At 42.9% G+C, this 57,671-nt stretch carries 53 protein-coding genes, 1 tRNA gene and 3 pseudogenes (1 of these 57 running past the window's edge); 27 read left to right on the top strand and 30 right to left on the bottom strand.

Annotated features, from left to right (window positions below; translation table 11 throughout):
- From speD to Xinn_RS10360, 3 genes are all read right to left on the bottom strand, one after another.
- On the bottom strand, positions 1-198 hold the beginning of the coding sequence (gene speD, locus Xinn_RS10370; RefSeq protein ID WP_086955785.1) for an adenosylmethionine decarboxylase. It extends 597 nt beyond the left edge of the window; only the first 198 of its 795 coding nucleotides appear in the window; it begins with the start codon at positions 196-198; its stop codon lies off the left edge, out of view.
- Between the two features lie 26 nt (positions 199-224).
- Positions 225-1,088, bottom strand: a complete 864-nt coding sequence (gene speE, locus Xinn_RS10365) for a polyamine aminopropyltransferase (protein WP_086955786.1) — start codon at positions 1,086-1,088, stop codon at positions 225-227.
- Positions 1,089-1,194: 106 nt separating this feature from the next.
- On the bottom strand, positions 1,195-1,542 hold the full coding sequence (locus Xinn_RS10360; protein WP_086955787.1) for a YacC family pilotin-like protein: 348 nt from the start codon (positions 1,540-1,542) through the stop codon (positions 1,195-1,197).
- Positions 1,543-1,756: 214 nt separating this feature from the next.
- Between Xinn_RS10360 and Xinn_RS10355 the strand changes: the two genes are divergently transcribed.
- Positions 1,757-2,092 carry an NIPSNAP family protein gene (locus Xinn_RS10355; protein ID WP_086955789.1) on the top strand — a complete coding sequence of 112 codons (336 nt, stop codon included), beginning with the start codon at positions 1,757-1,759 and terminating at the stop codon, positions 2,090-2,092.
- A 222-nt stretch (positions 2,093-2,314) separates the two neighbouring features.
- On the top strand, positions 2,315-2,851 hold the full coding sequence (gene hpt, locus Xinn_RS10350; protein ID WP_086955791.1) for a hypoxanthine phosphoribosyltransferase: 537 nt from the start codon (positions 2,315-2,317) through the stop codon (positions 2,849-2,851).
- Between the two features lie 73 nt (positions 2,852-2,924).
- Here hpt and can read toward each other — a convergent pair whose 3' ends face one another.
- Positions 2,925-3,578: a carbonate dehydratase gene (can, locus tag Xinn_RS10345; protein ID WP_086955792.1), complete on the bottom strand. Its 654-nt coding sequence runs from the start codon at positions 3,576-3,578 to the stop codon at positions 2,925-2,927.
- A gap of 181 nt (positions 3,579-3,759) precedes the next feature.
- Between can and Xinn_RS10340 the strand changes: the two genes are divergently transcribed.
- Together Xinn_RS10340 and Xinn_RS10335 are read left to right on the top strand one after the other, a co-directional pair.
- Positions 3,760-4,686: an ABC transporter ATP-binding protein gene (locus Xinn_RS10340; protein WP_086955794.1), complete on the top strand. Its 927-nt coding sequence runs from the start codon at positions 3,760-3,762 to the stop codon at positions 4,684-4,686.
- Positions 4,683-5,453 carry an ABC transporter permease gene (locus Xinn_RS10335; protein ID WP_086955796.1) on the top strand — a complete coding sequence of 257 codons (771 nt, stop codon included), beginning with the start codon at positions 4,683-4,685 and terminating at the stop codon, positions 5,451-5,453. Before Xinn_RS10340 ends, Xinn_RS10335 begins: the two co-directional genes overlap by 4 nt.
- 99 nt (positions 5,454-5,552) lie before the next feature.
- Here the strand turns inward: Xinn_RS10335 and Xinn_RS10330 are convergent, their stop codons facing one another.
- The 6 genes from Xinn_RS10330 to gloB all read right to left on the bottom strand — a co-directional run bounded on the left by Xinn_RS10330 (position 5,553) and on the right by gloB (position 9,928).
- A complete protein-coding gene (locus Xinn_RS10330) occupies positions 5,553-5,930 on the bottom strand; it encodes a RidA family protein (protein ID WP_086955798.1) in 378 nt (125 codons plus the stop codon).
- A gap of 47 nt (positions 5,931-5,977) precedes the next feature.
- Positions 5,978-6,268 carry a putative quinol monooxygenase gene (locus Xinn_RS10325; protein ID WP_086955800.1) on the bottom strand — a complete coding sequence of 97 codons (291 nt, stop codon included), beginning with the start codon at positions 6,266-6,268 and terminating at the stop codon, positions 5,978-5,980.
- Positions 6,269-6,370: 102 nt separating this feature from the next.
- On the bottom strand, positions 6,371-6,901 hold the full coding sequence (locus Xinn_RS10320) for a MepB family protein (protein ID WP_086955801.1): 531 nt from the start codon (positions 6,899-6,901) through the stop codon (positions 6,371-6,373).
- 102 nt (positions 6,902-7,003) lie between these two features.
- Entirely contained in the window at positions 7,004-7,612 is a 609-nt protein-coding gene (locus Xinn_RS10315; RefSeq protein WP_086955803.1) for a hypothetical protein, read from the bottom strand.
- A 141-nt stretch (positions 7,613-7,753) separates the two neighbouring features.
- Positions 7,754-9,100 carry a murein transglycosylase D gene (mltD, locus tag Xinn_RS10310; RefSeq protein WP_086955805.1) on the bottom strand — a complete coding sequence of 449 codons (1,347 nt, stop codon included), beginning with the start codon at positions 9,098-9,100 and terminating at the stop codon, positions 7,754-7,756.
- A gap of 72 nt (positions 9,101-9,172) precedes the next feature.
- On the bottom strand, positions 9,173-9,928 hold the full coding sequence (gene gloB / locus Xinn_RS10305; RefSeq protein ID WP_086955807.1) for a hydroxyacylglutathione hydrolase: 756 nt from the start codon (positions 9,926-9,928) through the stop codon (positions 9,173-9,175).
- Between the two features lie 129 nt (positions 9,929-10,057).
- Between gloB and Xinn_RS10300 the strand changes: the two genes are divergently transcribed.
- Positions 10,058-10,774, top strand: coding sequence for a methyltransferase domain-containing protein (locus Xinn_RS10300; RefSeq protein WP_086955808.1), 717 nt, complete (start codon positions 10,058-10,060; stop codon positions 10,772-10,774).
- 21 nt (positions 10,775-10,795) lie between these two features.
- Here the strand turns inward: Xinn_RS10300 and rnhA are convergent, their stop codons facing one another.
- A complete protein-coding gene (gene rnhA, locus Xinn_RS10295; protein ID WP_086955809.1) occupies positions 10,796-11,257 on the bottom strand; it encodes a ribonuclease HI in 462 nt (153 codons plus the stop codon).
- A 62-nt stretch (positions 11,258-11,319) separates the two neighbouring features.
- Between rnhA and dnaQ the strand changes: the two genes are divergently transcribed.
- Together dnaQ and Xinn_RS10285 are read left to right on the top strand one after the other, a co-directional pair.
- Entirely contained in the window at positions 11,320-12,069 is a 750-nt protein-coding gene (dnaQ, locus tag Xinn_RS10290; RefSeq protein WP_086956599.1) for a DNA polymerase III subunit epsilon, read from the top strand.
- A gap of 149 nt (positions 12,070-12,218) precedes the next feature.
- Positions 12,219-12,295: transfer RNA gene (locus tag Xinn_RS10285), tRNA-Asp, on the top strand.
- A gap of 54 nt (positions 12,296-12,349) precedes the next feature.
- Here the strand turns inward: Xinn_RS10285 and Xinn_RS10280 are convergent.
- On the bottom strand, positions 12,350-12,895 hold the full coding sequence (locus tag Xinn_RS10280) for a GNAT family N-acetyltransferase (protein WP_086955811.1): 546 nt from the start codon (positions 12,893-12,895) through the stop codon (positions 12,350-12,352).
- Positions 12,896-12,983: 88 nt separating this feature from the next.
- On the opposite strand from Xinn_RS10280, the pseudogene Xinn_RS22700 reads away from it, so the two are divergent.
- The 5 genes and pseudogenes from Xinn_RS22700 to fbaA all read left to right on the top strand — a co-directional run.
- Positions 12,984-13,079: pseudogene (locus tag Xinn_RS22700) on the top strand (hypothetical protein); the annotation flags it as partial.
- A 484-nt stretch (positions 13,080-13,563) separates the two neighbouring features.
- Positions 13,564-15,558: a transketolase gene (gene tkt, locus Xinn_RS10270; RefSeq protein ID WP_086955813.1), complete on the top strand. Its 1,995-nt coding sequence runs from the start codon at positions 13,564-13,566 to the stop codon at positions 15,556-15,558.
- A gap of 310 nt (positions 15,559-15,868) precedes the next feature.
- The gene (epd, locus tag Xinn_RS10265; RefSeq protein ID WP_086955815.1) at positions 15,869-16,903 is read left to right on the top strand and encodes an erythrose-4-phosphate dehydrogenase; all 1,035 of its coding nucleotides are present in this window, start codon (positions 15,869-15,871) and stop codon (positions 16,901-16,903) included.
- Positions 16,904-17,033: 130 nt separating this feature from the next.
- Complete coding sequence (gene pgk, locus Xinn_RS10260; RefSeq protein WP_086955816.1) at positions 17,034-18,200, top strand: phosphoglycerate kinase; 1,167 nt, start codon at positions 17,034-17,036, stop codon at positions 18,198-18,200.
- A gap of 57 nt (positions 18,201-18,257) precedes the next feature.
- Entirely contained in the window at positions 18,258-19,334 is a 1,077-nt protein-coding gene (gene fbaA, locus Xinn_RS10255; protein ID WP_086955818.1) for a class II fructose-bisphosphate aldolase, read from the top strand.
- Between the two features lie 122 nt (positions 19,335-19,456).
- On the opposite strand, the gene dtpB is transcribed toward fbaA, so the two are convergent.
- From dtpB to Xinn_RS10185, 14 genes are all read right to left on the bottom strand, one after another.
- The gene (gene dtpB / locus Xinn_RS10250; RefSeq protein WP_086955820.1) at positions 19,457-20,923 is read right to left on the bottom strand and encodes a dipeptide/tripeptide permease DtpB; all 1,467 of its coding nucleotides are present in this window, start codon (positions 20,921-20,923) and stop codon (positions 19,457-19,459) included.
- 550 nt (positions 20,924-21,473) lie between these two features.
- Entirely contained in the window at positions 21,474-22,037 is a 564-nt protein-coding gene (locus Xinn_RS10245) for a LysE family translocator (protein WP_280176142.1), read from the bottom strand.
- A gap of 171 nt (positions 22,038-22,208) precedes the next feature.
- The gene (gene hpaC, locus Xinn_RS10240) at positions 22,209-22,727 is read right to left on the bottom strand and encodes a 4-hydroxyphenylacetate 3-monooxygenase, reductase component (protein WP_086955824.1); all 519 of its coding nucleotides are present in this window, start codon (positions 22,725-22,727) and stop codon (positions 22,209-22,211) included.
- Between the two features lie 21 nt (positions 22,728-22,748).
- The gene (gene hpaB / locus Xinn_RS10235; RefSeq protein ID WP_086955826.1) at positions 22,749-24,311 is read right to left on the bottom strand and encodes a 4-hydroxyphenylacetate 3-monooxygenase, oxygenase component; all 1,563 of its coding nucleotides are present in this window, start codon (positions 24,309-24,311) and stop codon (positions 22,749-22,751) included.
- Between the two features lie 761 nt (positions 24,312-25,072).
- Positions 25,073-25,984, bottom strand: coding sequence for a 4-hydroxyphenylacetate catabolism regulatory protein HpaA (gene hpaA / locus Xinn_RS10230; RefSeq protein WP_086955828.1), 912 nt, complete (start codon positions 25,982-25,984; stop codon positions 25,073-25,075).
- 65 nt (positions 25,985-26,049) lie between these two features.
- The gene (gene hpaX, locus Xinn_RS10225; RefSeq protein WP_086955830.1) at positions 26,050-27,399 is read right to left on the bottom strand and encodes a 4-hydroxyphenylacetate permease; all 1,350 of its coding nucleotides are present in this window, start codon (positions 27,397-27,399) and stop codon (positions 26,050-26,052) included.
- Between the two features lie 16 nt (positions 27,400-27,415).
- The gene (gene hpaI, locus Xinn_RS10220) at positions 27,416-28,225 is read right to left on the bottom strand and encodes a 4-hydroxy-2-oxoheptanedioate aldolase (protein ID WP_086955832.1); all 810 of its coding nucleotides are present in this window, start codon (positions 28,223-28,225) and stop codon (positions 27,416-27,418) included.
- Between the two features lie 63 nt (positions 28,226-28,288).
- Complete coding sequence (hpaH, locus tag Xinn_RS10215) at positions 28,289-29,092, bottom strand: 2-oxo-hept-4-ene-1,7-dioate hydratase (RefSeq protein ID WP_086955834.1); 804 nt, start codon at positions 29,090-29,092, stop codon at positions 28,289-28,291.
- Positions 29,093-29,112: 20 nt separating this feature from the next.
- The gene (locus tag Xinn_RS10210; RefSeq protein ID WP_086955836.1) at positions 29,113-30,585 is read right to left on the bottom strand and encodes an NAD-dependent succinate-semialdehyde dehydrogenase; all 1,473 of its coding nucleotides are present in this window, start codon (positions 30,583-30,585) and stop codon (positions 29,113-29,115) included.
- Positions 30,586-30,695: 110 nt separating this feature from the next.
- On the bottom strand, positions 30,696-31,094 hold the full coding sequence (locus Xinn_RS10205) for a 5-carboxymethyl-2-hydroxymuconate Delta-isomerase (protein WP_086955838.1): 399 nt from the start codon (positions 31,092-31,094) through the stop codon (positions 30,696-30,698).
- Positions 31,095-31,106: 12 nt separating this feature from the next.
- Positions 31,107-31,982: a 3,4-dihydroxyphenylacetate 2,3-dioxygenase gene (hpaD, locus tag Xinn_RS10200; protein ID WP_086955840.1), complete on the bottom strand. Its 876-nt coding sequence runs from the start codon at positions 31,980-31,982 to the stop codon at positions 31,107-31,109.
- A gap of 86 nt (positions 31,983-32,068) precedes the next feature.
- Positions 32,069-33,535 (bottom strand): 5-carboxymethyl-2-hydroxymuconate semialdehyde dehydrogenase, encoded by a 1,467-nt coding sequence (hpaE, locus tag Xinn_RS10195; protein WP_086955843.1) that lies wholly within the window; start codon positions 33,533-33,535, stop codon positions 32,069-32,071.
- The gene (locus tag Xinn_RS10190; protein ID WP_086955845.1) at positions 33,532-34,296 is read right to left on the bottom strand and encodes a fumarylacetoacetate hydrolase family protein; all 765 of its coding nucleotides are present in this window, start codon (positions 34,294-34,296) and stop codon (positions 33,532-33,534) included. The genes hpaE and Xinn_RS10190 overlap by 4 nt, the downstream gene beginning before the upstream one ends.
- Positions 34,293-34,955 carry a fumarylacetoacetate hydrolase family protein gene (locus Xinn_RS10185; protein ID WP_086955847.1) on the bottom strand — a complete coding sequence of 221 codons (663 nt, stop codon included), beginning with the start codon at positions 34,953-34,955 and terminating at the stop codon, positions 34,293-34,295. Before Xinn_RS10185 ends, Xinn_RS10190 begins: the two co-directional genes overlap by 4 nt.
- A gap of 386 nt (positions 34,956-35,341) precedes the next feature.
- Between Xinn_RS10185 and hpaR the strand changes: the two genes are divergently transcribed.
- Positions 35,342-35,791 (top strand): homoprotocatechuate degradation operon regulator HpaR, encoded by a 450-nt coding sequence (hpaR, locus tag Xinn_RS10180; RefSeq protein WP_086955849.1) that lies wholly within the window; start codon positions 35,342-35,344, stop codon positions 35,789-35,791.
- A 410-nt stretch (positions 35,792-36,201) separates the two neighbouring features.
- On the opposite strand, the gene Xinn_RS10175 is transcribed toward hpaR, so the two are convergent.
- Complete coding sequence (locus Xinn_RS10175) at positions 36,202-37,035, bottom strand: MurR/RpiR family transcriptional regulator (protein ID WP_086955851.1); 834 nt, start codon at positions 37,033-37,035, stop codon at positions 36,202-36,204.
- A gap of 151 nt (positions 37,036-37,186) precedes the next feature.
- Between Xinn_RS10175 and iolD the strand changes: the two genes are divergently transcribed.
- From iolD to iolB, 7 genes are all read left to right on the top strand, one after another.
- A complete protein-coding gene (gene iolD / locus Xinn_RS10170) occupies positions 37,187-39,157 on the top strand; it encodes a 3D-(3,5/4)-trihydroxycyclohexane-1,2-dione acylhydrolase (decyclizing) (RefSeq protein ID WP_086955853.1) in 1,971 nt (656 codons plus the stop codon).
- A gap of 629 nt (positions 39,158-39,786) precedes the next feature.
- On the top strand, positions 39,787-40,773 hold the full coding sequence (iolG, locus tag Xinn_RS10165; RefSeq protein WP_086955854.1) for an inositol 2-dehydrogenase: 987 nt from the start codon (positions 39,787-39,789) through the stop codon (positions 40,771-40,773).
- 27 nt (positions 40,774-40,800) lie between these two features.
- The gene (locus Xinn_RS10160; RefSeq protein ID WP_086955856.1) at positions 40,801-42,489 is read left to right on the top strand and encodes a solute:sodium symporter family transporter; all 1,689 of its coding nucleotides are present in this window, start codon (positions 40,801-40,803) and stop codon (positions 42,487-42,489) included.
- A 28-nt stretch (positions 42,490-42,517) separates the two neighbouring features.
- Positions 42,518-43,651, top strand: a complete 1,134-nt coding sequence (locus Xinn_RS10155) for a Gfo/Idh/MocA family protein (protein ID WP_086955857.1) — start codon at positions 42,518-42,520, stop codon at positions 43,649-43,651.
- Positions 43,652-43,724: 73 nt separating this feature from the next.
- Positions 43,725-45,698: a bifunctional 5-dehydro-2-deoxygluconokinase/5-dehydro-2-deoxyphosphogluconate aldolase gene (locus tag Xinn_RS10150; protein ID WP_086955858.1), complete on the top strand. Its 1,974-nt coding sequence runs from the start codon at positions 43,725-43,727 to the stop codon at positions 45,696-45,698.
- Complete coding sequence (gene iolE / locus Xinn_RS10145) at positions 45,695-46,585, top strand: myo-inosose-2 dehydratase (RefSeq protein WP_086955860.1); 891 nt, start codon at positions 45,695-45,697, stop codon at positions 46,583-46,585. Before Xinn_RS10150 ends, iolE begins: the two co-directional genes overlap by 4 nt.
- Positions 46,586-46,621: 36 nt before the next feature.
- A complete protein-coding gene (gene iolB, locus Xinn_RS10140) occupies positions 46,622-47,452 on the top strand; it encodes a 5-deoxy-glucuronate isomerase (protein WP_086955862.1) in 831 nt (276 codons plus the stop codon).
- Between the two features lie 124 nt (positions 47,453-47,576).
- Here iolB and Xinn_RS10135 read toward each other — a convergent pair whose 3' ends face one another.
- Positions 47,577-48,272: a helix-turn-helix transcriptional regulator gene (locus Xinn_RS10135; RefSeq protein ID WP_086955864.1), complete on the bottom strand. Its 696-nt coding sequence runs from the start codon at positions 48,270-48,272 to the stop codon at positions 47,577-47,579.
- A gap of 409 nt (positions 48,273-48,681) precedes the next feature.
- On the opposite strand from Xinn_RS10135, the gene Xinn_RS10130 reads away from it, so the two are divergent.
- Entirely contained in the window at positions 48,682-49,296 is a 615-nt protein-coding gene (locus Xinn_RS10130) for a helix-turn-helix domain-containing protein (protein WP_086955866.1), read from the top strand.
- The gene (locus tag Xinn_RS10125; RefSeq protein WP_099137646.1) at positions 49,280-50,137 is read left to right on the top strand and encodes a queuosine precursor transporter; all 858 of its coding nucleotides are present in this window, start codon (positions 49,280-49,282) and stop codon (positions 50,135-50,137) included. Before Xinn_RS10130 ends, Xinn_RS10125 begins: the two co-directional genes overlap by 17 nt.
- A gap of 727 nt (positions 50,138-50,864) precedes the next feature.
- Here the strand turns inward: Xinn_RS10125 and Xinn_RS10115 are convergent.
- Positions 50,865-51,404, bottom strand: a complete 540-nt coding sequence (locus Xinn_RS10115) for a TetR/AcrR family transcriptional regulator (RefSeq protein ID WP_086955870.1) — start codon at positions 51,402-51,404, stop codon at positions 50,865-50,867.
- Between the two features lie 169 nt (positions 51,405-51,573).
- Here Xinn_RS10115 and Xinn_RS10110 point away from each other — a divergent pair, with 169 nt between their 5' ends.
- The 5 genes and pseudogenes from Xinn_RS10110 (at position 51,574) to Xinn_RS10095 (ending at position 56,325) form a co-directional block, all read left to right on the top strand.
- Positions 51,574-52,104, top strand: a complete 531-nt coding sequence (locus tag Xinn_RS10110) for an HPP family protein (protein WP_086955872.1) — start codon at positions 51,574-51,576, stop codon at positions 52,102-52,104.
- Positions 52,105-52,264: 160 nt separating this feature from the next.
- The gene (locus tag Xinn_RS10105) at positions 52,265-53,581 is read left to right on the top strand and encodes an SEL1-like repeat protein (RefSeq protein ID WP_086955874.1); all 1,317 of its coding nucleotides are present in this window, start codon (positions 52,265-52,267) and stop codon (positions 53,579-53,581) included.
- A gap of 15 nt (positions 53,582-53,596) precedes the next feature.
- A pseudogene (locus Xinn_RS23115) lies at positions 53,597-53,650 on the top strand (hypothetical protein); the annotation flags it as partial.
- The gene (locus Xinn_RS10100; RefSeq protein WP_086955876.1) at positions 53,639-55,156 is read left to right on the top strand and encodes a tetratricopeptide repeat protein; all 1,518 of its coding nucleotides are present in this window, start codon (positions 53,639-53,641) and stop codon (positions 55,154-55,156) included. The pseudogene Xinn_RS23115 and the gene Xinn_RS10100, both read left to right, overlap by 12 nt.
- A 17-nt stretch (positions 55,157-55,173) precedes the next feature.
- Positions 55,174-56,325, top strand: coding sequence for an SEL1-like repeat protein (locus tag Xinn_RS10095; protein ID WP_086955878.1), 1,152 nt, complete (start codon positions 55,174-55,176; stop codon positions 56,323-56,325).
- Between the two features lie 78 nt (positions 56,326-56,403).
- Here the strand turns inward: Xinn_RS10095 and yegD are convergent.
- Positions 56,404-57,576 (bottom strand): annotated as a pseudogene (gene yegD, locus Xinn_RS10090) (molecular chaperone); the annotation flags it as partial.
- Between the last annotated feature and the right edge of the window lie 95 nt (positions 57,577-57,671).

The following is a 57,671-nucleotide window of genomic DNA, read 5'->3' as shown; positions in this document are numbered from 1 at the left end:
AATGTTAAGAATATTTGCACCAATGATTGAACAGGTTTCACTGAGGATTTCAGTTAAGCGGTTTGCATTGTACTGTTCATCAATGTACGCGATATAACTGTCGCGATCGGCTTTCGTTTTTGCATAACAAATATCGTAAATACAGAAACTTAAGCTTTTTGTGAGATTGTTAAAGCCGTGCAATTTCAGTTTACGCAATTTATTTCACCTCCCGGCATGGGTGACTATTGGTTTCCAGATAGAGAATCCAGCAAATATTGTGGCAGAGCAAAGCAGCCTGCATGTATGGCTGGGGTGTAATAACGGCAGGTTATCGCCGCATTATTGAAACGCTGTTGCAGAATTTCCAGAGGCGTCTGACGTAGGGCTGGGTTTTGTGTCGCCCATGCAAACGTCATGATCCCACCGTAATAAGTAGGAATAGCGGCTTGATAAAAACTGCTGTCAGCAAAATAGTGGCTCAGTTTTTTGTGGCTTGTGATGGCTTCATCCTGTTGCAGGAAACAAACACCATTCTGAGCGACAAAAACACCTCCTTCATTCAGGCAGCGAGCACAGCCTTCATAAAATTCAGATGTGAATAAACTTTCGCCGGGCCCTTCCGGGTCGGTACAATCGGAGATGATGACATCAAATTTATCAGAAGTTGTATTAACAAAGTTGACACCGTCATCAATGACGAGTTTGAAGCGGGGATCATCGTAAGCCCCTGCATTGTGGTTTGGCAGGTATTGTCGGCAGAATTCCACAACTCCGGCATCAATTTCTACCATAGTGATGCTTTCGAGATATTGATGGCGGCAAACCTCACGTAGCATCCCGCCATCCCCGCCACCAATAATCAAAACGCGTTTGGCATGCCCATGAGCAAATAATGGTACATGCGCCATCATTTCATGATAAATAAACTCATCGCGTTCAGTGGTTTGTACTACACCATCAAGAGCCATAATGCGACCCAGTTCCGCATTTTCAAAAATTATGAGGTCCTGATGCTCGGTTTTATTGTGATAGAGCACATTTTCAACCGTGAAATACTGACCAAAGTTGGCATGTAATGTTTCATACCAAGTGCTTTGCTGTGACATGTATTGGTATTCCCCCATTGTGATCTCCCAATAATCAGGAGGCGCACATAATAGCCAACAATGGAATTAGTTGCACTGTGATATTTACCTGAAAGTGACAAGAAAGTTATTTTACATAAGCAAGCAGACTGAGGGAGTGCCGTGCAAGAGAGCGACATTTTAACTCATGGGTCAGGTTGATTCCCTTCAGGTCGTTGTAGCTCTGTTGATTTAGTTCCTCCATTAACTGACCATCATAATTCCCGAGATCCCATTTGTTACGCTGGGCAAAATAAGCAACTGTGCGCCTGATTTCCCTGTCGGGAATTTGGCTATAGCCACAATCATATTTTAGGTAGATGTAAACTGCTGTGAGATCAGCAAGATCTTCCGCTTCACTTTCGGACAAAGCTTTCACAGGTTGTGTGAAACCAAATAGAATCAGGACGTAAGTTAATAAGGCAAATTTTCTCATAGTTCCTATTATATTGATTTTCTACCGTTTTGCCTAAGTTAACATATTAATATCTTCATTAGCTAAACTTTATTTCCCTGAATTGGAAAATTTACTCATTTTAATTACTGCTAAAAATTTAATTATATGTTAATGAATATTTCATTCATTGATACTATGTCTTTAGCGGTATGACTACTCCTCCGTTAAGAATAACAATACGTAAGGCGAACACATGGATAACAAGATCATCGAAATACTTCAGTATGAATTAAAAAAAGGATGCGGTGAGCAGTTTCATGAAATTATGGTAAATATCAGTGTTCCGTTGCATCGCTCGCAGGGGATTGATGTTGTGAGTTTTGGTAACTCGCTGCATAACCCCGATTTTTATTATCTTATCCGGGCATTTAACGATATGGATGAGCTATCAGCTATACAGGCCAGATTTTATAAAAGCGATGAATGGCTCAATGGCCCCAGAACAGGGATTATTGAGAGAATAGATAAGAGCGTGAAAACGGTTGTCGAAATGCCTGTATCTGCTATAGATGCCTTACGAACTGATTAGCAGCAGAAGAAAAACTTTGTGTATAGCATTCATCTAAGCTCGGCATCCTCTTTTACCGCAAACGATACCTTCTGGTATACTCCGCAAATATTTTTGTTCTCATGTTTTCTTATGTGCCCGTCTTCGTGCGACTAACTGTATATCACTCGGTGTATCAATATTGGTGATTTATCACATGATTAAATATGGGTTTATTGTTTTAAAACAAATAGGTATGTGAAATTGAAACATATTGTAGAAGTGATGATCTCCGAGCAGGAGGTTAAACAACGTATTACTGAATTGGGACAACAGATTACAGAGCATTACCGCAATAGTGATCGTGAACTGGTATTGGTTGGCCTGCTGAGAGGATCGTTTATTTTTATGGCCGATTTGTGCCGTGAAATTCAGGTTTCTCATGAAGTGGATTTTATGACTGCATCCAGCTATGGCAACGGAATGGACTCTACCCGAGATGTGAAAATCCTGAAAGATCTGGATGAAGATATTCGTGGTAAAGATGTATTAATCGTTGAAGATATTATCGATTCAGGTAATACACTGAATAAAATTCGTGAGATTTTGTCTCTGCGTGAACCAAATTCTCTGGCAATTTGTACGCTACTGAACAAGCCATCCCGTCGTGAAGTTGATGTGCCTGTTGAGTGGATCGGTTACTCAATTGAAGATAAATTCGTGGTTGGTTATGGCATCGATTATGCTCAGCGTTATCGTCATTTGCCTTATATCGGTCATGTTACTCTGCTGGAAGAGTAAACTTTTGCAATGATGCAAAAAGTTATTGGTTTAAATGGCAGCGAAGGCTGCCATTTATTTTTATGTAAGCGGGTTACTTTTTGCGCGCCAGCTTAGAGATAGCCTGACGGTAGTTAAGTTCCAGTTTTTCACGACTGTCTGCGGTAATATCCAGATCATGCAGTTCGCCATCTTTCAGGCCATATACCCAGCCATGGATCATGACTTTTTGTCCGCGCTTCCACGCTGATTGCATAATAGTTGAGTGGCCAAGGTTATAAACCTGTTCAATCACATTCAGCTCACATAGGCGGTTCAGTCGATCATTAGGTGGTAATTCTCCAAGCATTGAGCTGTGTTTGTACCATAAATCACGAATGTGGAGCAGCCAGTTATTGATTAAACCTAATTCCGTACCGTTTACCGCTGCTTCAATACCACCACATCCGTAATGACCACAGATGATTATGTGTTCAACCTGTAAAACATCGACAGCATACTGTACAACAGATAAACAATTTAAATCGGTATGTATAACTAAATTTGCAACATTCCGGTGAACGAAAAGATCACCCGGTGCAGCATCAATCAGTTTTTCAGCAGGAACACGGCTATCAGAACAGCCTATCCATAGAAAATGTGGCTTTTGTGCTTTGGATAATTCCTTGAAGAAATGCGGGTTTTCTTCAGTTACGGACTCTGACCACTGCTTGTTCCGGGCAAACAGCTCTTCAATTTTTCTCATCATGACTAATAGCCTGGCAACATTTTTGAGATAGAATCATATACAACATTAATTGAGAATTTAATATTTAATTGAGTAATGTTTTTGAGTTGATCCCTATCATTGAAAAGAAGTGCAGGGAAAATAATGGCATAATCTCCATCTTGCACTCAAAAATAGTGAAGAATAAAGGTGTTGTTTACTTATGGCTTATGCATTGGAATTGACGCAGCTTACAAAAACCTATAACGGTGGAGTAAAAGCACTGCGTGGGATTGATCTGAAAGTGGAAACAGGCGATTTCTACGCGCTTTTGGGACCGAATGGTGCCGGGAAATCAACAACTATCGGTATTATTAGTTCTCTGGTCAATAAGAGCAGCGGTAAGGTTAACGTATTTGGATACGATATTGATACAGATCTGGTCAATGCTAAACGGCAACTGGGATTAGTTCCGCAGGAGTTTAATTTTAACCCATTTGAAACGGTGATTCAGATTGTGCTGAATCAGGCGGGATATTATGGCGTACCGCGCAATGTGGCACAGAGCAGGGCGGAAACCTATCTGTCACAGCTCGATCTCTGGGGAAAACGTAATGAACGGGCAATTCGTCTGTCAGGGGGAATGAAGCGCCGCCTGATGATCGCCCGCGCCCTGATGCATCAGCCTAAATTATTAATTCTGGATGAACCGACAGCGGGAGTTGATATCGAACTACGCCGCTCGATGTGGGACTTTTTGAAGACGCTGAATGAACAGGGAACCACGATTATTCTGACAACTCACTATCTGGAAGAAGCGGAAATGCTCTGCCGCAATATTGGCATCATTCAGCATGGTGAGCTGGTGGAAAATACCAGTATGAAAGATTTGCTCAGCCGACTGGAATTGGAAACGTTCTTGCTTGATTTAGCTCCTGAAGGAAATATGCCGGTTCTTCAGGGTTACAGCTATCGTCTGATTGATACGACGACATTAGAAGTTGATGTGAAGCGGGGACAGGGGCTAAATGATATTTTCTCCCAATTAAGTACGCAGGGTATTCAAATTAATAGTATGCGCAACAAAGCGAATCGTTTGGAAGAGCTGTTTGTTGGGTTGACAAATAATAGCCAAGGAGCTCATTTATGATCCAACTCTATTGGGTGGCTCTGAAAACCATCTGGATTAAGGAAATTACCCGCTTTGGGCGAATTTGGGTGCAAACTCTGCTGCCTCCCGTGATTACCATGTCTCTCTATTTTGTCATTTTCGGTAACTTAGTCGGCTCCCGTATTGGTGAAATGGGAGGCGTTGCATATATGCAGTTTATTGTTCCCGGGCTGATTATGATGTCTGTGATCACGAATTCATATTCAAATGTTTCCTCTTCTTTCTTTGGTGCTAAATTCCAGCGCAGTATTGAGGAGGTTCTGGTTGCTCCTGTTCCGACTCATGTCATTATTGCCGGGTTTGTTGGTGGAGGCGTTGCTAGGGGTGTGCTTGTCGGTATTCTGGTTACTGTGGTTTCCCTGTTTTTCATGCCATTGCAGATTCACTCATGGGGAATGGTGGTAATAACTCTGCTGGCAACATCAATATTGTTTGCACTGGCTGGTTTACTGAATGCCATTTTTGCGAAGACTTTTGATGATATCAGCATTATCCCGACGTTTGTTCTGACTCCGTTGACCTATTTGGGAGGCGTCTTTTATTCTCTGACCTTGTTGCCTGAATTTTGGCAGATGGTATCGAAGCTGAATCCTATCGTATATATGATCAGTGGGTTCCGCTATGGCTTTCTTGGTATTGCGGATGTCTCTCTGGCTATGACTCTGGGGATGCTGGGAGTGTTTATACTGGGTTTTTACTTACTGGCTTGGTATTTAATCGAATCCGGCAGAGGGCTGAGAACTTAAAACAGCTCGTACAAGTATGCTGCCTGACTGTATTGCACAATAGGGCAGCATACCGACTGGCTACCTTCCCTCTATTGCCTGCCGCTTTTTCTATATAAATCAGTTCCTGACAGCAACAATCGATTCGATTTCTATTTTCAAATCCGGGTGGACAAGATTTGAGATTTCTACCAGAGAACACGCGGGTAAATTACCTTCACAGAAGTTAAATAATAAAGGACGAATAAGCGGGAGTTGGCTGATATCCTTAACAAAGATAGTAAATTTAATTAAATCGGATTTGTAACATTTTTCCTGTTCAAGAATGGATGTCATTTGTTGGAGAATAGCAAGGGTCTGTGATTCAACATCATCCTGTAGTGATTCCGTACCCAGTGCGGTAAGCCCTGAAATATATAGTAAGCCTTGATGTTTTACCGCATGTACATAAGGGCCTTTCACTTGTGGAAGATTAGTATAATTTACTCTGGTAACCATGAGAGCCCCCTTATATAAAGTTCTGGAGTGGAACTATTTTGATATGGTTAAATCGTATCAGTAGTAAATACCTGAATAACTTCTGTCAAATCCAGTGATAAATAATACTTGGTATGGTCATACTCAAAGTGTTTTTTTAAAGCCTCCGGGCTAATGAATTTTTCCCACATGATAAATGTGTTCGGGTTTTCGTTTGATTGTTGGATGAAGAATATTTCACAACCCGGTTCTAACAATGTTTTTTCTTGTAAGGTTTTTAGCTCTTTGATAACGATATTAAGGTCTGTATTCTCTTTAGCTCTAATTTCCGCTGTGACAAAATAACCATTCTTATACATAGATTGTTTCCTTGTTTATTGAAAGGTATTTATATATAAATAGAGTGGCTATTTCAATGAGTTATTTTTTTATTATCTTTATAATACATAAAGGTTATTATTTTACTTGTTTAATATATCCTTAAATTGTTTAATCATGGGTAATGGGTTATTGAAGTTTATAAAATAAGATGACTGCCACTTTTGGGTTTGAATTGCTTGTTTAGAATTGGGTAAATCCCAAGAAGGGTATACACGGATAGCTCTTTTTCCATCATTAGTTTCAGATGCAAATATGCCTTTCTTGATCAAGATATCTGAATCAAACAAAAAAAAGCCTTTTTTATCTCCTGAAAAAGTGGCTATCAGACAAAAATCAATATTATCTTCAGGTTCAAACGGCATAATTTCTGCATCAGGAAAAGGCCTTTTCCATAGAGTGACAAATTGGCCGATTTTACGCGGAGTGATTTTAGCCTGACGAAAAAGGATTAATTTTCCATTCAAACAGAATTGTATTGCCTCATAATCACGGCTTTCATTTTCTCGGCAGGGTGGGGAACTCAGACTAAAACCAGCAGGAAATAATAGGTGGTTGTATATTTGATTAAAACTATCCGGCAAATTATTTTCAGTGTCAGTGAGTGGTGACAAGGTAAATTTCCTTTATTTATGACAAGTATTGAAAAATCATAAGCATAGGTGAATATTTTCAGAATATTCAAATAATAAGTCAATAAAAGAGTTCAGGTACATTTAATCATCATCAAAATCAATAAGATTAACGCCAGTAAAATGGCTATATCTCCGGCTGTCGGGATGAACAACGCGAGTATTTCCTTCAACAATAGTGATTCTATAACTATCCGGCATTTTATAGTTCAGTATGCGTGTACATACGTCTAGCGGTGACATATAAATGTGCTTTTGGCTCCAAGGAATAGAAATAATATCGCCTTTATACCCTATAGCCCAGCCAATTCTTGCTCTATTCCTGAAGTTGTGAACAAAGGTAGTTAAAAGATTCCCTAAACCACTTCTACAGGCTTTAATTGAGACTAAGCCAATGTTTTTTAATCCACAACTGATAAGTAATTCTGCAAGTTGCCTGCCATTGAATTCTCCCTCCCCGTCTATATAAATTGTGTTATTTACTGTGCCGTGTGCAAAAATAAGTAACTTGGAGTTGAGGTCACAATGCCTGAATGGCGGAGGATTACTATTCAAGGGTAAGAAATTGGTCATGCCGAGAGAGGCGTAACAGCGTGATGGCCTGACTCGATAACGCCGTCTGGCAGCATCTGCGGCTGAATAGATGTGACCATCGGAACTACACAGTAGGATAAAAACCTTTTCCCAAGACATAATCTATCACTCCATCAGAGTATGTTTTACAGTTAATTTTTAAACTGAAGGGACTATCAACTCAAGTTATAAATTTATTGCAGATACAAAAAACTCTCTACCTAAAAGGCAGAGAGTCTTATGCGGATGGAATAAACTGAATCAGTTGAGGTAAAGCGTCAGAGCCAGACCCGGTTTCATGTCTTTGACCTTGATGCTTTTATTCCAGTTCATCAAATCATTAAGATTCACACCGTGCCGTTTCGCAATGCTGGAAAAAGAATCACCTTTACGAACCTGATATTTAACAGGTTCATTACTATTCACTTCCTGACTATTGACTTTTAAAACCTGCCCGATTTTGAGCCTGTCAGCGGTTTTCAGACCATTTAATCTCTGTAGTTGATGGTGAGATGTCTTAAAACGCTTTGCGATAGCGGACAAGGTATCACCAGAACGAACGGTATAATGGTTCTGCTGATGTAACTGCCGAATATTTTGTGCAACGGCCAGCCGGATCTCATTCAGAACATTTTTATCTGTCAGAGAGTGTTTTAGCTGACTGGCATTTTCCTTTGGCAACATAATGTAATGTGGCCCATGAGGAGATGTCATGCCCTGCTTATAACCGGGGTTATAGGCTTTTATGGAGGTTAGGGGAAGCCCCGATAACTCAGCCGCCTGTGAGAGCGTGATTTGCTGCCCTACTTCAATTTTAGCCAGTGCTTGCTGATTGTTAGGTTTTGGTAATTTAAAGCCATATTTTTCGTTTTGACGAATGACATTACTGAGCGCCAGTATCTTAGGAACGTAATGCATTGTTTCACGTGGCAATGCCAATGACCAAAAATCAGTTGGTTTCCCCCGGGACTGATTTTCTCTGATCGCCCGCATAACGCGGCCTTCGCCACTATTATAAGCGGCTATAGTCAGTAGCCAGTCTCCGTTAAAACGTACATTCAAACGCTCAAGCATATTCAGGGCAGCGGTTGTGGATGCCGCAACATCTCGACGCGCATCGTACCATTTATCCTGCGTCAGCCCGTAATGGCGGCCTGTGCTGGGAATTATCTGCCATAAACCAACTGCGTTGGCGTAAGATGTAGCATGCGGATTAAAAGCACTCTCCACTATGGGAAGCAAAGCTACTTCCATAGGCATATGTCGCTGATCAATCTGTTCGACGATCCAGTACATATAGGGTTCTGCGCGTAACGCTACATTTTGGAGATAGCTCTTGTGTTTCAGGTAGTAATTCTGTTGTTCACGAACCCTGTTGTTATCAGGAATTTCCATCTTCAACTCATCACGGATATGTCCCCACAAATCTTGTTGAGCTGTCGGACTCTCCTTCCAGTTTGCAGTCTCCTCTGGTTCTGCAATACCGTTTGTTTTCTGACTCGTTGAAGACATCTTCTGTGTATGCTGCTGGGAAGGGGACTTTGGTTGCAGCCCCGACTGACACCCGGCAAGCAGGACAGATGCGAATAGGATCGCTTTTGTCTTCATATTCTGCTTTGATGTTTGCCTAAAAGGTGAGCAATCATACTGACCTATTACACAGAAGACAACCCGAAAAAATCAAAATCGATCTTTATAAGCCCTTAATTGCTGAAAAACAGAATAAAGTGGTATTGAATTAGGTTTAATACCGATATTTTTTTGTAAATCAATATCGTGACAATTTAGAAAAACGTTAATTTTTTTCTCTTTTTTCAATGTGGTAGGGACTGTTGCCTGATCTTTTTCGCGTAACGCGATAATTTTTTTATAATAATCTCTAATAGTCTGATTTTCCGGTAATACCGCCAGCGCAAATTCCATATTAGCGGCAGTATATTCATGGGCGCAGCAGATCAGAGTCTCATCAGGCAACGAGGCAATTTTCCCAAGGGAAGAAAACATCTGTTCAGCAGTACCTTCGAAGAGTCTGCCACATCCTGCTGAAAACAAAGTATCCCCACAAAATAGATAAGGCGCCTGATAGAAAGCAATATGTCCAAGGGTATGACCCGGTAGTGCGATAACCTGAAAGGAAAAGTGACCTGTTTCAATAAGATCATTTTCATGAACAATATGAGTTGCCCCTTTACTTTGAGTCTCTTCTGGGCCATATACAGGTAATTTAGGATGTTGTTTGAGCAGCCCGGCAACACCACCAACGTGATCGTGATGATGGTGTGTCAGCAGGATGGCTACGGGAATAAGTTGGCTGGCTGCTAAAATATCTATAACAGGCTGTGATTCAGCAGGATCAATAATGACACAATGTTTGTTTTCGTCGCAAAGTAACCAAATGTAGTTATCCGAAAGGGCCGGTAGCCTGATAAGCTTCATTATATGCCTCGTTTAGCAATCGATTTTATACTTAATAAGTTTCAAGATGCATCGCCGGAATAAGTGAGTGCAGCCAATAAAGCGGCAACTTGAAAGACGAAGAGTATAGTAGGTTGGATGGGAGATGACATGCAATCAGCTCGTGTAATCAAACAAATAACCCCGCCTGCTTCCTGGGCCGACTTACCATGGGGAGAGTATTACCGTGCCGCTTTGGAACGCCAGTTGGAACCGTGGTGGCCGAAAATTTTTGGTTTTCATTTAGTGAAAGTCGGTAATTTAAGCGCAGAAATTGACAGTCGTTCATGTCTCATCAGTCATCAGGTCAATATGGGGTTGAAAGGTGAAAGCATGAATGTGATTGCTGATCCTCATTATCTCCCTTTCGAGGCTAAATCAGTTGATGCCTGTTTACTGGCTCATATGCTGACTTATAGCGTTGACCCCCACTGGCTGCTCAGAGAGGTTGACAGGATCATGATCGATGACGGCTGGCTGATTATCTCCGGGTTTAATCCGCTCAGTCTACTGGGGTTAAGAAAATCTATCTCAACTGTGTGTCGCAGACGGTTTTATCGTGCCCAAATGTTTTCCAGATTGCGTCAATTGGACTGGCTCCGTCTGCTGAACTATGAAGTTTTGTATCATGCTAACTTCCATGTTTTACCGTGGAAAAGTGTCAATAGCCTGTATGAACCTTCGCTCTCCATGTTTGGCTGCCTGAATGTGATTATTGCCCGCAAGCGGACAATACCTCTGACTCTTAATCCCATGCGGGCAAGGTTGTTGAAACCCAAATTCAGTAACGCGCTAGGGGTAGTGAAAAGTTCTCATCAGCGCGATTAACAACATTTGATAAAACGGATTTTATTCAATATAGCCACTATCGGCCTGGGTCGGGGAATTAGCTGCGTTGCGGGCGAGTTCATCACATAATTCGTTTTCGCGATGACCGGTATGCCCCTTGACCCAATGCCATTCAATTTCGTGGGGCGAAATTGCTTTATCCAGCCGTTGCCACAGATCAACATTGATCACCGGGGACTTATCTGCTTTTTTCCAGCCCCGTTTTTTCCAGTTATGTATCCACTGGGTAATACCCTGACGAACATATTGGCTGTCAGTGGTAAGAGTAACTGTGCATGGCTCTTTGAGTGCTTCCAGCCCGGCAATAGCGGCCATCAGTTCCATCCGGTTGTTGGTTGTGCGGAAATAACCCTCATTTAAGGTTTTTTCCTTTTGTTTATAACGAAGTAAAACACCATATCCGCCGGGGCCGGGATTACCGAGGCAGGAACCATCGGTGAAAATTTCTACCTGTTTATTCATATTTGGTAGACTCTTCCTATATCATCTTCAATCAAACTCTAAGTCTGACACAAAAAAACACTATGAGCACTGCAATTACCCGTCAAATCATCCTCGATACTGAAACAACCGGTATGAATAAACTGGGCGTTCACTACGAGGGGCATAACATCATCGAAGTCGGAGCGGTGGAAGTGATTAACCGTCGTCTGACAGGGCGTCATTTTCACATTTATATTAAACCGGAACGTCTGGTTGATCCGGAGGCATTTGAGGTTCACGGGATCAGCGATGAATTTTTGCTGGATAAACCCGTATTTGCTGATATCGCGGATGAATTTATTGAATTTATTCGGGGCGCTGAACTGATCATCCATAACGCAACGTTTGATATCGGCTTTATGGATTATGAATTCAGTAAACTTAACCGGGGTATCCCGCCAACGGCTGAATTCTGTACGATTACCGACAGCCTGACGTTAGCAAGAAAGCTTTTTCCCGGTAAGCGTAATAACCTTGATGCGTTGTGTGATCGTTACCATATAGATAACTCGAAACGTAGCCTTCACGGGGCATTACTCGATGCCGAGATCCTGGCCGATGTCTATCTGGCGATGACTGGCGGTCAGACATCGCTGGCTTTTTCGATGGAAGGGGAAGCATCTAATAATGCTCAGGTTGCCGAAATTCAAAAAATCACCCGTCCACAGGCAGGGCTGAAAGTCATTTATGCTTCTGATGAGGAGTTACTTCAGCATGAATCCCGTTTAGATTTAGTGGAAAAGAAAGGGGGAAGTTGTTTATGGCGGGCAAAACCTGAACAGTTACACTGACAGGAATAGTGCCAAAATTGTTCTGAGTGACAATTAATTTGCCATTAAGGTGAAAAACTGCGCAAACACTCTGTTTCATTATAAAAATCGATTGACGGATTGTGCTGGTACTCGTATTATCCATCCCGTTCTCAACCAGAACACCATGCGGTGCGGTAGTTCAGTTGGTTAGAATACCGGCCTGTCACGCCGGGGGTCGCGGGTTCGAGTCCCGTCCGCACCGCCAGAATTTATAAGCCCTGAGTTTTTAACTCGGGGCTTTTTCATTTTTGCAGCTAACTCAAATCATTTTATAAAAATACGTTGTTGCTGAAAGTTCACCATTAGCATGAATGACGTAATTTGGAATCTGCCCGATTTCAATAAAGCCACATTTTCGGTAAAGAGCAGAAGCGGGATCATTTGTGCGGGTATCGAGTATCAGCAGACTTCGTTGATGCTGCTGTGCCAGACGTTCCAGTTCATCCATTAATTTGTTGCCAATCCCACGTCGGCGATAGTCTGTGTGTACCATTAGTTTTTCTACATCAGCCCGATGTTTTCCATTCTTTTTTCTGCAAAGGCAAAGCTGTACAGAACCTGCAATATTGTTATCTTCCATTGCAACCAACAGTAACCGATTACCGGATACCAGATCTTTCTCGACGTCTTGCCAGTATTGTGCGGCTTCATTTATTTCCAGTGGTGGAATAAAGCCAATAGATGCACCATCTTCGACACAGTTGTGTAGCAAGTTAATCAGTTCATCACATTTAGCGTTGATGGAATTTAATAGCATGATGTTTGGAACTGATATTGGATTTAACGCAGTGGTGTTTTTTGCCATTTATTATTCAGTCCGAAATGAGTAATGATTAAGCACTATATAAGTAAATCTGTTCTGAACATAAGAAAATGTGAGGGAGAGTGACTAAATGAACAACAGAATAAAAATAATTCAGGGTGATATCACCAAAATTGCTGTTGAAGCGATTGTTAACGCAGCTAATAGTTCTTTGCTGGGTGGCGGAGATGATTCACTCGCGTCTGTTTGATAACCAAAATATATTACAGGTGAATCTTATTTGTTTTGATGATGAAAATTATGACATTTATCGTTCTCTAACTTAGAAAGTTATATGAGCCAAATTGTTACTTGAATCACAATGTATTTTTAGTCAGAGGAAATTATCACATCTGAATTGCTATCCTGCTCCAAATCAGCAGAATACCAGTTTCTTCGACCTTGATTAACCCATTAATTATCGTGTCTAATACGTGGTTTCTCATTGCGCAAATCACGAGGTGAAATCAATCTTCATTTGCGCAAGTACACATCCGTTCCGGCATATTTGACTAAAATACGCCATAACAACGGGGAGAAATCAAGGAATTGATGCTAAATGAAAACTAAGATAGTTTTCGTTTATCTGGCATTAATGATTGCGGTTTGTATGCTGCGCTGCGAAAATTAGTTCTAGTTCACTAACGCTTTTATCCGACTTGGAGTAAAGAATGACCACTCGTAAAACCCTTGCTAATGCTATCCGCTTCTTGAGCATGGATGCTGTGCAGAAAGCAAAATCAGGGCATCCTGGTGCACCGATGGGAATGGCTGACATTGCTGAAGTTCTGTGGCGCGATTATCTGAACCATAACCCTGTCAATCCTAACTGGGCAGATCGTGACCGCTTTGTATTGTCCAATGGTCACGGCTCTATGCTGATTTACAGCTTGCTGCACCTGACTGGTTACGATGTTTCCATCGACGATCTGAAAAATTTCCGCCAACTGCATTCCAAAACCCCTGGTCATCCTGAATATGGTTATACTCCGGGTGTAGAAACAACAACCGGCCCACTGGGGCAGGGGATTGCCAATGCGGTTGGTTTCGCAATCGCAGAACGTACACTGGCAGCGCAGTTTAACCGTCCGGGCCACGATATCGTCGATCACCACACTTATGTATTCATGGGTGACGGTTGTATGATGGAAGGTATTTCCCATGAAGTCTGCTCGTTGGCAGGTACGCTGAAACTGGGCAAACTGATAGCTTTCTATGATGACAATGGCATTTCCATTGATGGTGAAGTAGAAGGCTGGTTCACTGATGACACCGCAGCACGTTTTGAAGCATACGGCTGGCATGTTATCCGTGGTGTCGATGGCCACGATTCTGATGCAATTTCAGCAGCAATTGAAGAAGCGCGTAAAGAAACTGGCAAGCCATCTCTGTTGATGTGCAAAACTATTATTGGTTTTGGCTCACCAAACAAAGCAGGCAAAGAAGAATGTCACGGTGCACCATTGGGAGATGCTGAAATCGAAGCAACCCGCAAAGCTCTGGGTTGGGAATATCCTTCTTTTGAAATCCCTCAGGATATTTATGCTGGCTGGAATGCGAAAGAAGCCGGTCAAGCAAAAGAAAACGCATGGGATGCAAAATTCGCAGCTTATGCTGAAGCTCATCCTGAACTGGCCGCAGAATTCAGCCGCCGTACCAGCGGTGAACTGCCGGAAAACTGGGAAGCAGAATCCAAGGCATTTATTGAAAATCTGCAACAGAATCCGGCTTCCATTGCCAGCCGTAAAGCATCACAAAATGCGCTGGAAGCATTTGGTCAGGTTCTGCCTGAATTTATGGGTGGTTCTGCGGATCTGGCGCCAAGTAACCTGACTATGTGGTCTGGTTCCAAACCTCTGAACGAAGTTCAGGATGGTAACTACATTCATTACGGTGTTCGCGAATTCGGTATGTCTGCCATCATGAACGGTATCGCTCTGCATGGTGGTTTTGTGCCTTATGGTGCGACATTCCTGATGTTTGTTGAATATGCCCGTAACGCAGTGCGTATGGCGGCACTGATGAAAATCCGTAGCATCTTTGTATATACTCATGACTCCATCGGTCTGGGTGAAGATGGCCCGACTCATCAGCCAGTTGAACAGATTGCCAGCCTGCGTGTAACACCAAATATGAGCACATGGCGTCCATGTGATCAGGTAGAATCTGCGGTTGCATGGAAATATGCAATTGAGCGTAAAGATGGCCCAACTTCTCTGATCTTCTCCCGTCAGAATCTGGCACAGCAGGAGCGTACTGCTGAGCAACTGGCAAACATCGAGAAAGGTGCTTACATCCTGAAAGATTGTGCGGGTCAGCCTGAGTTAATCCTGATTGCTACCGGCTCTGAAGTTGAACTGGCAGTGAAAGCTGCTGATCAACTGAGTGCAGAAGGTCGTAAAATCCGTGTTGTTTCCATGCCATCAACTGATGCATTTGACAAGCAGGATTCGGCTTATCGTGAAGCAGTACTTCCTGCCGCTGTTTCTGCCCGTGTTGCAGTTGAAGCCGGGATTGCTGATTACTGGTTCAAATATGTTGGCATAAACGGTGCTATCGTCGGTATGAAGACTTTCGGTGAATCAGCACCAGCTGACGCACTGTTCAAAGAGTTTGGTTTTACGGTTGAAAATGTGGTTGCTAAAGCAACAGCATTACTGAAATAACATATGAATCAAATCCCTTATCTTTTATGCGATAGCTTGAAAGATAAGGATAAAGCGCATCTGCATCAAACTTTGAGCCGATGCGCTCTTTTTTTACTCAAAATATTTTTATTATGCTGTTAACGAGCCTTGCTATTGCCCTTTTTTTCTCGTAGTCTTCCCTTATAATTAGCTGAACCGTTTCAGTTGTCGTATGCAAAATGTCTTGTCTGTCACAATCTGATTAATTTTATGATGAATCATCCGTACAATTTGCAGTTGCTCAGTTATCCTAAGCCGTTGCGTGAAACAGAGAAATTCAGGGAGTAACATGACAATCAGGGTAGCGATTAACGGTTTTGGGAGAATAGGCCGCAGTGTCCTGCGAGCACTCTACGAATCCGGGCGTCGGGCTGAAATTGCGGTTATCGCCATCAATGAGCTGGCTGATGCAGAAGGTATCGCTCACTTATTGAAATATGATTCCAGCCATGGGCGTTTTGCATGGGATGTGCGCCTGAACCATATAGGTTTGAATAATAAAGAACTGCACGTGGGAGATGACCGTATCCGGTTGTTTCATCAATCTGATATTTCGGATTTGCCGTGGAAAGAACTGGGTATTGATATTGTACTCGATTGTACCGGTAAGTATGGTGAACGTGCTGATGGGGAATCCCATCTCACCAGTGGCGCTAAAAAAGTCCTGTTTGCTCATCCGGGCGGAAATGATCTGGATGCGACCGTAGTATATGGCGTGAACCATGACCTGTTGTCTGCGGAAGATCGTATTGTTTCTAATGCTTCCTGTACAACAAATTGCATTATCCCGATTATTAAGGTGTTAGATGATGCGTTCAATATTGAATCAGGTACTGTGACAACAATCCACGCATCCATGAATGATCAGCCCGTGATTGATGCTTATCACAGTGACCTGCGTCGAACCCGTGCAGCCAGTCAGTCGATTATACCTGTTGATACAAAACTGGCAGCGGGGATCACTCGCATTTTCCCTAAATTCAGTAATCGGTTTGAAGCGATTTCTGTACGGGTACCTACCATCAATGTCACAGCGATTGATTTGAGCGTGACAGTGAGTACCGCTGTTAATGTCAGTGAGGTAAACCAACTACTGCAAAAATCAGCAGTGAGTTCGTTTCGTGGTATAGTGGATTTCACCGATTTACCGTTGGTCTCAACGGATTTTAACCATGATCCTCACAGTGCCATTGTGGATGGCACACAAACAAGAGTGAGTGGAAACCATCTGATTAAAACACTTGTTTGGTGTGATAATGAGTGGGGCTTTGCCAATCGTATGCTTGATACAGCATTGGCAATGGCTTCGAAGGGTTTCAAATAAACGGGTTTCAAATAAATCGTCTGTTGTATCAATAATGTTGTGCCGATTCTGTTAAATAATAATTTACTGAACAAACGGCATGCAGCAGAGGATTGAGTAATTTTATAGAGAATCAATGAGAGGATTCACCATGTCTGTAATTAAGATGACTGATTTAGATCTGGCGGGTAAACGTGTTCTGATCCGGGCTGATCTGAATGTGCCTGTAAAAGATGGCAAAGTTACCTCTGATGCGCGTATTCGTGCATCTTTGCCGACGATCGAGGCTGCACTGAATCAGGGAGCCAAAGTCATGGTTACTTCTCACCTGGGACGCCCAACTGAGGGAGAGTACAACGAAGAGTTTTCACTACAACCTGTCGTTGATTACCTGAAAGCAGCACTTTCTTCTCCTGTCCGTCTGGAGAAAGACTATCTGAGTGGTGTTGAAGTGGCGGAAGGCGAGTTAGTTGTTCTGGAAAACGTTCGCTTTAACAAAGGTGAGAAAAAAGACGACGAAACATTATCAAAACAGTATGCAGCATTGTGTGATGTCTATGTTATGGATGCCTTCGGGACAGCCCATCGTGCTCAGGCATCAACTCACGGTGTTGCTAAATTTGCGCCGGTTGCCTGTGCAGGCCCGTTGTTATCCGGTGAACTGGAAGCGCTGGGTAAAGCATTGCATAACCCGGCTCGCCCAATGGTAGCAATTGTGGGTGGTTCTAAAGTTTCTACCAAACTGACTGTTCTTGATTCACTGTCCAAAATTGCCGATCAGCTTATCGTTGGTGGTGGAATTGCCAATACTTTTGTTGCCGCAGAAGGTCACAATGTTGGTCGCTCCCTGTATGAAGATGATTTGATCCCGGAAGCGAAAAAGCTGCTGGAGAGCTGTGATATTCCAGTACCTACTGACGTTCGTGTGGCAACAGAGTTTTCTGAAACTGCTGAAGCGACATTGAAATCAACCAGTGAAATTAAAGATGAAGAGCAGATCCTCGATTTAGGCGATGCTTCTGCTGAACGCTTGGCTGAAATCCTGAAAAGTGCAAAAACGATTCTGTGGAATGGCCCGGTTGGTGTTTTTGAATTCCCGAATTTCCGTAAAGGAACCGAAATTATTGCCCATGCGATTGCAAATAGTGATGCTTTCTCGATTGCAGGTGGTGGTGATACTTTGGCGGCAATCGATCTTTTTGAGATTGCTGACAAAATCTCTTACATCTCTACAGGTGGTGGTGCTTTCCTTGAGTTTGTTGAAGGCAAAAAACTACCCGCCGTTGTGATGCTGGAAGAACGTGCTAACAGTAACTAAGTTGTGATAATAGGCAGTATATACTGCCTGTTCAATGTCAATACAGGACCACGTAACATGTCTAAAATTTTTGATTTCGTAAAACCGGGTGTCATCACTGGTGATGATGTTCAAAAAATCTTTGCCATCGCAAAAGAACATAATTTTGCTTTACCGGCAGTTAACTGTGTCGGTACTGATTCTATCAATGCTGTATTGGAAACAGCGGCAAAAGTACGTGCTCCGGTAATTATCCAGTTTTCCAATGGTGGTGCATCATTTGTAGCAGGTAAAGGTCTGAAAGCTGAAGGCCAGCAGGCGGCGATTCTGGGCGCTATTTCTGGTGCTTATCATGTGCATCAGATGGCAGAGCATTATGGTGTGCCAGTCATCTTGCATACCGACCACTGCGCACGTAAATTGCTGCCGTGGATTGATGGTCTGTTAGATGCAGGTGAGAAGCACTATGCTCAGACAGGCAAGCCTTTGTTCTCTTCCCACATGATTGACCTGTCAGAAGAATCTTTGGAAGAAAACATCGAGATTTGCAGTCAGTATCTGGCGCGCATGGCGAAAATTGACATGACGCTGGAAATCGAGTTGGGTTGTACCGGTGGTGAAGAAGATGGCGTTGATAACAGCCATCTGGACAGCTCCTCTCTGTACACCCAGCCAGAAGATGTGGCTTATGCTTATGAAAAACTGAACGCGATTAGCCCACGTTTCACTATTGCGGCATCTTTCGGTAATGTTCACGGTGTTTATAAACCGGGTAACGTTAAACTGACACCAAAAATTCTGCGTAATTCTCAGGACTATGTTTCAGAGAAATTCAACCTGCCACACAATAGCTTGGATTTCGTTTTCCACGGTGGTTCCGGCTCTACAGCAGAAGAAATTCAGGAAGCAGTCAGCTACGGTGTAGTGAAAATGAATATTGATACCGATACCCAATGGGCAACTTGGGAAGGTATTCTGAACTACTACAAGAAAAATGAAGGCTATCTGCAAGGTCAATTAGGTAACCCGGAAGGTGCGGATAAACCTAATAAGAAATTCTATGATCCACGTGTTTGGTTGCGAGCCGGTCAGGCTTCCATGATAGTTCGTCTGGAACAGGCTTTCAAAGAACTGAATGCGGTTGATGTGCTGTAATTTTCAACCATGATTGGCATGGATTGAACTAGTTCTGGTTGATTAAGGTAGTTTGTTAATTCCCGCCTGTTATTTTCATTATTAACGGCGGGAATTTTTTTAATTAAACTGAATCAGATAAATTATGCTTTTGAACTATCTTTCATAATACGGTTCAGCCACGGCACCATGAACGCCATTATCACAGCAACAATGAAAGTGGCAGCACCGATTTTACCAAAGACATTTGTATAGATTGGCAGGGTTTGTAGTGGATCGGTGAAACCTTCTGGTGCGGCGGTAAATGCAGCTATATATCCTGCTAATATTGACGCTCCAGCTTGTGCAAGAAACCACATACCAAGAATAAAACCAGTCAGATAACGGGGAACAAACGTAGCTACCATCGCCAGACCCAATGCACTTATCATCAATTCGCCAGCACTCTGGAACATATAGATCAGTACAACAAACCATGGGGAAACTATACCGTTTGAATCGGCAAACCAGCCTGAAGCAAAGGCAGTCAGGAAGCCCAGAGAGCATAGAAACATACCAAAGGTGAATTTTGTTGGCATAGAGAAGTCTTTGCCTTGTGCGCTCCGCCGAGTATAAATCATTGCCAGAATAGGGCTAATAATTATGACCCAAATCGGATTCAGAGCCTGAAAACTCATAGGGTTGATATTAAAGCCGAAAAGTTGGCTGTGAACGTTATTAATGACAAAAAAATTGAGAGAAGTTGGCATCTGATTGTACAGGATATAGAACACAACAGCTTGAAGCATCAGGATAAAAGCCACAAACATTTTACTGCGGCCTGCACTATCTTGTTTAAATAATTGCCAGAAAAAAATGATTACAACAACGGTAGAAATCGTTGCCAAAACGATATTGGCGATAATGATGTTGTGTAATAACCATGCACAAATGCTAATCATCACTAATGTACCAATTAATACAACCAGCAAGGTTGAATAATTAAGAGGTTGATGATCAGGTCTTGAGCCAATGTCACGTATTATATGACGGCAGGAAAAATAAACTAGTAGAGCTATAAGCAAACCGATACCACAAATACTATAAATGACGGGATAGCCATATTTTTCGGCAATCACGGGAGCCAGGAAGAGAGAAACTAAAGAACCGATATTTATAGACATGTAGAAAAGGGTGAATGCGGTGTCCAAACGCGGATCATATGGTTTGTAACATTTTGACAGCAAACTGGCGGGATTAGCCTTAAAGAGTCCATTACCTACAGCGACTGTACCTAATGCATAAAAAATCAGCTCTGAGTGCATGATGGACAGGCCAATCAGAAAGTAACCTATTGCCAGTATAATGGCACCCAATACGATAGTGCGTTTTGTCCCCAATAAGTGGTCACCGATATAACCACCGATAGAAATTAGTCCATACACCAAGGCCGTAAATGCGCCAAATGTAATGAAGGATTGTGCTTCTGTGAATCCAAGCTGTTGAGTGAAATAGACAGCAAGGATGCCTTGAACACCGTAGTAACCAAATCTTTCCCATAGTTCAATAAAAAAGATCACGAAAAAGGGTTTCGGTTGATTCCATAAACCGACTGGAGCGGTTTTATTCATAGTAATTGCCTCTGTTAGCTGTCATAACGATGGACAATACATCCAGAGTTTATATTGTTTTTAACATATAAGTAACATAATGTATTGCACTGGTTGTGTTTTTGTTTAATTATTCAGAGTGATCGAAAGCGCGGGAGGTTAATATACTGGTAAAATATCTTCTCAGTGGTTGATCACACTAATACGAAAATTAATACCAGATTTGACAGAATATTCACTAAATTAATAGGAGAAATGACAAATTAGAGGTCTAAGTGTTCGTTAATAAAGCGGTTTGGTGTTTATTTATTCTTTTTTGGGGGTTCTGTGTTGAGGGTCGCCTACCTGAAAAGAATTACATGATGAATAGGTCATTAATATCAATATATTAAATTTTTGTTATGTGTTTAGTTTTGTTGTTTATTTTTCCGCGTGATAGATCTACATAAAACTGCATGTTTTTATATAAATTATCATATTTATTAAATAATAAATCAGTTGGTGAGCAGGATTGTAACTCTGCTGAAGGTTGGAAAACTGAAAAGTGGCGGGTATTAAGGTGAAAGTGAGGCTATCGAATATACGGTGAAAGAGTGAAATATAATAAACAAATTCCGCCAATCGTATTAACAAATCGGCTTACGGAACTGAAATTTATTTTTCTGGCAGCAAATATAACAATATAACCAAAGGATAATAACCATATCGCCATTATAGTCATATGGATAGAAGCAAGAGTGATGAAATTTACTACACTAATGTGCCCCGATGTTAAAAAGCCCGGTACTACAGTGAGATACAGTATTATTGCCTTTATATTCATAATATTGGCAATATAAGCATCTTTTATTGTGGCTGTTTTTGTCGATTTCTCGGTGTTTTTGTTACCGGAATAAATCCCGTTTTTTATTAAAATGCAAGAGAGATAGATGAGATAAATTGTTCCTATGATTTCTATGGAGTGCATCATAAGTGGATATTTCGTTACTATGCTGGTAATACCTAAGCCAACCAGTAACGCATGAGTATAAATTCCCAAAGCTGTTCCGGCTATGATGGAAAGCAAACCTCTTATTCCACTGTTGATTGCATTTGTCATGCCGAGGGTAAAACTTGCGCCAGGGGATAAGGCGATAGGTAATATAGTAAGGATAAAACCTAAAATATTAAAAATGTTACCTGTGCATTAGGAGTGGGAACAAATCGCCGAGCCAGTAAAAAGACACCTTGAAATATAACGGGTCAAAGCCGGTCAAGAAAGTAAAGGGCGTAGAGCCCTCATAACTAATTCAAACTTTTTGCTTCTTCAAGCAGGGATAGCCAGCGCTTTATGCATTACCTGATGAAAATCCCGCTTAAAATAAATCAGACCGTGACCTTCTTCTTTGACATTGATCTGTTTTATTTCGACCAGATAAACATTGTGAGTACCAATTTCTTGTACCTGTTTGATGTTTCCTTCCAGACTGGCGAGAGTTTCTTTCAGCATTGGCTGCCCTAATGAGCCGGTGTGCCAGATATCCCAACTGAAACGTTCTTCCATACTGGCTTCAGTCATCCCCGCGAAATGGCGAGCCAGTAGTTCTTGTTCATGATTCAGGATATTGACACATAGCTGACCATTACCCTTAAATACCTGATTCATGGCGCTGTTGCGGTTTATGCATATCATCAGAGTCGGAGGCGTATCTGTCACAGAGCATACTGCTGTTGCTGTCATACCACAATGCCCGGCTGGGCCATCCGTTGTGATGATATTCACCGCAGCGGAAAGGCTTGCCATTGCATCCCTGAAAAGCAAGCGGTGTTCATTTTCTAAAGACATCATAAGCCTCCTGCTACTGATTTATTTCAGCAGCGTATCTAATAAATTAATATCATTGTTGTTGTGTAAATGGGGTTTTTTCCAGCCATTCACATCATAATCAGAGAGGCAGTGATCCACCAGCTCAGTCATTTTTTTCATATTACCGGAACCATGCGCATGGCGCAGGCATTGTAGGCGGATTTCATCCTGACTACCGGCATAGTTGATTTCATACAATTCATGGCGTCCACCAAATTCACTGCCAATGGCATCCCACATTAATTTCAGGATTTTAATGCGTTCAACATGATCAATGCCATTAGAACCACGAACATATTTTTCAAGGTACTGACTGATTTCAGGGTTGTTCATATCCCGTACACTGGATGGCAAATAAATTAATCCACTGGTGACATTACTTTCAATGATATTTTTGATTTTTGTGTAAGCCATGGGTGCCATGACCCGATAAGTCTGTATTGCCTGTGTATCCGGCAGGTAAGCACCACCTTCCCACGGTTTTGCTTCTGCCCACATTGCATCAGTCAGCGACCAGAACAGATTTCGCCACGCCACAACTTCACCTAAATCAGCCTGAACGCCCCGAAAATCCACCACGCCAGTACATTCAAGGCTCTTTTGCAGTAATCCGGTAATAAAGTCCAGTTTAACGGCCAGACGTACACAGGCTTGCATAGGGAACAAACGGGCAAAGCCACTCTGAACGGCCCAACTGCGGGCGCGATCAAAATCGCGATAAATTAACACGTTTTCCCATGGAATTAACACCTTGTCCATCACCAGAATGGCATCATTTTCATCAAAGCGGCTGGAAAGCGGATAATCAAAAGGTGATCCGGTGGCTCCCGCAGTCAGTTCATAGGAGGCGCGGGATATTAATTTGACACCGTCAGAATCCATGGGAGCGACAAACATCAGGGCAAAATCAGGGTTATCACCAATGACTTGTGCTGAACCAAATCCGATAAAATTATAGTGAGTCAGAGCGGAATTAGTTGCCACGACTTTCGCGCCGCTGACAATAATCCCTGCATCAGTCTCTTTTTCTATCTGGATAAAAACATCTTTAACCTGATCGGCGGGTTTATGACGATCAATCGGAGGGTTGACTATTGCATGGTTAAAATAAAGTGTATTTTCCTGAATGTCTTTATACCATCTGCGGGCATTATCGGCGAACGGCCCATAAAATTCAGGATAAGCCCCCAAAGCACAACAAAATGCTGCTTTATAATCCGGCGTACGTCCCATCCAGCCATAGCTCTGGCGTGACCATTCAGCAATGGCATCACGTTGCTGGCGGATCTCATCGGGGCTGGTCGCGAAACGAAAGAATTTATGAGTATAGCCGCCATTGCCGGTATCAGTATCCCAGCAAAGAATATTATGGGTTTCGGGAACATGGAGCACATCGTATAGTTGGCTTATTGAGGCTGCTGCATTACGAAAAGCAGGGTGTGTCGTAACATCTTTAACACGTTCACCATAGATATAAATTTCCCGCCCATCCTGAAGGGAATTTAAATATTCTTTACCGGTAAAAGGGCGTTTATGAGTGGCTTGCAAATCTTCTGATCTCATGGCTACCTCATCATTCCTGAATCTCCCATTCTGATTGTTATCTTAATGGTAGATTAAGTGTTAAATAAATGTTTATTTATAAGTCTGATTGAAGCTATAGATAAAGAATATCTGAAGAGATTTTCAGAAGATTGACAGGTACTTTTCGGCAAAAACCGAATGTTTGTTACGTAATTGTGATCTGCTTTGTGTTTTGGCAATAATGATTTTTTCTGTTTACTGCAAATTACAGAAGCGTCTCCGTGGAATTGCAGGCCCATGACGGTATTGTAATATTAGTTCGCCTATAAATGGAGCATTTCTCCCGTAGTCGTAGCTTGGATAGACCTTTTGTTTGTGTTGGTAGCTGATTGGGTGAAGTAATTCCAATTTCATTATTCACATAATTAATAGCTTTCCTTGCCAAAAATAGATTATAGGGAAGCGATAACATTATTTTATCCTTCTTATTCATAGCGGTAACGTAAAACTAACGGCCCTTTAAAAGCGACTTTAGCGTCATAAAGATAGGCTGGATAAATTTTATTATCCCAAGGATCACAAATAACAACTTCACGATTCCATGTATGTGGCTCTTCTCGCTAAAAGAATATTTCTTGATAACGACATAATTATATTTCCCTGAACAAAAAATCAAAAAGGAATAATTAAATATTATTTAATAATAGTGAGATTTCAGAGTGCGTTTATATCAATGTTTTTATTCTGCTATATAAAATAGAGCGGATTTTCACCCTATCATTTCAGCTTTAATAAGGTAATTAATTACCAGATGGTTGTATATTCTTTTCCCGCCAGGCACTTGGAGAACAGCCCACAAGCCGGTTAAAAAACCGGGCGAAGTACGCCGGGTCTTTGAACCCAAGCTGATAGGCCACTTCAAATACCGGGCTGTCACTGAATAATAACAGGCGCTTAGCCTCTCGTAATTGCCGATCAAAAATCAATCTTTTGGGAGGGCGGTTAGCGAATCGGCGACACATGTCTTTCAGGCGTGATTCGGTGATCTTCAGTTTCTGGGCATATTCCGGCACAGTAAGGTGCTGTCGGTAATGCTGATCGATCAGTTGGTTAAATTGCTGAAAGAGTTTCAGCTCTCCTCTGACGCCACCGGAACGGTGATCTTCAAGGGGAATGCTGCGTAACAAGAAGGTAAACAGCGATTGTGCTAAGAAAGCCAATGATTGTTCACGACCGGCAAATTGATTAGCCGATTCACGCCCAATCAGTGCCCAGTAGTGGCTGAATACTGCCAGTTCATCCGGTTTATCGGCAATGGAAAGGCAAAAAGCCGGAATATCAACCAGCTCAGGATGTGCCGGATAAAGTGAATTCAATAGCGGGATAATCAACTCCTGACGCACAGTCAGGACATAGCCATCAGTATCTTTCTGGGTAAAAAATGCATGAGGAACAGAGGGAGGAGTCAGAATAAACAGCGGAGCTTGCACGGAATAGCGGAGATCATCCAATTGTAATTCAATCCGGCCGGTGACCAGATAGTGCAGCTGAAAAAAACCATCATGACGGTGCGCCTGCATATCACGCCCAAAAAAAGCCGCCATGCGACCAAAAGTCTGATAGTGGACATCATCTGACCCTTGAGTTTCATCATAATCCTTACTGATATCAATATTGCTGATAACTTCGCTGTTTGTCTGGCTGGTTGACATCAATTTTTTCCCTTTTAAGACTGTAATCAGAGTATTTCGCTGAGGCGTCGGAATTTGGGAACTTGCTATGATCTTGTGTGTTTCATTGGGATCAGTAAAACCATCAGTGCTCCGATAACCAGCAGCCCGGCGACGAAATAGAGACCGGAATTAAAGTTGCCGGTCTGATCTTTCAGCCATCCGATCAATAAAGGACTGACAGCAGAACCGATATTACCGGTGGCATTGATCACCGCTATTCCGATAGCCCGTGCCCGCAGGCTGATGGATTGATCCGGTGTTGTCCAGAATACCGCCATGGCAGTAAATGAGCCGGTAGATGCCATAATGATGCCTAAGAGCTGTACCAGACTGTTGTCTGTCAGTGAGGTGATGACCCAGCCCGCAGCCGCAAATAAATAAGGCAGCACGGTGTGCATTTTTCGTTCTTGCAGGCGGTCTGAACGTCGGCTCCAGTAAATCATCCCTAAAATGGTACAGAATTGAGGTATCGCTGTTAGCAGGCCAATAACGGTGTGACTGCTTCCCTGATTAAAACTCTGCATAATTTGTGGCGTCCAGATATTAATGGCGCTCAGAGTATTGGTCAGGCAGAAGTAAGCGAAGGTGTACATGAGAACAATCGGGGTGAAAAGTTCATGCCACAGGCTGGTTTTTACGTGTGAAGATTCAGGTTGCGCTAAAGAAACTTTATCATTCTCTATCATTTCCTGTAGGCATTTTTTATCCTCATCTGTCAGCCAGTTAGCTTTCGTTGGTGAATCATCCAGATAAAACCAGACAACAACACCCAGAAGAACAGAAGGAAACCCTTCCAGAAAAAACAGCCACTGCCAGCCTCGCAGATCCCAAATTCCGTCCATTTCCAGAATATAACCTGATGCCAGTGAGCCGAACGCCATTGTGACCGGCATCGCGATCATAAACAGGGCATTAGCCCGGGCACGGTAATAAGCCGGAAACCAATAAGTCAGATAAACCAGAATACCGGGAAGAAAGCCAGCTTCTGCAATACCTACCAGCATACGCAGGATATACAGGCTGGTGGGGCCGGTCGCAAACATTGTTGCAGTAGAAGCAATTCCCCACAGCACCATAATCGTGGCAATCCAGCGTCTGGCGCCCACAATACTCAGCATGATATTGCTGGGAATACCAAACGCCACATAAGTAACGTAAAACAGTGTTGCAGCTAACCCGAACATGGTCGATGTAAGACCCAGATCTTTTCCCATCGTTAAACCGGCAAAACCAATATTGATACGATCGAGAAAAGAAAATATGAACAGAACAAACAGAAACAGGATCAAACGGCGAAATAATTTATTGATAACATTTTGCTGCTGTACGGTGAGATTTTTATGTGAATAAGCGGGTTCACCGGGCTTCTGCATGGCTTCAGGCGAGCTGCTCATAGCTGTTACCTTTTTATTAATATGCAGCGTTGGATAAAGGCGATTCGTTGTTTTCCAGTCCCTTGCCAAAATGTGTCGCCAATGCATTAACTGCGCCGGTCAGGAGTATGATATCAACTCCAACAGCAATAAACTGCACACCGAGATCCAGATAATGTTCTGCCGCTTCAATATTGGTCATCAGTATTCCGGCAGCTTTGCCTGCTGTAGTAATTTGTCTGATGGCCTGCTCGATAGCCGCTTTAACTTCTGGGTGCTGGGGATTGCCGTGGTATCCCATATCTGTACTGAGATCAGCGGGGCCGATAAATACACCATCAACACCATCAACAGTCAGAATTTCTGACAAATTATTTAAAGCCTCACGGGTTTCTACCTGAATCAAGACGCATATTTCTTCATTGGCGCGAGTCAGATAATCAGGGATACGATTCCAGCGGGAAGCTCTTGCCAATGCACTGCCTACTCCCCGAATGCCTTCAGGCGGATAACGGGTTGCCCGTACAGCTTCACGTGCCTGCTCAGCATTCTGAATCATCGGTATCAGCAGGGTCTGAGCGCCGATATCCAGTAGCTGTTTAATAATAACCGGATCGTTCCACGGTGGACGAACAACCGGCTGGCTAGGGTAGGAAGCAATAGCCTGTAACTGATTCAGGATAGAGGAAATATCATTGGGGGCATGCTCGCCATCAATCAGCAGCCAGTCAAAACCTGTTCCTGCCAGAATTTCAGCACTATATGAACTGCAAAGCCCGAGCCATAAACCGATTTGTGGTTGCCCCGATTGCAGGGCCTGTTTGAATCTATTTGTCAGCTGATCCATGATTGCACCTTATGCTCTGATTTTTAATTAAGTTTTTAATTCATTTTTATACCAAACTGATTTTTAAACAAAATAACAACTGACTGAACCTAGTACGCCATAATCCACGTGAAATGTATCACCTTTACGGGCGGCAACCGGTCGGGTGAAAGAGCCACTCAGTATGATCTGGCCCGCTTCAAGCTGGACACCGTGTGGTGCCAGTTTATTAGCAAGCCACGCAACACCACTGGCGGGATGGTCAAGTACGGCAGCCGCTACGCCGGATTCTTCAACCACACCATTGCGATAGAGCAGGGCGCTGACCCATCTTAAATCCAGCTCGTGTGGTTTGATGGGGCGTCCTCCCATAATGACGCCCCCGTTTGCTGCATTATCAGAAATCGTATCCACGACTTTACGCGGGCGCCGGGTGTCAGGATCGATGTTATGACAACGGGCATCGATCAGTTCCAGTGCCGGAATAACGTAATCTGTCGCATTGTAAACATCAAACAGTGTACAGTCCGGGCCTTGCAGCGGTTTTGCCAGTACAAAAGCCAGTTCCACCTCAATGCGGGGAACAATAAAACGTTCGCAGGGAATATGACAGCCGCTCTGAAAAAACATATCATCCAGCAGTGCACCATAGTCCGGTTCATCAATTTGCGAACTGATCTGCATGGCTCTGGAAGTCAGGCCGATTTTATGCCCTTTAAGTAACCGTCCTTCCGCTGTTTTCATGCTGACCCACTCACGCTGAATGGCATAAGCATCCTCAATGGTTATTTGCGGATAATCCAGTGAGATCTGACGGATCTGTTTACGGTCTTTCTCTGCCTGATATAAGCGGCGAGCAACCTGTGATACGACTTCTTTCTGTAGCATATGTGTGAAACTCCTTTGGGTTATAATCCTCCAAAACAGAGGTATTTCACTTCCAGATAATCTTCTATGCCGTAACGCGAACCCTCACGCCCCAGACCAGACTGTTTTATACCGCCGAACGGCACAGCCTCGTTGGAAATCAGCCCTTCATTAATACCGACCATGCCGCTTTCCAGTGCTTCTGCTACCCGGTAAATCCTGCCGATATCGCGGGAATAAAAATAGGCCGCCAGCCCGAACTCTGTGCTGTTGGCAATACGGATAGCCTCTTCTTCATCACGGAATTTGAACAGGGGAGCCAGAGGGCCGAATGTTTCTTCATGGGCGACTTGCATTGTTTCATCAATATCAGCCAGTACGGTTGGTTCAAAGAACAGACCACCCAGCTTGTGGGATTTTCCTCCGGTCAGAATCCGCGCGCCACGGGAAACAGCATCACTGATATGAGACTGAACTTTATCCACAGCCGCCTGATTAATCAGAGGCCCCTGCTGTGATGAACTATCACTGGCAGGCCCGACCTGAAGTTGTTTAGCGGCCTGAGCCAGACGTTCAGCAAACTCCTCGTAAATACTTTCCTGCACCAATATCCGGTTTGCGCAGATACAAGTCTGCCCGCTGTTACGGAATTTTGCTGCCATTGCGCCTTTAACTGCGGCATCTAAATCGGCATCATCAAAGACAATAAAAGGTGCATTACCACCTAATTCAAGAGAGAGTTTTTTTACCGTATTGGCGCTTTGTGCCATGAGTAACTGCCCTACACGGGTTGATCCGGTAAAAGAGAGTTTGCGCACGATAGGGCTTGAAGTCAGCACTTCCCCAATTGCTTTGGCATCCATCCCGGTGACAATATTGAAAACACCCGCCGGGACGCCCGCCAGCTCAGCCAGAGCTGCCAGAGCTAATGCGGAAAGCGGAGTCTCTGCGGCAGGTTTCAGGACGACAGTACAACCTGCGGCCAGTGCCGGGCTGACTTTGCGGGTAATCATCGCATTGGGAAAATTCCAAGGTGTAATTGCAGCAACTACGCCGATCGGCTGCTTTATAGTCGATGTGCGGTAACCCGGCGCTGGTGAGGGGATAGTTTCGCCATAAACCCGTTTACCTTCTTCCGCAAACCATTCGATAAAACTGGCACCATAGGCAATTTCACCCATCGCTTCTGTATGGGATTTTCCTTGTTCGATACTCAGGAGCTCGGCCAGTGTTTTCTGGTTATCGATGACCAGATTGAACCATTGTCGGAGTATTCTGCTGCGCTGCTTAGCAGTCATGGCACGCCATGCAGGAAGTGCTTTTTCAGCGGCTTCAATAGCGCGCAGAGTTTCTGCTGCTCCCATATCACTGACATTGGCGATGATGTCACCATTAGCCGGATTGGTCACGGCAAAGGTAGCCTTATTGTCTGCATCAAGCCATTTCCCGTTAATATAACCCTGCTGGCGTAGTAATAAGGTATCAAGTAATAAAGCATCAGGATGGTTTGTCATGGTTTCCCTCTTCATTTAACAAAAATGTGAACTCAACTTTTTTTGTACTTCAATCACTCTGAATTTCAGGTTCAGAAACACAGAATTTCATAAACGTAGAATTATGACACTCATAATGTCTTAACTTTTGTCTTAAACAGCTTATGAACATTATTGGATTTATAATTCAGTATTGGATCAAGTTCTTCCATTGTAAAAGAGAGGCCAAGATAACGCTGTGTCATTAGATCAGCAAAATGGGTTTTTATGAGCGAAAACAGCATCTCCCCGACTTTCTGGCAATCGTCTTTGCTGCGTCCAGCACCGATTTTCAGCGTCATATGAACAAAAGCATAATCCTGTTTTCCATCTGCCATTTGCCACGTATCCAGCCAAATAGCCCGGCTGCGGATCCCGCCCAGCGGAAAAATGCCGGTATCGGCAAGCGCTTGATTCACTTTCGCAAACAGTTCCGGTAAATGGGCTTCTTTGCGGATATTTTCGGTACATTCAGCATAAAAATGTGGCATGGTTCACTCCTGTCAGACGGGTATTGTCTGGTTAACAGCATTTGATAATGGGAAAATTGCATTCACCTGTCCTGTCCCTGAACTGGCAAATAATTCAGTGAGAAACTCTACTTTGCCGTCATATTTATCCCAGCCAAGCAGCCCGAGTAACATGACGGTATCATGCATATTGCCTTCGCCCCGGCAGTAGTGAGCATATTCAGGCAGCATGTCGCAGAATTCCCTGAACTTCCCTTCTTTCCAGAGTTCCACAACGCGGCGATCCATCTGCTCATCAAACTCGCGGGTATAGCTGTTCATGCCTTCTTCGGCTCGTTGATCATCAATGAAACTATGGGAGAGCGAACCGCTGGCCAGCACGGCAACTGTGCCATCATATTTCTCAATAGCCTGTAAAATGGCTTCTCCCAACTTACGGCTATCTTCGAAAGCATGAACAGTACAAAAGGCAGAGATTGAAATAACTTTAAAATGACGGTCACTATTCATATAGCGCATGGGTACTAATGTGCCATATTCCAGCGTCAGGCTGGCAATCTCATGTGACTTTGCCCGAACTCCCATCTGACGCGCTTCTTCTGCGATCATCCGCCCCAGTTCGGGGTTTCCGTCATATTCATAACTCATATCGCGGATAAAATGCGGTAATTCATTACTGGTATAAATACCGGAAAAGTGTTCTGCACAGTTAATATGATAGGCGCTGTTTACCAGCCAGTGGGTATCAAAGACGATAATAGTATCGACGCCCAACTCCCGGCAGCGGCGGCTGATCTCCTTATGTCCATCAATCGCACTCTGCCGACAGCCATGATGTTTACCCGGCAATTCGGACAGATACATGGAAGGTACATGTGTAATTTTTGCTGCTAACGCTAACTTGCCCATAGATCCTCACTTTGTATCAGGATGATGAAAAGCGGGAATATCCTTTGTCTCTCAGGTTCGAAATCCATCGGATATACTTTGGAGAATCAAATTCCCCAGCGGGGAATAGGATGATTTCCCATTGAAATACAAACATTTTTCACTTCAGCAAAAACTTCAAAGCTGTATTCTCCGCCTTCCCGTCCGACACCAGAGGCTTTCACGCCACCAAATGGCTGGCGCAGATCGCGTACATTCTGAGAATTGACGAAGACCATACCGGCTTCAATTCCATGTGCCAGCCGCAGAACTTTACTGACATCCTGTGTCCAGATATAAGATGCCAGCCCATATTCCACATCGTTAGCCATGAGTAACCCGTCTTCTTCACTTTTGAATGGCAACAGGCAAGCGACCGGGCCGAAAATTTCTTCCTGTGCCACGCGCATCCTGTTATCCACATCAGCTAATACGGTTGGTCGCAGGAAATGACCATTTTTCAGATGATCAGGCAGATCTGCTGGTTTATCCGGGCCACCGGTTAACAGAGTCGCCCCTTCTTCAATACCCAGCCGGATGTAGCCAGAAACTTTTTCCCAATGCTGGTGGCTGATCAGGCTGCCGACCTGTGTATTAAGATCCTGCGGATCACCGACGCGCAGACGGCTGGCACGTTCAGCAAAACGCTTCACAAATTCAGGATAGATACTTTCCTGAATGAAAATACGCGAACCTGCTGTACAGCGTTCACCATTAAGGGAAAAAATCGTGAACAGCGCGGCATCTAATGCACGTTCGATATCGGCATCTTCAAAAATAAGTACCGGCGATTTGCCCCCCAGTTCCATGGAGTACTTTTTCAGCCCGGCATTTTGCATAATCAGGCGGCCGGTTGCAGTTCCACCGGTAAAAGAAACAGCCCGGACATCATGGTGTTTTACCAGTGCATCACCGGCAGTATTGCCGTATCCCTGTACCACATTCAGCACGCCTGCGGGAATACCGGCTTCCAGAGCCAGTTCTCCCAGACGGTTGGCTGTCAGCGGTGAAAGCTCAGACATCTTCAGAACGGCGGTGTTTCCCAGAGCCAGACAGGGAGCAACTTTCCATGTGGCAGTCATGAACGGCACATTCCACGGGGAAATCAGCGCGCAGACACCGACAGGCTGGAGCAGGGTATAATTGAGCATTTTGTCATCGACGGGATAAGTGCGGCCGTTCATCTGCTGACAAGTTTCCGCAAAAAAATCGAAATTATGGGAAGCGCGCGGGATAAGGACATTTCTTGTCTGGTGGATTGGCAGCCCCGTATCACTGGTTTCCATCGCAGCAATTTCAGGTACATTCTGGTCAATTAACTCGCCTAAACGCCGCATCAGACGCGCACGCTCTTTCATTGGCATATTTGCCCATTTGGGGAAAGCCTCTTTTGCGGCAGCAACCGCCCGATCAATTTCTTCTTTGCCACCTGAGGCGACTTCTGCCAATACTGCACCGGTTGCGGGATTGACTGTTTCAAAATAGGTACTGCTGCCAACGTTTTCACCGTTGATCCAATGATTAATTGTGGTCATGACAGGCTTTCCTCATATTCTTGTTGGTGGACAATATGATTTACCAGACGTCCGATACCTTCGATCTCCACAATAACTTCGTCGCCGGGAACAACATCGGATAAACCTTTGGGTGTGCCTGTGGCGATCATGTCTCCGGGTTGTAATGTCATGAAATCGCTCAAATAGGCGATCAGGAAAGGAATATCGAAGATCAAATCTGCTGTTGTCCCACGCTGGCGCAGTTCGCCATTAACCCAGGTACTCAGGATCAGATTATGCGGATCAGCAATATCGTCTTTATCAACGATCCACGGGCCGATAGGCGTTAACGTATCACGGCTTTTTACACGCAAATTGGGACGGTAATAATTTTCCAGATAATCACGGATGGCGTAATCATTACAAAGGGTATAGCCTGCAACGTAATCCATGGCATTGGCTCTGGAAACTTGGTGAGCCGGTTTACCAATGACCACCACTAATTCAGCTTCATAATGCATGTATTCCACATTATCAGGGCGGACAGAAACCTGACGGTGGCCAGTGAAACTGTTGGCTGCTTTGATAAATACCAGCGGCTCTTCCGGTGGCTTAAATTCCAGCTCAGTTGCATGATCGGCATAATTCAGACCCAACGCAAACAGTGTGCCGCTGGCCGGTGGAAGCCATACCACATCAAGCCCACTGATTCGGCTGCCATCTGGCAGCAGTATATTCTCCTGCTCATCAACAGTGACCTGAAGCTCCTGACCCTGATAATGAATTCTGGCGTGTTTCATGCCTGACCTCCGGCCAATACAACGGTGTTTTGTAAAATGGGGAAACCATCAGCCCTGATTGTGACAGTATCATTCGGATGAAGAGTGACCCGCTGATGAGGAGTTCCCAGCAGAATGACATCACCTTCATTCAGGGTGGTAAAATCGCTTAATGCTGATAAAAGCTCTGGGGCAGAACGCACCAGATCCTGCGTTGACCAGCGATCAACTTCCTGCCCGTTTATTTCTGTGATGATATCCAGTGAACTGATCGTTTTTACATCTGCTATCTGAACATCCGCCATCTGACCGATTGGGCAAAAACCATCCCGGCATTTTGCTTTTATGGCTGGGCGATAAAATGAAGTTTCCGGTAAACTGACTTCGTTGGCCAGTGCATAACCGGCTATGTATTGGTCGGCATCTTTGACGGAAACCTTACGGGCTGCTTTACCGGTTTTATCTGTGCCGATAAACAGTGCCAGTGTCGCACCACTTTGTACGGTTTCTCCAATGGGATGGGGAATAACATCACCGGAAGTAATCACTGTGTTACGGGGTTTGATAAACCAAACTGGAGTCTGGGGGAGTGTGTTATATGGCGCTTCGTGAAATGCTTTACGCCAAAAATCGAGCTGACTGTTATGGTTGAGAGCAACGGCAAAGACGGTGCCTTTCATTAACAACTCCTTGCAAGCTGAGCGATGTATCGCAAGATCAATTATTAATATATTAATAAATCAATACGCGATGATGTTCAATATGTTAAGTTAATTGTTAATTTTAATTGTGATCTCTGTAACAACATTCTGCTCATGATTATTTTTAATACATAAAGATCAAACCGTTATATCTTCAGATAAGGTCATTTGGTGTTGTGTTTAACTTTTTGTTAACTTTATGTGGCAAAATAATTTTATTTATTTGTTAATATTGAATTCTTTTTCCTTTGTGGATAGTTATGAGCATGTTAGTCTTTTCGACTTTAATGTTGTCTATAATCGGTAGCGCATGCGTTCAACTTATAGAGAATTGCCCGTGGTTAACTTAAGAGTCACCTTTACTTATGCATGAATCCCTGACATTAGCATTACTTCAAGCTCGGGAAACCTCGATGAGTTTTTTCCGCCCGATCTTGAAGAGTTATAATCTGACTGAGCAGCAATGGCGTATTGTTCGTGTACTTGCAAGCAGTCGTTCGATTGATTTTCATGATTTGGCCAACCTTACCTGTATTTTACGCCCAAGTTTGACGGGCATTCTGACTCGCATGGAGCGTGACGGTCTTATCTTTCGTTTAAAACCAATGAATGATCAGCGAAAGCTATACGTCTCTCTGACTCCGGCTGGTCAGGAATTGTATGAGCAGGCAAAAGGAGAAGTCGATGAAGGCTATAAAGCAATTGAAGCCGCTTTTTCCTCAGAAAAATTAGCCCAGCTGCTAGCATTGCTGGATGACCTTATTTCTATCGGAAACCATTCTCAAACCGATATAGATGAAAATGAAGAACAGTAAATATATATTTGTATTAATATATTAATTAATCAATATCTCCATAATTAAGAGAAAGAGCACCGGAATAAACTGGATGTTATTTTTTGAACAGTTTATTGCGGTGTTTTCTTTGGTTTCAGAAAAATTTGGCAGCCTGATAACGTTATTTATTTTATGATGACTGAGTATTTTCATTAAATATATTTATGTCACAACACCGCAGAATGAAATAACCCATAATAAATATTGATTATCAGCTCAAAGAATGAAATGAACAGAACGTGATTGGCGATTAATTGAATAAAAAAATAATCATAGCTTATAAGATGATGAAAATAATTAATTGCTGATAAAAGGGTATTTTCTGTTTTATTAACCAATATATTTCAGGCTGCAACCCGTGAGCCGACAACCTGAAATGAATAGAGCGACTATCTTACATTTTCCTGCCGGTAAGCTAAAGCAACAGCCAGTGATTGTGCCAGACATAATGTGGCTGATTGAGAGCGGAATGCATCAACTTTTGCTTCCTTAACGACAAAACAAACATCGCTGAAACTTGCCAATGGGCTGATTTGGCTGTCAGTAATCACAATCTGCTTTGCTCCGGACTGTGCTGCTTTTTGACTGACCATCACCGTTTCTTCGGCATAGGGTGTAAAGCTGATGGAAACAACCACATCATCCGTCCCAATCATACTCATCTGTTCGCGGAACATTCCCCCCAGACCATCTACCAGCATAGGACGACACTCCAGATGGCTCAGGGCATAGGCAAAATATGATGCCACACTGAACGAGCGGCGTAGCCCGATAATATAAATATTGTGAGCATTTGCCAGTAAATCCACCGCCTTATTTAAGTCTTCCGCCGGAGTACGGGCGGCAAGTTGCTGCATAGCCTGTGCATTGGAGTGGGCAAATTCCTGCAAAATATGAAGTGGGTCTTCCTCTTGCTGGTTATCACTATCCAGCGCTCTGAACAGGCGGGCACGATCGGTATAACTGGCGGTTTCCTCTACCAGATTCATGCGAAATAACTGTTTCATCTCATTGAATCCGTTGAAGTCAAACGCATTAGCAAAGCGGATCAGAGTAGAAGGTGGAACATCAGCCTCTTTTGCAATAATAGCTACCGTATCAAATGCTACGCTATTGGTATTATCCAGAACATACCTTGCGACTTGTTGTAAGCGTTTACTTAACTCGTCATAACGCGCGCGAATTTGTTCCTGTAGTTCGGGCAGATTCGATGCAGCAGACATAATGTTTCCCTTAATAAAATAAATTGCAATTGCACAAAAATAGCGTGTTGATCACATTACTAAAATCCTATTTCAATTCACATTGAAAATGAAATATATATTTCATATACCTGTAGCATTGTGATTCAGCTCATATTGATGGAGTTATCCCATGAATACATCGGCAACACATTCTCAGATAATACAGCCACAGACACACAAAATGACCACGGCTCAGGCTTTGGTCAGGTTTCTCAATCAGCAATATATTAACGTTGATGGCGAGGAATTGCCCTTTATCTGTGGTGTTTTCACTATATTCGGTCACGGTAATGTTGTGGGGTTGGGGCAGGCGCTGGAACAGAACCCCGGCCACCTCCGAATCTATCAGGGGTGTAATGAGCAGGGTATGGCACATATCGCTACCGGTTTTTCCCGACAGAAAAAGCGGCGGCAGATTTTTGCTGTTACCTCCTCTGTCGGGCCGGGAGCCGCCAATATGGTAACAGCCGCCGCCACAGCAACGGCCAACCGTATTCCATTGCTGTTATTACCGGGAGATACCTTTGCCTGCCGCCAGCCAGATCCGGTTTTACAGCAGGTTGAGCAGTATTGGGATGGCACTATCAGCACTAACGATTGTTTCCGGCCTGTTTCTCGTTATTGGGATCGTATTTCCAGACCGGAGCAATTAATGACTGCGATGATTCAGGCCATGCGGGTATTGACTGATCCGGCGGATACCGGTGCAGTTACTATCTGTTTGCCGCAAGATGTACAGGGAGAAGTGTGGCATTATCCAGATTACTTTTTCCGCAAACGGGTGCATTACCTTGAGCGACGACCTGCTTCCCAGCCCCGTATTCAGGATGCCGTAGAGCTGATACAGCGTAAGAAGAAACCATTACTGGTTTGCGGGGGCGGAGTCCGTTATTCAGGAGCACACGAAGCCTTCCGCCAATTTGCCGAAACTTTTAATATCCCCTTTGCAGAAACACAGGCCGGAAAAAGTGCCATTGTTGCTGCGCACCCCCTGAATTGCGGAGGAATGGGGACAACGGGGTGTCTGGCAGCTAATTTGCTGGCTAAAGATGCAGATTTAATCATTGGTGTCGGCACACGTTTTACTGATTTCACGACAGCATCAAAATCCCTGTTTCAAAATCCGCAAGCTGAATTTCTCACCATTAACGTGGCAGAGTTTGATGCCTGCAAGCTGGATGCTGTTGCTGTGATTTCTGATGCCAGAGAAGGGTTGTCTTCAATCACTCAGGCATTAGTAAAAACGGGATGGTATTCCGGTTGGCAACAGGAGGTTGAGCAGGCTAAATCAGTCTGGCAGCAGGAACTTTCGCGGCTGTTCTCTATCCGGTATCAGGCCGGAGACAGACCTGAAATTGCGGGTCATCTGGATGAGAAATTACATGAATACAGTGACACATTACAGACGAATCTGGCGCAGACGCGTGTACTTGGGCTGATGGATCAATATCTGGAAGATAATGCCATTATTGTCGGTGCAGCAGGTTCTCTGCCGGGGGATTTACAACGCCTGTGGCAACCTAAAGAGCCGGATACTTATCACCTTGAATATGGCTATTCCTGCATGGGATATGAAATTGCCGCAGCGCTGGGAGCAAAACTTGCCTGTCCGGGCCAGCCGGTTTACGCAATGGTTGGTGACGGGTCTTATATGATGTTGCATAGTGAATTACAAACAGCGATTCAGGAAAACATCAAGATTACTGTGTTGCTATTTGATAATGCCGGATTCGGCTGCATCAATAACTTACAGATGAGTCAGGGAATGGGCAGTTTTGCGACAGAAAATCGTTATCGCAATCAACAGAGTGGCCGGTTGGATGGGGCGCTGGTTCCGGTGGATTTTGCTAAAAATGCAGAAAGTTACGGTTGTAAAAGTTATCGGGTGCATAACGAACAACAATTGATTACTGCTTTGCAGGATTCCCGGAAACAGACATGTGCAACTCTGATCGATATTAAAGTGTTACCGAAAACGATGACTCATGATTATGAATCTTGGTGGAGAACAGGCACAGCACAGGTTGCAGATAACCCGACGATTACTGCCACAGCCGAAAAAATCAGGCAATATGTGGAGAAATATACGCGTCAGTACTAACCTTTCTACTATACATTTCGTCTTTCAAGCAGCTTCTTTGTTGGCTATGCTCGCTTACCCCGGTCACATAGTTATCTATGCTCCCGGAGATTGACTCCGAGGCTCCGGCCTCTTACCAGAGGCCAGCCTTTGGCTGGATAAATTCGTTCTCGACGAATTTGTTACTCCCTTGCCGTCGCGACGCATCTTGAAATCCATTGTGTATATTATGATTTGATGCCTTTTATCCGGCAGTGAAATTGTGCTTTTATACAAGGTATGGAATTTTTATTTCATTCCAGACTGTTTCGTTGCCTCTTTACTCCAGTGTGATTTTAATGACTTCAACTGTGGCGGTAGTTGGGTTGTTTTTTGTATTATTATATGATTTTAATGTGTTTTTATTTAAACCTTCCGATCTGATAACTCGTTTTTTGTGATAGATACAACACTAATTACATCACTTTCATCTCAAAATGCTAACCGCCTCTAAAAAATAAAATTTCCAACTCCTGTTAAATTGAAATAAATATTTTGATTGTTATATTTTTATTCAATCCTAAAGCAAATATACCCGATGAATTTCAGGAGACAGCCAGTAACGCAGCAATCTGAAAGACGGCGGGGTACAGAGGTATCAAGGAGCATTCATGTTTAACATTGCATTATTTGGTGCTGGCAGGATTGGTCTGGTTCATGCAGTCAGCATAGCCAGCCATAAAGAAACCTGCCTCTACTCTGTCGTTGATCCTTATCAGGTAAATGCTGAAATATTGGCACAGAAATATCAGGCCAAAATACAAACCACTGAAGAAGCAATGTCTGATCCAGATGTGCATGGTGTCCTTATTGCTTCAGCAACAGATACGCATGCTGATTTAATCGAGCTGGCAGCCCGTAACAATAAAATGATTTTCTGTGAAAAACCGGTTCATCTTGATCTGGAGCGAGTACAGCAGTGCCTTGCTGTAGTAAAAGAATTTCAGGTTCCTTTATTTGTCGGCTTTAATCGTCGCTACGACCCTCAGTTCCGTCGGCTGAAAAATCTATTTCATGCAGGGAAAATAGGTAAGGCTGAATCTCTTATTATCACATCCCGTGATCCTGCTCCGCCACCCGCTGAATATATCCGGGTTTCTGGGGGGATGTTTAGGGATATGACTATTCATGATTTTGACATGGCCCGTTTTATTATTGGTGAAGAGCCGTGTGCTATTTATGCACAAGGCAGCAATCTGGTTGATGCAGCCATCGGTGCAGCGGGTGATATTGATACCGCATTTATTATTATGAAATTTCCTTCAGGCGCTATGGTTAGCATCGTTAACAGTCGTCGTTCGGGGTATGGCTATGATCAACGTCTTGAACTGCATGGTGAAAAAGGTTTACTGACAGCCGGTAATATTAAAGAAAATAGCGTGGAATTATGGGGAGACAACGGCTGTCTTTCCGCTAAGCCCGAACATTTTTTTCTGCAACGTTATCGTGAGGCATATATCGCAGAATGGTCACATTTTGTCGATGTCATGGCAGGAAGAGCCACTCCGGAAACAACCGGTTCTGATGGTGAACAGGCATTGTATCTAGCTGATAAAGCGCTTGAATCCCTGTTATCCGGTAAAGAAATTAAATTATAAATAATAGCAAACCAAGGGGAGCATTATATGTCAGCTTTTCTTTCTTTTATTGGTTTTACCCTGCTGGTGGCCGGGATTGCTTATTATAAAACAAGGAATAAACATCTAACTGAATCTACAGAAGGCTATTTTCTGGGTGGTCGTTCTCTGACCGGAGTTTATATCGGCAGCTCCATGCTATTAATGAATTTGTCTACAGAACATCTGGTTGGTTTAAATGGTCTGGCCTTCAGAACGGGGTTTATTGTTATGGCATGGGAAGTTATAGCCGCCTTAACGATTGTGCTGTTTGCCATTTACTTTCTGCCCAAATATTTAAAACTGGGGATATCAACAATTCCGGAATATTTAGAACGGCGGTTTGATAAAAATACTCTGTTGATTACTTCAGTTTTATTTCTGGCAATGTATGTTATTTCGTTATTGCCTATCGTGTTATATACCGGTGCTATCGCACTAGAAAGTTTATTTCAATTTTCTCAGGTAGTTAATGTCGATAAAACGACAGCTTTATGGATTATAGTTTGGGGCGTCGGTGGGTTGGGCGCGATTTATGCTATTTTTGGTGGGATTAAAGCTATTGCTGTCGCTGACACCATTAATGGCATCGGGTTAATTGTCGGTGGAGGCATTGTTACGATTTTTGCATTACTGTATGTAGGTAATGGCAATGCTTGGCAAGGTCTGACTGAAATTTATCAGGCTCATCCTGATAAATTTAACTCTATTGGCAGTGAAGATTCACTCGTTCCATTTTCAACCTTGTTTACAGGGTTAATCATTTCTAACATGTTTTTTTGGTGTACCAATCAATCCATTGTACAAAAATCTCTGGGTGCAAAGAATCTGGCGGAAGGGCAAAAAGGAGTGATGTTGTGCGCTGTATTAAAACTGCTTATTCCTTCCATCATTATTTTACCGGGTGTTATTGCGTTTCATATTTTCAGTGGGCAGATAGATAACCCGGATAACGCCTACCCTGCATTAGTCCAATTAGTTTTACCTAAAATTCTGGTTGGCTTTTTTGCTGCGGTCGTGGTTGGCGCTGTATTCTCTACATTCAGTGGAGGGCTGAACTCTTCCGTTACTTTATTTACTGTCAATATCTATAAACAGAGAATTAATCCAAACGCCAGTGAAGCACGAAGTGTAGCGGTAGGCAAATATCTGGGTATTGCTCTGGCATTGGTAACCATGCTCATTGCTCCGCTTGTTGCTAATGCTCCCGATGGTTTGTTTTACCTGATTCAGCAACTACAGGGGATTTTCAACGCTCCTATTCTCAGTGTTGTACTGGTAGGGTTGATGACAAAACGTGTTCCTCCGATTGCTGCCAAATTGGGGCTATTATTTGGTATGTCAGCTTATATTGTCTGTAATTTTATCCTGCATATTGATATCCATTTTTTCCATTTGGTAGGCATCTTATTTGTGCTGAATGTCATTTTCATGCTGACAATTGGTTATTTTTTCCCTGCTGAAAGCTATGAGGAAGTGTATACAAAACAGGTGGATATTACCCCGTGGTCAATGGTGAAGCCAATGGGCTGGTTAATTACACTGACCGCAGTCTCAATGTATGTCTTTCTGGCTCAAAATGTGCCGAATTATGTGATGATACTTTACTATCTGTTTGCCGCCGGAATTCTGGGATATGTCGCTTATCAAATCAGTAAGGTGTTGTTTAAGCGTCCCATTCATCGTGAAAATGCCTAATAAACCTGAGTAATGGAACCTAAAGAATATGAAAGAGATTCGGATCGGTTTGATTGGTGCTGGTTATATCGGGCGTACCCATGCTATCGCTTATGCTCAGGCATCCTCGGTTTTTGCATTAAAAGGAAAATTAATACGTGAAATGATCGCCGGGATCACACCGGAACTGGCTCAGGCTCATGCAAAAGAACTCGGTTTCCGGCGTTCCACAGGCAACTGGAGAGAACTGGTTTCTGATCCAGATATCGATGTGGTTGATATATGTACGCCCAATTTTCTGCATAAAGAAATGGCGTTAGAAGCCATTAAGCACGGCAAACATGTCTATTGTGAAAAACCGCTGGCTTTGAATGCCCATGATGCAAAACAGATGGTGGCAGCCGCTGCTACTGCTGGTGTGAGAACGGTGGTGGGGTTTAATTATATGAAAAACCCGACCGCGCAGTTAGCCAAAGAAATTATCTCGAATGGTGAGATCGGTGAAATAGTGCATTTCTATGGCACACATAATGAAGATTATATGGCTGATCCTCTGAGTCCGATTCATTGGCATTGCTTTAAGGATAAAGCAGGCTTGGGGGCATTGGGCGATCTTGCTGCACACATTATCAATATGGCGCACTATCTGGTGGGGAACATCACGACTGTTTGCGGTGATATGAAAACAGTCGTGAAAGCACGTCCTGAAATGCCAGGTTCTTCGGTACTCATCCCTGTTGAAAATGAGGATCAGGCTCATGCAATGGTACGTTTTGATAGCGGAGCAATGGGCGTGATTGAAACTTCCCGTATTGCCTGTGGCCGCAAGATGGGGCTGAGTTATATCGTGACAGGCACTAAAGGCACACTGAGTTTCACTCAGGAACGAATGGCAGAACTGAAATTGTACCGGCACGATGAACCGCCAAATCGTCAGGGTTTTAAAACTATTTTAATCGGGCCGGAGCATCCGGATTATGCCGCATTCTGTAATGGTGCAGGGCATGGTATTGGCTTCAATGATCAGAAAACATTGGAAGTCAGGGACTTAGTTGATGGTATCGCGTTAGGCAGGGATATCTGGCCTGATTTTACTGAGGGTTGGAAAGTCTCTCGCATTCTGGATGCGATTGTATGCTCTTATGAGCAAAAACGCTGGGTTAATGTAACTGAAATTAATTAAATCTCGCAGTTAGTGACATACATAGTTTAGCAACACAAGTTAGCAAAACGCACATTGGGTAAGAGGTGGAGCGATGGAGCAACATAAAAAATTTGATGTTATCTGTATGGGACGTATTGCGGTTGATTTATATGGTCAGCAGATAGGAGCACGTTTGGAGGACATGGTCAGTTTCTCTAAATATCTGGGTGGCTCTTCAGGCAACGTCGCTTACGGTACAGCTCGTCAGGGGCTAAAGTCATCCATGTTGGCCAGAGTGGGTGATGAGCATATGGGGCGATTTCTACGTGAAGAGCTGGAGAGAGTGGGGTGTGATACCAGCCACTTAATTACAGATAGAGAGCGTCTTACTGCTTTAGTGTTACTCGGAATAAAAGATAAAGAAACTTTCCCGCTGATTTTCTACCGTGATAATTGTGCGGATATGGCGATTACCCGGGATGACTTCAGTGAGGAATATATTGCCTCTGCCCGCTGTCTGGCGATTACCGGAACGCATCTTTCTCATCCGAAAACCAGAGATGCCGTGTTGACTGCATTAAAATATGCCCGCCGCAATGGTGTGAAAACAGTTATTGATATTGATTACCGTCCTGTTTTATGGGGGCTGACTTCATTGGGAGATGGGGAAACCCGGTATATCGCCTCAGAGCAAGTCACCGCACAATTACAGGAAGTACTTTCGCAATTTGATCTGATAGTTGGTACGGAAGAAGAGTTTCATATCGCCGGAGGCGTTAAAAATACTCTGGATGCTTTGCGTGGTGTAAGGAAACTGAGTTCTGCCACTCTGGTCTGTAAACGTGGAGCACTGGGGTGCTCGGTATTTACCGGAGATATCCCTGATATTCTTGATGAAGGGCTCACTATTCAAGGAGTGAAGGTCGAAATACTGAATGTTTTGGGAGCGGGTGATGCATTCATGTCTGGTTTATTACGAGGATATCTGAATAACGAAAGTTGGGAACAGAGTTGTGTTTATGCTAATGCCTGTGGTGCTTTAGTTGTTTCTCGACATGGCTGTGCACCCGCCATGCCGGATAAAATAGAACTGGATAATTATCTTCGGCGAGCGGAGCAAATCGCACGCTCAACCACTGAGTATCGTCCTGATTTAGATATCCACCTGAATCATCTGCATCGCGTTAGCAGTCGCCATAAACAGTGGCAAGAACTGTGTATTATGGCATTCGACCATCGGAGCCAGTTTGTTGAAATGGCACGTAGAGTTAATGCCAGCCTTGAACTCATTCCTCACCTAAAAAAACTGTTATTTCAGGCCAGTCAGGAAGTAGGTGCCGAAACACATCTGCAAGGCCACTCCGGCATATTATGTGACAGTACGTTCGGGCAGGATGTGCTGGATGCTGCAACCGGACAAGGGCTATGGATAGGGCGTCCGATTGAGTTACCCGGTTCCCGTCCACTATGTCTGGAGCATGGAAATATTGGCTCTCAGCTTATCAGCTGGCCACTGGAACATATCGTGAAATGTCTGGTGTTTTTTCATCCTGAAGATAATTGTGCTCTGCGTCTGGAACAGGAAAGAACAGTGACGGAAGTTTATGCAGCTTGTTGCCAGTCAGGTCATGAACTACTACTGGAAGTGATCTTACCATCTGGAATGGCTCATTCCGATGAACTTTACCTACGTACACTTAAGCGTTTCTACAATCTTGGTATTAAACCGGACTGGTGGAAATTACCTCCCATGCAAGCCACAACGTGGGATCAAATTGAAGAATTAATTATGCAGCGTGATCCTGATTGTCGCGGAGTGGTGATTTTGGGGCTGGATGCACCAGAAGAGACACTGAAAGCAGGTTTTAATGCAGCAGCAGGTAAATCAATCGTCAAAGGTTTTGCCGTTGGCCGCACATTATTCGGTAAAGCATCACAAAAATGGCTGGCTGGGGAAATTGATGATCAGACGCTTGTCCTGCAAGTAAAAACAAGCTACCACAACCTGATTAATGGCTGGCGCCAGCGTGATGAAAAGAAAGCAGAAGAAGCACTGAATCCTCAATGTACAGGAGAACCATCATGACTGTTCAACTTGGCATTAATCCTCTGACATGGACTAATGATGATTTGCCTTCTCTGGGCGCAGAAACATCCTTGGAAACCTGTTTATCAGAAGGGCGTCAGGCAGGGTTTGCGGGTTTTGAGTTGGGTAATAAGTTTCCCCGTCAGTCGCATATATTGGGGCCGATACTGGCTTCCCATTACCTGAAATTGGTCTCTGGCTGGTACTCAGGGCGGTTGTTGACGCGCAGTGTCGAAGAGGAAATCGCAGCAGTTCAACCACACTTAACACTGTTACGTGAACTGGGGGCAACGGTAATGGTCTTTGCCGAAGTGACCGACTCCATACATGGCGACCAGAGTAAGCCCGTGCATTTACGGCCACTTTTTCCGGCGGAGCGCTGGAAGGAGTACGGAGAAAAATTAACAGAATTTGCCCATTATACTCAGTCTCATGGGGTTCAGATTGCTTACCACCATCATATGGGGACGGTAATTGAGAGTGCTGAAGACATTAATAATCTGATGGAACACACTGATGCAGACGTTGGGCTATTACTGGATACAGGGCATTTAACTTTTGCCGGAGATGATCCGCTGGCTGTGGCAAAGCGCTGGGGTAAACGAATCAATCATGTGCATTGCAAAGATATACGCCCGGATGTACTGAAAGATGTCAAAAACCGCAAAACCAGTTTTCTTGATGCTGTGCTGAGTGGCGTTTTTACTGTGCCGGGCGATGGTTGTGTAAATTATCCGGCTATTTTCAATATACTGATAAATAACGATTATCACGGATGGCTGGTTGTTGAAGCAGAGCAGGATCCTGCTGTGGCTCATCCAATGACTTACGCCACACTGGGGTATAAAAATTTACATCGGCTTGCTAAAAATGCAGGGCTGATATGAGCATTGGAGCTAACAATTGACCTTGAGGTAGATTGTATGTCTAAGCTGCTGTCAAAATACCATAAACCTGATCAAAACAAGCGGACACAACATATCTCGCCAGAAAGTGCAAACTGGAGGTATGTTCACTTTGATGTTTATGAGTTGAATGCCGGAGAGTCAATAAGATTACCGGCTTCGGAAAATGAAACCTGTCTGGTGCTGGTGGCAGGAAAAGCAACAGTGAGTACGGCTCAGCAGAGATTTGAACAGATCGGTGATCGTATGAGTCCATTTGAGCGTAAAAAACCTTATGCTGTTTACATCGCCCCACATGAGGTGACAGAAGTTACTGCGCAAACTCACCTTGAACTGGCGGTTTGTCAGGCAGAAGGGAAAGGGAATTATCCTACCCGATTAATTACACCGCAGGATATTGAAGCTGAACAAAGGGGAAATGGAAATAACCGTCGTTATGTTCATAACATTCTTCCTGATAACCAGCCAGCGGATAGTTTATTGGTAGTGGAGGTTTATACTGATGAAGGTTGTACCAGCTCTTATCCCAGCCATAAACATGACACCGATAATGAGCCGCAGGAGACTTATTTAGAAGAGACTTACTATCATCGCCTGAATCCACCGCAGGGTTTCTGTTTGCAGCGTGTCTACACTGATGATCGCTTATTAGATGAAACAATGGCGGTGTATAACAAAGATGTTGTGATGGTACCGAAGGGATATCACCCAGTAGCAACAATAGCCGGATATGACAGCTATTATCTGAACGTAATGGCCGGGCCTACCCGAAAGTGGCTGTTTACATGGGAAGCAGATCATCAATGGGTTAATAGTGGAATTTATGCTGAAAAACACAGCAAGAGTTAAGTCTTTTTTATTGTTAATCAATAAGTTTCAAGATGAATCTCAGTAGTAAAAGAGCAAATTTAAATCCGAAGAGTAAATTGCTCCCTGAGTGGGGGAGCAAGCTCATCCATTATTCCCTGATTTTTTAAATAAATAGAACGCCTTTCTCAATTAGACGTTCAGGAATATAGCTATCTAATTGTAAATGTCTGCAAAATTCCTCAAATTGCTGAAGAGAGTGAACATTGGCTTTCTGGTAGATGTTATATATTCGGTTTTCTATTGTTTTAGGGCTGACATTGTAAACTTGGGCTATTTCCTTATTTGAACGCCTTTGCAGCATCAAAAAAATGATATCCAGTTCCCCTTTCGTAAACAGATCTGTTTCAGCTTCTGTTGTTAACACGCTGGGTTTATGTTGATTAATATACTTTAGAGGGGAAAGGCTGCTTAGTGGTTTGGCATTCCAGACAATACCAATGCACTCTTTTTCATCGTTGTATACAGGGAATTTTTCGCTGATAAAAGGGGCGAGGATATCTTTTCCATACCAATAATGGGTTTCTATGATGGAAACCCTGTCTTTTGATTCTTCGGTTCTCCGGTCATGTTCTTTTAAATCCTGTGTAAATTGATCTTCGGACCAGTGAGCCGGAAATTCACAATCAAGTTTACCCTCTACGTCAAAATTTATAGGGGTATTGGTGTATAGGTAAGCCGCTTTATTCATATAAATATGACGGGACTCTAAATCCTTAATGCCCCAGGGATCGCTCAGATGCTCCATCATAGCGATCAACCCTTTCAAGTAGGGTTCATTATTTTTATAGAGTGAACTCATTTTTTATCTCATATAGTTTACATATGGTAAATTTTATTTTGTAAATATAACTAAAATATCTATATGTTATTCCTAATTGATCTTTAAATATAAGTAATGATTTTGAGATGGAATGGGTGAGGTTTTGGTAAAAAGTATTAACATAAGCCATATTTACCTTGTTTAATATTTTTTTGTATTTTTATTATTGTTTTTTAAAGGTGTTAATCTAAAAGTAAGTTATCAAATTAATGTTTTCCATAAAAAACAATTTAGTTATATTATTAAATAATGAAATCAGAAAATAAACTGCTACCATTTTTTATAATTTATCTCAAGAGTGTTTTTCACTCTATCGGAATTTAATGAAAAATGTTTATTCTAAAAGGCTATATAAATTAGATGGTTACATATTTTCCTAGGCATTGCTATGTATAAAAAACAAAAAATGGGATACCTGAGAAAAAATTTACAGTATTTACTTGATTCCAGAGGTGAAACCCGGGTATCACTTTGTGATCGAACGGGGCTAAATCGAACAACGATCTACAATATTCTGGATGGCCGGGTACAAAGTGTTCACACTTCAACAATCCAAAAAGTATCTAATTTTTTTGGCATTTCTTACAGTGAGATAGAGGCGATTGATATCGCAGAAAAAGAACGTATTGACGCAGTCGTTTCTTATGAAGGCAATATGAATCCGTGCGCAGTTCCACTGTTTATGCAATCGGAGTGTGTTACTGCTGAGTTCTATGAAAGTAAAATTGGCACACTTATCGTAGGAAGAGAATTAACTTATTATTTTGGTTCAGGCCCTAATATTGTCGCTGTTTTACTTGAGAATGATTTTTTGGGTAAATATAATGCCGGTGATTTATTAATAGTCAGGAGAGGTAATTATCAGAGCGACAACCCTAAATTATGTTTCGATCCAAAACAGAAAAAGTTTCATATCAATGAGTCTTGTATTGAGAGTTCAGAAGATTTTGAAGTGATTGGGGATATAATGGAAGAGCGGTTTGGATATGGGAAAAAAATATAAGTTATTGGGATTTAATAGCTACGATAATACAGCAAATGTATTAATTTCAGCAACAGGAAAAGTTTTAAAAATCAATGTGAAGGAGTTAGAAAAGAGTGAAATAGCAGATGACTTAGATAGTCATGAAACGAAATCACTTTATAGGAAAATATACTCTAGTTTTCCGAGTTCTCCTTCCATCTATGAAATTGAAGAGCGTAATGAAAAGTCTTGGGTTGTTTATTCACTTCTCGCCCTGTTACTGACAATTTTCTACACTTTCAGTAACATAGCCTCAGCTAAACCGGTTTATATCGAATATTTTGATATCATTGTTACTCCGGGAACTTTTATTTATCCGTTCTCATTTTTAGTTATTGACTTGCTCAGTGAGTTTTATGGATTTCGTTTGGCAAGAAAAGCAATATACATGTCTCTGGCCTCTAACCTGATTATTGTCTCGTTATTAAGTATATCGACAGGATTACCGGCTATCCCGGGGTGGGATTTGAATGATCAGTATAATGCCTTGATGAATCACATCTTGTCAGCGATTTTTGCTTCTTCACTGTCATTTTTAGTCTCAGAACTGGTTAATTCATATGTCTTATGTAAGTTAAAAGACATGACGAATTCTCGATTTCTGGCACTACGGGTATTTTTTAGTACGTTTATAGCATCAATCCTTGATAGTTTTGTTTTCTGTTTTGTGGCTTTCTACGGAAAATTACCTACAAATCAGATTATTGGAATGATGGTTATTCAGATTTTAATTAAAATTTTCTTCGCTTTTTTTAACGTCTTTCCTGCCTACGGCTCGCGTTATCTTTTCAATCGCTGGGTGGTTAAAGCAGCACATTAATGAATAGCATGGAGAGCATTTCTCCATGCTATTTCATCAATTAAATCCTGTCTTATGCTGTATAACTTCCAGCTATGCCGTTTATTTCTCAAATTTATTCTCTATTGAGCGTGCATTTTCGGCGATTGGATGTAATTCAAAATTCATTGAGCAGACATTGATGAAAAAACTGATGATTAGCATTCCATTTAAATCTAATCGTGATTAAAAGGCTGCTATAAATTCCGTATATTTATACAGTAGTTTTTTTCATATTCACATCATCTATGCAATAAATTTTGTAAAATTTATTTATTTTTTCATTTTAAGCAATAAATACAATGAATTAAATTTTTATTTATATAAATCAATTGGATGAGAATGATTTTGTCATGGCGAATTTTTTGATGATTAAATAAAAACGCGAATATTGTGTAGCTAAATCAACATTTGAGCTTTTATTTGTTGATTTTGCTATGAGTCTGGTGTATTAATTTGGCTGTAAAAATATAAGTTATAATTAAGATTTTGTCAGGTAGCGAGGGGAGTGAGTTATCACTGCCTTTTATTTAGACAAATAATTTTCATTATTTTGAATGCTTTAACTAACCCAACACCAGGGTAATCTCAGAACGTTTTTTGTTCTTATGGTAATCGGTCTCTTAGTCAGCGATGCTGGTTAAGAGACCGAGAAACCTTAGTCTGGCAAACAAGCGCAATTCATCTTTCTATTGACTTTTTCCTCCATTCATTCAATGAAGCGATGCACCATTGCACGGTAATGCTCTTCCTGACCAGAAACCTCACCAAACTCAGCTCTGACTATCATCCCTTCTATAAATGTTATCAGGGCTTCTGCTCTAAGCTCTGCATCCTCCTGAGTGGTGAGAAAAAGGGATAATAACAGTGATTTTATCCATGCTTTATGTTGCTGCGCCTGTTTGACAATGGCTTCATCGTGGCCTTTGAATTCAGCCAGAGCATGCATGAACAGGCATCCTTGAAAATCTTCCGTGGCAAACCATGAAAAGTGCCAGTTGAGGATTGCATTGATTTTATTTTCAATTCCTTCCGTTGAAGATGCGGCAGTCGTAAGTTCCTGTTGGAATCTTTGGTGTCGTCTGAGTAACACTCCTTCGATCAGCTTGTTTTTGGAACCAAAGTAACGATACATAGATGTCTTTGATACATTCGCCTGATCTCTGATCAAATCGACACCAACAGCGTTATAACCAAATTGGTTAAATAGCGATTCCGCAATATCTAAGATGTGTTCTTTTTTACTCATGATGTTTCTTCTTATTTATTCAAAAAAGTTCTATAAATGTTGATTTTTATATAATTATAATATTGTCTTTTTGTGTACAGATCTGTACATTTTATTGTGTGTACAGAGTTGTACACACAATATCATACTTATTAGGTTTCTTTGCACATTAACAGAGTGGGAATGAAAAATGAGTAAATTGAAAGGAGGCGGGAAACTGCCATCTAAACCAAGTTTATCTGAATTAATGAAAGGATTAGCGGGTGGTTTTTTGGGAATTCTGATGCTCGGATATTTAAGTCAGGCCACTGAATTTCGCTGGTTAATGGCACCTTTTGGTGCAACATGTGTCATTTTGTTTGTCGCTCCGGCTTCTCCACTCTCACAACCAAGAAATATTATTGGCGGGCATTTTCTGACAACGCTTGTCGGATTGATTGCACTATATACGCTGGGAAATTCGATGATGGTAATGGCGCTGGCAGTTGGAGCTGCAATCATGTTGATGCAGTGGTTCAGAATGGTTCATCCCCCCGCAGGGGCTAACCCATTGCTTGTGTTATTAGCTGGTCAGGGAGCTGTTGGTTTTGATTTTCTTTTCACTCCCGTGTTAAGTGGTAGCATATTACTTGTTGTTATTTCATGCCTTATTAACAATATCGGCAGAGAAAACTCTTGGCCAATATATTGGTATGGCTTTTCCAGAAAAAAAGAGGAATGAGATATTTTTCACATTTCGATGATTCTTTAGAAAAGGCGATAAACCCCATTTTTTAACATTTATTGAAATAATCAGTATCATTTCTCCGTCATACAATATTTGTTAATGTATATTTATTTTTCCCTCCTAACTGAATCGCCAAAAAATAAGGAATAAAGACATGGAACGCGTTCCCTTACTCGCTCTTTTATTCACCCTTACGATATTTGCTTCCGCATGTACACCCGTAGAAACCTGTCAGGTTGATGACTCTTCTTTCCTTATTTGCCTGAGATTAGCTGATGAAGGTGATGCCGATGCACAATATAAGATCGGGAAAATGTATGAAAAGGGGTTAGGGGTTCCATTAGATAATCAGGAAGCCATCAGGTGGTATACCGAGTCTGCACGACAGGGAAACACTGATGCACAGTCTGACCTCCATGAGCGCTATAAAGAAGAAGCTGAAAAATACAGAACTGCTGCCAGTCAGGGGGATCTCAGCGCACAAAATACTCTTGCGGGTCTCTACCTGAAAGGCTGGGGGGTGGAACAGGATTATGAAAAGTCTTTTAAATTGTATCTTGATGCCGCTGGTCAGGGGAATGCTCATGCCCAGTATTTTGTGGCCTATTTTTATAAAGAGGGGTTAGGCGTCGAACAGAATTATCAGGAAGCCTTCAAATGGTATGCAAAATCTGCCGAACAAGGTGATTCTGATGCACAGGTAGATATCGGCTATCTCTATGAGAAGGGGTTGGGTGTACAGCAGGACTATCAGGAGGCTGCAAGGTGGTATACCCAGTCGGCTGAACAGGGGCATGTTTCTGGTCAGGCTAGCCTTGGCAACCTGTATAACCAAGGGCTGGGAGTAGAGCAGAGCGATCAGGAAGCTGCTAAATGGTATCTCTCCGCTGCTGAACAGGGTAATGCCTATGCTCAGGATAATATGGGTTATTTCTTCTTTGAAGGGATGGGAGTCACTCAGGATTATAAAGAAGCGGCAAAATGGTTCACTCAGGCCGCCAAACAGGGAAGTGCCTATTCACAGCATTTTATTGCTTATTTGTATAAAGAAGGGTTGGGAGTAGAACAAAACTATTCCGAATCGGCTAAGTGGTATCTCAAAGCTGCCGAGCAGGGAGATGCTGATGCACAGTATGATCTTGGTAATTTGTATCGGGATGGATTAGGCGTAGACAAAGATCATCAACAGGCAATGAAATGGTATCTCGCTGCGGCTACTCAGGGGAAAGTGTATGCACAGGCAGAACTGGGTGATTTCTACAAAAAGGGATTGGATACAAAGCGAGATTATCAGCAGGCAATGAAATGGTATCTGGCAGCGGCGGAGCAGGGGAACGCCTATGCTCAGGCTGAATTGGGGGATTTCTACAAGGATGGATTGGGTACAGAGCAGGATTATCAACAGGCAATGAAGTGGTATCGTGCTGCTGCTGAAAAGAAAAATCGCTATGCACAGTATTATATGGGGTAGTTTTATCAATATGGATTAGGTGTTGAGCAGGATTACAAGCAAGCATTCAAATGGTATATGCAATCTGCTGAACAGGGTGATCCTGATGCAAAGGTTAATGTTGGATATTTCTATGATGAGGGATTAGGGGTTCAGCAGAACTATCAGGAAGCTGCCAAATGGTATACGCAAGCGGCTGAACAGGGGAATGCCAGTGCTCAGGCTAATCTTGGAATTCTCTACAAACTAGGGCGGGGTGTAGAGCAGAGCTATCAGGAATCGGCTAAATGGTATCTGCTGGCGGCAGAGAAAGGTAAGATCAATGCGCAGGAGAATATGGGTGATTTCTTTTTTAAAGGAACAGGCGTTACTCAAGACTATAAAGAAGCTGCGAAATGGTTCAGTCAGGCTGCTGAACAGGGAAGTGCCTATTCACAATTTTTTATTGCCTATTTGTATAAAGAAGGACTGGGAGTCGAGCAAAACTATTCGGAGTCGGCAAAATGGTATCTAAAGTCGGCTGAACAGGGAGATGCTGATGCGCAGTCTGATCTTGGCGATCTTTATCGGGATGGATTGGGTGTAGAACAAGACTATCAGGTCGCAATGAAATGGTATCGGCAATCTGCCGAATCGGGAGATATTTATGCTCTGGTTAGTATCGGATCTCTCTATGACGAAGGGCTTGGTGTACAGCAGAGCTATCAAACAGCCGCCAAATGGTATCTGAAGGCGGCTGAAAAAGGAAATTCTGTTGGTCAGACTAGTCTTGGAAACCTTTATAGACAAGGATTCGGTGTAGAGAAAAATTATCAGGAAGCCGCCAAATGGTATCTGAAGGCTGTTGAACAAGGAAATGCCGATGCTCAATCCATGCTGGGGTATTTATATATAAAAGGATTGGGATTTACGCAAGACTATGAAGAGTCAGCCAAGTGGTTTAACAAAGCTGCCGCGCAGGGAGAGATGACTGCCCAGTATAACCTTGGTTATCAGTACGAAAACGGATTAGGTGTGCCACAGGACTATGCCAAATCAGCCAAATGGTATCTTAAAGCCGCTGAACAGGGGGATGCAGATTCACAGTCTATGATTGGTAAATATTATTCATCAGGGTTAGGTGTGCCGCAGGATTATAAAAAATCTGCCGAATGGTATCTCAAAGCTGCAGAGCAAGGGGATATAGATGCACAGGTTAGTATCGGCTATTTATTTATGAAAGGATTAGGCGTACAGAAAAACAGTACGACTGCAATGGAGTGGTTATTGAAAGCTGCTGATCAGAACTCTGCGATGGCGGCCAATAATATCGCTGTACTTTACCTGCATGGTAATGGGGTAAAAAAAGACGCTAAAAAAGCGATAGAGTGGTTTCTCAAAGCAGCTGAACAAGATGATGCGACTGCACAATTAAATCTGGGTCGAATTTATGAGTATGGTCAACAAATTGTGCCACAGGATGATGAGAAGGCACTGAGTTGGTATCAGAAAGCAGCTGAGAATGGTGCGACGGGGGTCGGCAAGAAAGTGGAAATATTAAGACAAAAATTAAGGCAAAAGCACAACGCTTCCGCACAACCCATTCTGCATAAATAAAAATCAGGGATAACAACATGGAACGATTATTCTACATCAGCTTTTTTCTTGTTTTCAGTGCGCTTATCTCTGCATGTAAACCCAGCGATCCCTGTCAGATAGATAAGGGTTACTTTTCCGCCTGTTTACAATCAGCCAATGACGGTGATATACGAGCGCAATTTAAAACAGCACGGTTATATGAAAAAGGATTAGATGTCCCGCAGGACTATAAAGAAGCTGCGAAATGGTATGAACAGGCGGCTAAACAAGGGGATGCGGGATCTCAATATTCTCTGGCTTCTCTTTATATGAACGGGTCAGGGGTGGCACAAGATAGTAAAGAAGCTGCTGCATGGTTTCTCAAAGCGGCTAAACAGGGAAATTCTGATGCACAGGCAAGTCTTACTGATTTTTATATCGAAAAATTAGATATAGGGTTGGATGACAGCAAGATATATAAATGGAATATCAGCGCTGCTGAATGGGGAAAGCCTACCGCACAGGCTAATCTGGGGTATATGTATTTTAATGGGATAGGTGTCCCACAAAATTATGATGAGGCCATCAAATGGTACGTTAAGGCTGCAAAAAAGGGAGATCTTTATTCACAAAATATGCTGGGGGAAATCTATGCTGAAGGATATAGGGGACATCAAAATTACTCTGAATCAGCCAAGTGGTATGCCGAAGCTGCTAAGCAGGGCGATATCGAAGCACAGGTAAAATTGGGCGATTATTATCGAACCGGTTCTGGTGTGGATCAGGATTATCAGTCAGCACACAAATGGTATACGGAAGCAGCTAAACAGAAAGATGCTAACGCACAAAATGCCCTCGGTTATTTATATATGGAAGGATTGGGGGTAAAGAAAGATGGTTATATTGCTTTTAGATGGTTTTCTAAATCAGCTCGTCAAAAAAACCTTAAGGCAACAGAGAACATTGGCCATCTTTACTGGACTGGTAATGGCATAGAAAAAGATCATAAAAAAGCCATGAGGTTGTATTTGAAAGCGTCAGAATCGCAATCGGCTCTGGCTCAGCGAAATCTGGGGCTGATTTACGAATTGGGCGAAGTTGTACCGAAAGATGAGAAAAAAGCCCTTGAATGGTATCAGAAAGCGTTTGATAACGGGTTTGTTGATTTAGGTATCAAAATTCAGGAAATGAAAGACAAACTCAAATAACATGGCATTACTTCAGGCTCAATTAACCAGCCTTTGGTTTTAGATTACAAAATCAAGGCTGGTTAAATCATAGCAAAATCAGGAAAAACAAACTTTCGCCCAGCGAGCCAGGCCGGTCGTAACAGAACCAAAATAGTTACCACTGACCAGCGGAACTTCCGGTAATTCCTGTTCAACGGCCTGACGCAGAATAGGCGAACTGGCTGAGCCGCCGGTCATAAAAATGACATCCGGCTTAACGCCACCCTGAGTGACTGCCTCACTGACCAATCTGGTCATTTTAGCTTTAGTGGATTCGATAGCTACTATCATCTGTTCGCGCTGAATATCAATTTCAATAATTTCTGATAATAAATTTAATTGAGCACGATATTCGCTGTTATTTGACAGGGCGATCTTCGCTTCTTCAGCGCTGCGTACCAGACTGTAACCCAGTGTTTCATGGTGAACTTTCAGTAACCGAGCCAATTTTTCCGGCTCTTGTGCATCCCGGTGTAAAGACTTTAATGCTATTAAGTTCTGGCGGGAGTAGAACTCTTTTTGTGCCTGTACATCATTGATGGCAATCGGGTTCCAGAACTGAGTAAGCGGCATCTCAATGCCTGAAGCAAATTTACTGCCTAAACCAAAAGGGTGCATCAGTTGTTTAAACGTTAGGTTGATATCCAGATCGTTACCGCCGACACGCTGGCCCGTGTGCGCCAGTAAACTGTCATTACGTTCGGATTTTCCACACCAGTCCGGCCCCATCTGAATAAGTGAGCAGTCCGTTGTTCCGCCACCAATATCAACGACTAAAACGACTTTATTTTCTGTCAGGGTAGATTCATATTCCAGCCCTGCTGCGACAGGCTCAAACTGGAATTCTATATTGCGAAAGCCAGCCCGTTTTGCCGCCTGCAACAAAATTAACTCAGCCTGTTGGTTCGATTTTTCACCACCGCGCCCGTGAAAGTTGACAGGTCGGCCAATAACCACGTCCTCAACATCTTGCTGTGTTTTACCTTCTACCTGCTGCTTAATGTTGGCCATCATGGCACAAACCAGATCTTCGAAAAAACTGATTTGTACTTCTCTCAGCCCCATGGCCCCGAGAAAAGATTTGGGTGATTTTACGTAGTAATTATCTTGAGGATCTTCCAGATATCGGGTCAGCGCAGCCTGACCGAATACAACATCTTCAGATAAAAGCTCGATACCTTCCCTCTCTGTCAGCATAGTTGTCACCCTCATTAACAACACTGATAGAGAAAAAAATGACACGTATTTCACCTGAACGTAAATCTGCCGCACTGGCTAAATTGCTACCACCGTACAACATGACTGTGACTGCGGTTGCACAAATG

Origin of the sequence: Xenorhabdus innexi (assembly GCF_002632485.1) — a bacterium.
Lineage (GTDB): Bacteria > Pseudomonadota > Gammaproteobacteria > Enterobacterales > Enterobacteriaceae > Xenorhabdus > Xenorhabdus innexi.
This window is presented reverse-complemented; position numbering and strand designations above follow the sequence as displayed.

Coding starts and splice junctions, on each gene's coding strand:
- speE (WP_086955786.1), bottom strand. CDS start 1,088: ATGTCACAGCAAAGCACTTGGTATGAAACATTACATGCCAACTTTGGT.
- Xinn_RS10360 (WP_086955787.1), bottom strand. CDS start 1,542: ATGAGAAAATTTGCCTTATTAACTTACGTCCTGATTCTATTTGGTTTC.
- Xinn_RS10355 (WP_086955789.1), top strand. CDS start 1,757: ATGGATAACAAGATCATCGAAATACTTCAGTATGAATTAAAAAAAGGA.
- can (WP_086955792.1), bottom strand. CDS start 3,578: ATGATGAGAAAAATTGAAGAGCTGTTTGCCCGGAACAAGCAGTGGTCA.
- Xinn_RS10340 (WP_086955794.1), top strand. CDS start 3,760: ATGGCTTATGCATTGGAATTGACGCAGCTTACAAAAACCTATAACGGT.
- Xinn_RS10335 (WP_086955796.1), top strand. CDS start 4,683: ATGATCCAACTCTATTGGGTGGCTCTGAAAACCATCTGGATTAAGGAA.
- Xinn_RS10330 (WP_086955798.1), bottom strand. CDS start 5,930: ATGGTTACCAGAGTAAATTATACTAATCTTCCACAAGTGAAAGGCCCT.
- Xinn_RS10325 (WP_086955800.1), bottom strand. CDS start 6,268: ATGTATAAGAATGGTTATTTTGTCACAGCGGAAATTAGAGCTAAAGAG.
- Xinn_RS10315 (WP_086955803.1), bottom strand. CDS start 7,612: ATGTCTTGGGAAAAGGTTTTTATCCTACTGTGTAGTTCCGATGGTCAC.
- mltD (WP_086955805.1), bottom strand. CDS start 9,100: ATGAAGACAAAAGCGATCCTATTCGCATCTGTCCTGCTTGCCGGGTGT.
- gloB (WP_086955807.1), bottom strand. CDS start 9,928: ATGAAGCTTATCAGGCTACCGGCCCTTTCGGATAACTACATTTGGTTA.
- Xinn_RS10300 (WP_086955808.1), top strand. CDS start 10,058: ATGCAATCAGCTCGTGTAATCAAACAAATAACCCCGCCTGCTTCCTGG.
- rnhA (WP_086955809.1), bottom strand. CDS start 11,257: ATGAATAAACAGGTAGAAATTTTCACCGATGGTTCCTGCCTCGGTAAT.
- dnaQ (WP_086956599.1), top strand. CDS start 11,320: ATGAGCACTGCAATTACCCGTCAAATCATCCTCGATACTGAAACAACC.
- Xinn_RS10280 (WP_086955811.1), bottom strand. CDS start 12,895: ATGGCAAAAAACACCACTGCGTTAAATCCAATATCAGTTCCAAACATC.
- tkt (WP_086955813.1), top strand. CDS start 13,564: ATGACCACTCGTAAAACCCTTGCTAATGCTATCCGCTTCTTGAGCATG.
- epd (WP_086955815.1), top strand. CDS start 15,869: ATGACAATCAGGGTAGCGATTAACGGTTTTGGGAGAATAGGCCGCAGT.
- pgk (WP_086955816.1), top strand. CDS start 17,034: ATGTCTGTAATTAAGATGACTGATTTAGATCTGGCGGGTAAACGTGTT.
- fbaA (WP_086955818.1), top strand. CDS start 18,258: ATGTCTAAAATTTTTGATTTCGTAAAACCGGGTGTCATCACTGGTGAT.
- dtpB (WP_086955820.1), bottom strand. CDS start 20,923: ATGAATAAAACCGCTCCAGTCGGTTTATGGAATCAACCGAAACCCTTT.
- hpaC (WP_086955824.1), bottom strand. CDS start 22,727: ATGTCTTTAGAAAATGAACACCGCTTGCTTTTCAGGGATGCAATGGCA.
- hpaB (WP_086955826.1), bottom strand. CDS start 24,311: ATGAGATCAGAAGATTTGCAAGCCACTCATAAACGCCCTTTTACCGGT.
- hpaA (WP_086955828.1), bottom strand. CDS start 25,984: ATGTCAACCAGCCAGACAAACAGCGAAGTTATCAGCAATATTGATATC.
- hpaX (WP_086955830.1), bottom strand. CDS start 27,399: ATGAGCAGCTCGCCTGAAGCCATGCAGAAGCCCGGTGAACCCGCTTAT.
- hpaI (WP_086955832.1), bottom strand. CDS start 28,225: ATGGATCAGCTGACAAATAGATTCAAACAGGCCCTGCAATCGGGGCAA.
- hpaH (WP_086955834.1), bottom strand. CDS start 29,092: ATGCTACAGAAAGAAGTCGTATCACAGGTTGCTCGCCGCTTATATCAG.
- Xinn_RS10210 (WP_086955836.1), bottom strand. CDS start 30,585: ATGACAAACCATCCTGATGCTTTATTACTTGATACCTTATTACTACGC.
- Xinn_RS10205 (WP_086955838.1), bottom strand. CDS start 31,094: ATGCCACATTTTTATGCTGAATGTACCGAAAATATCCGCAAAGAAGCC.
- hpaD (WP_086955840.1), bottom strand. CDS start 31,982: ATGGGCAAGTTAGCGTTAGCAGCAAAAATTACACATGTACCTTCCATG.
- hpaE (WP_086955843.1), bottom strand. CDS start 33,535: ATGACCACAATTAATCATTGGATCAACGGTGAAAACGTTGGCAGCAGT.
- Xinn_RS10190 (WP_086955845.1), bottom strand. CDS start 34,296: ATGAAACACGCCAGAATTCATTATCAGGGTCAGGAGCTTCAGGTCACT.
- Xinn_RS10185 (WP_086955847.1), bottom strand. CDS start 34,955: ATGAAAGGCACCGTCTTTGCCGTTGCTCTCAACCATAACAGTCAGCTC.
- hpaR (WP_086955849.1), top strand. CDS start 35,342: ATGCATGAATCCCTGACATTAGCATTACTTCAAGCTCGGGAAACCTCG.
- Xinn_RS10175 (WP_086955851.1), bottom strand. CDS start 37,035: ATGTCTGCTGCATCGAATCTGCCCGAACTACAGGAACAAATTCGCGCG.
- iolD (WP_086955853.1), top strand. CDS start 37,187: ATGAATACATCGGCAACACATTCTCAGATAATACAGCCACAGACACAC.
- iolG (WP_086955854.1), top strand. CDS start 39,787: ATGTTTAACATTGCATTATTTGGTGCTGGCAGGATTGGTCTGGTTCAT.
- Xinn_RS10160 (WP_086955856.1), top strand. CDS start 40,801: ATGTCAGCTTTTCTTTCTTTTATTGGTTTTACCCTGCTGGTGGCCGGG.
- Xinn_RS10155 (WP_086955857.1), top strand. CDS start 42,518: ATGAAAGAGATTCGGATCGGTTTGATTGGTGCTGGTTATATCGGGCGT.
- Xinn_RS10150 (WP_086955858.1), top strand. CDS start 43,725: ATGGAGCAACATAAAAAATTTGATGTTATCTGTATGGGACGTATTGCG.
- iolE (WP_086955860.1), top strand. CDS start 45,695: ATGACTGTTCAACTTGGCATTAATCCTCTGACATGGACTAATGATGAT.
- iolB (WP_086955862.1), top strand. CDS start 46,622: ATGTCTAAGCTGCTGTCAAAATACCATAAACCTGATCAAAACAAGCGG.
- Xinn_RS10135 (WP_086955864.1), bottom strand. CDS start 48,272: ATGAGTTCACTCTATAAAAATAATGAACCCTACTTGAAAGGGTTGATC.
- Xinn_RS10130 (WP_086955866.1), top strand. CDS start 48,682: ATGTATAAAAAACAAAAAATGGGATACCTGAGAAAAAATTTACAGTAT.
- Xinn_RS10125 (WP_099137646.1), top strand. CDS start 49,280: ATGGGAAAAAAATATAAGTTATTGGGATTTAATAGCTACGATAATACA.
- Xinn_RS10115 (WP_086955870.1), bottom strand. CDS start 51,404: ATGAGTAAAAAAGAACACATCTTAGATATTGCGGAATCGCTATTTAAC.
- Xinn_RS10110 (WP_086955872.1), top strand. CDS start 51,574: ATGAGTAAATTGAAAGGAGGCGGGAAACTGCCATCTAAACCAAGTTTA.
- Xinn_RS10105 (WP_086955874.1), top strand. CDS start 52,265: ATGGAACGCGTTCCCTTACTCGCTCTTTTATTCACCCTTACGATATTT.
- Xinn_RS10100 (WP_086955876.1), top strand. CDS start 53,639: ATGCAATCTGCTGAACAGGGTGATCCTGATGCAAAGGTTAATGTTGGA.
- Xinn_RS10095 (WP_086955878.1), top strand. CDS start 55,174: ATGGAACGATTATTCTACATCAGCTTTTTTCTTGTTTTCAGTGCGCTT.